We start from the raw sequence: 57,671 nt of genomic DNA on the forward strand, positions 1-57,671 counted from the left end.
TGTATAAGAGACCGATTGGGGGCCGTGGTTCTTCTCCATGGACGTCGGCAGCGTCTCGGTCAACAGTGAACTGATGGACCGGTTCGGCATCGACCTCCAGTTGGTGTCGGCGATCGAGGCCATCGTGTACGACGCCCCGGCCGGCAATCGCTCACTCGCCGCCCAACTCCCCACCGACCCGCGGCTGCGCGGGATGCTCGTGGTCGACCCGCGCCGGCTCGACGAGGCCCGCGCCGACCTCGACGAACTGCTCGCCGGTGACGGCCGGTCCCGGTGGGTCGGCGCGAAGATCCACACCGAGTACAGCCGGACCCCGATCGACTCCCCCGGCATGCAGGCCGCGATCGAGCTCACCACCGAGTTCGGCCTGCCTACCCTGGTGCACACCTGGGGAGACAACGTGCTCGACCTCGCCGACGTCGCCGCCCGGGTGCCGGGCGCCCGGGTGATCGCCGGTCACATGGGCGCCAACGGCTGGCCACTCGTCCCCGAGGCCGCGAGCCGCAGCGACGGCATCTGGTTCGAGCCGTGCTGGTCCGCGCCCGACGCCGGCCGGATCCGGTGGATCCTCGACCGGATCGGCCCGTCCCGGCTGATGTTCGGCACCGACGCGACGCTGATCGACCCGTCGGTCGCCCTCGGCACGTTCGAGGCCGCCGGTCTCACCCCGCCGGAGGAGGAAGCGATCATGTGGCGCAACGCCACCGACCTGTTCAGCCTGTGACCTGATCCGGGGCGAGGAAGACGACGATGTCGGTCTCCGGCCCGCGGACCGGCGGCTCGCGCCAGCCGACCCGGCGGTAGAACGCGATCGTGTCGTGCGCCTGGTTCCAGGTCAGCAGCCAGGCCCGCGGCTGCTCGCCCACGGCGGCCGACAGCAACCGCCGGCCGAGTCCGGTCCCCCGTGCACTCAGCCGTACGCCGAGTTCGTCGATCTCGAACGCTCCGACCAGCAGCTCCTCCACCTGCTGTGCACCGAGCCGTTCGAGCACCTTCCCGTACGCACGGTCCGTCCGGAACGGCGCCGGCGTCGTCCACCCGGTCACGAAGCCCGCGATCGCGCCGTCGGCCGACCGCTCCACCAGCGCCCGGAACCCGTCCCGCCGCGCATCGCCCTCGAGCCGTCTCCGGAAGGCGACCCGCGTCTCCTCCGGAGCGCGGTGCTCCCACGGCGGCGCGGTGAACACCTCGACGTCGCCTCGGTCAGCTCGTCCGCGATCTCCAGCACATCGTCCCGATAAGTCCGCACCCGCCGAACCTATCCCGTGCGACCCGTTCGCAGGTGCGATTTTCTGGCCGCACGCCAGGCGGAGATCGTTTCCTGACTGGACACCCACTGCTTGCCGGAGTCGCGTGGGATGACGTCTCATGCGGCGCTTGCTTGCCTTCTCCGGACTCGTCCTGCTCCTGTTCACCCTGGGAGCGACGACCGCGTCCGCCCATGTGATCGCGTCCACCGGCTACTCCACGGTCCGCCAGAACGGCAGCCAGGTGACCTACCAGCTCAGCCTGGAGTACGCCGTACTCGCGCGGGCCGTCGATCTCGGCGTACCGGCCACCGACGACGGGCAGCGGGCGCAGGCGCTCGACGCGGCCAAGCCGAAGCTCGCGGAGTACCTGCACGACCGGGTCGTCGTCTCCCTCGACGGCGCCGCGTGTGAGCCGGCACTGGCGACCACGTCCGTCGGTCAGCGGGCGGACAAACCGTACGCCGACCTCGGTCTGGTCTACTCCTGCCCGGGCGACCGCGGCCAGTTCCGCCTGCGGTACGACGTCTTCGCCGAGTCCGAGGCGGTCGCGGACGACCACACCAACGTGGTCGAGTACACCTTCGCCGAGACGTCCGGACGCGCCGTCCTCGATCGTTCGCGGCACGACTTCACCGTCGGCGACAACACGCTCGGGTCGTCCACCCTGCAGTTCGGGAAGCTGGGCGTCGAGCACATCCTGCTCGGGCTGGACCACGTGCTGTTCGTGGTCGCCCTCATCCTCGGCGCGACCACCTTCCGCAGCCTGCTGCAGGTCGTCTCGATGTTCACCGTGGCGCACAGCGTCACCCTCGTCTCCACCCTGCTGGGCGGGATCTCGGTCCCGGCGGTCGTCGTCGAGCCGCTGATCGCGCTCTCGATCGCCTTCGTCGCGGTCGAGAACCTGCTCGGCTCCACCCGCCACCGGCTGCCGGTGGTCTTCGGTTTCGGTCTTCTGCACGGTCTCGGCTTCGCCGGGTCGCTGCGGATCACCGATGGGGTCAGCCCGGAACTGCTGGTCTCGCTGCTGAGCTTCAACGTCGGCATCGAGGCCGGTCAGGCGATGCTGCTGGTCGCCGTGTTCCCCCTGGTCCTGCTCATCCGCCGCGGCCGCCTCGCGGTCCCGGTGGTCCGCACGGCGACCGGGGTCGTCGCCGCCCTAGGCCTCTACTGGTTCGTGGAAAGGTTCCTCTTCACATGATTCGCCTGACCCGCTCGTCGCGTGAACATCGGACGACGACGAGAGCGCACAGAATTCTGTACGGCGTCACCGCCGGGCTGACGGTGATGGTGATCGGCGTGCCGCTCAGCGGGGTCATCGCCGACGCCGTCGACGGCCCGAGCGCCACCATCTCCGGGACGGTCTTCGAGGACCGCGACAACGACGACCGGTTCGACCGCGGCGAGCCGGTGCTGCCCGGTGTCAGCGTGTCCGACGGGCAGCAGATCGTCGTGACCGACGCCCAGGGCCGCTACACCCTGAGCACCGACGTCGAGCGCCGCGACGTCGACCTGGTGTTCGTCACCCAGCCGGCCGGCTACTCGGTCGGCACCGACGCGAACATGACCGCGAAGTTCTACCGGGACCTCGGTCGGCTCGCCACCGGCGACATCAAGGAGGTCGACTTCGGCCTCCGCAAGGACAAGAAGTCCGCGAACGGCGGGTTCACCTTCGGCAACGTCGCCGACCCGCACGTGAACGCGCAACTTGCCGAGCAGATCACCGAGATCAACACGACCCGGCAGAACCTCGCGTTCATCCAGGTCAGCGGCGACCTGACGAACAACGCGACCGACGCGGAGTTCGAGTTCTACAAGGCCGGCACCGCGCACTCGAAGGTGCCGGTCTGGCCGGCCGTCGGCAACCACGAGTACTCGGCGGGGGCGACGTACAAGGAGCGGATCAACAACTACCGCCGGCACGTCGGTCCGGAGTGGTACTCGTTCGACTACAGCGACCGGCACTTCCTGGTGCTGGAGAACAACGGCGCCGCGCCGTTCGCCGAGCAGCTGGAGTGGGTGAAGGCCGACCTGGCCCAGAACGTCAAGAAGGGCAAGCACCTGGTCGTGCTCACCCACCAGCCGATGAACGTGCCGTTCGGCTCGCCGTCGGTGTACGACGAGTACGGCAAGCTGCTCGAGCAGTACGGCGCCGAGCTGATCCTGGTCGGCCACGAGCACTCCAACGACGTCGAGCCACGCAGCGACTTCGCCGGCACCGCGAAGCACGTCCAGACCGTGTCCAGCTCGTACACGATCGACAACTCGCCGCGCGGGTTCCGGTTCGTGAACATGGACAACAAGGCCTTCGACAACCCGTTCCGGCTGTACGGCGCGGAGAAGGACCTCACCATCGTCAGTCCCGCTCCGGGGACGTCGGTCCCGCTCGACCGCTTCCCCGGCGTCCAGGTGAACGCCTACGACACCACGGACGCACCGAAGACGGTCCGCTACCGGATCGACAACGGCGGCTGGATCCCGCTGCGGTCCACCGGTGAGTTCACCTGGTACGGCGTCCTGCCCGGCCGGCCGCGGATCGGCAAGCACACCATCACGGTGGAGGCGGCCGACAAGAGTGGCGCGACCTGGAGGCGCAGCTCGACGTTCACGCTGACCAACGAGAAGGCGATCACGCCCGTGGCCGGTGCGAACTGGTCCCAGCACCACGGCGACGCCGGGCATACCGGTGTCTCGGCCGACGTCGTCGCCGCCGGTCAGCGGCTGGCCTGGTCCTACCGGACGAAGGGCACGTTCCTCACCGGCTCCCCCGCGATCGTCGACGGCGTCGTGTACGCCGGGACGCGGGACGAGAACGGCGACGGCAACAGCGCCGTGCACGCGGTCTCGCTGGCGACCGGCAAGCAGCTGTGGAGCTACGCCGTACCGTCGTCGGTGCATGGCAGTGTCGCGGTGGCCGACGGGCTCGTCTACGTGCCGACGCTGCGAGGCACACTGTTCGCGGTCGATGCCAGGACGGGGACGCTCAGGTGGCGAAACGACCCGGGCCCGGCGCCGGAAGGCAACAACCAGCGCACGTACGGCTACTACGGCGTAACGGTTGCCGACGGCAAGGTGCTCTACCCGTACCAGACCCGGCACGGCGAGGCGAGCCGCGGCCTGCTGGTCGCCCTCGACGCCAAGACCGGCACCCGGATCTGGGCGTCCCCGATGAGCGGCGCGACCATGAGCGACGGTACGCCGGTGGTCGCCGACGGGCACGTGTACGTCGGCAACGAGACCGCCGACCGGGTGATCTCGTACAACCTGCGGACCGGTGCGCAGGAGTGGACCGGCGCGGCCGCCCTCGGCGGCTGGCAGGACGGCATCCCGTCGGCCGCGGGCGGCCGGGTCTTCATCGGCTCCGGCAACGGCATCATCGCCCGCGACGGCAGCACCGGCGCCACGCTGTGGAGCTACCGAAGCTCCTGGCCGTCGCTGGTCAACGGCAACGCCACCCCGGCGGCGGCCGCGATCAAGGGTGACGTCGTCTACATGGGCTTCCCGAGTGGTGAGGTGGCCGCGCTCGACGCCGCCACCGGCGCGGTGATCTGGAAGCGGCTGCTGCCGGGTCAGCAGTACCGCGGCGGGTCGTTCACCTCGCCCGCGCTCAGCGGCAACACGCTGTTCGTCGGCTCGAACGGCGGCAGCTTCTACGCAGTGGACGCCCGTACCGGTCAGCCGCTGTGGCAGCACGACCTCGGCACATGGGTCTCGGCGGGCCCCGCGGTCAGCGGCAACACTGTCGTGGTCGGCGCGCTCGACGGCAACCTGTACGCCTTCACCCCCGGCGGTGTCGCGGCCAATCCGTGGCCGGTGGTGTCCGGCAAGGTGACCAAGCAGACCACCGGCGAGCCGCTGGCCTCGACCACGGTGAGCCTGCTCCAGAACGGTTCGGCGATCGCGTCCACCTCGACCGACGCGGCCGGCAACTACCGGCTCGCCGTCGAGAAGGGCGCCGGCACCTACACCGTCCAGTCCGCGCGTCTCGGCTACGCGACCGCGGCCCGCGAGATCACCGTCGGCACCACCGGTGTGCCGGGCATCGACCTGGAGACCGCCCCGGTCGCGGTCGACGCGAGCATCGGCAAGCGGCTGCCGAGCGGCCTGGTCGAGGCCGGTGCCCAGGACATCGTGATCGAGAACAAACGCCTGGCGATGGCGGTCGCGAAGGTCTTCCAGGACCCGCAGATGACCCCGTCAACGCCAGGCAAGGTCGTCGACCTGGCGATCACCGGACAGCCGGACCAGCTGGACTGGATCAACCTGCCGTACGTGAGCACCAGCGAGCCGGCCGGAGGCAGTGCCTGGCAGCAGTTGCAGGTCCGGTCGACCGACGTACAGATCGTCGAGAACACCGGCGCGAAGGCGGTCGTCCGGGTCACCGGGACCTCGGCCGAGAACCCGGACCTCAAGGTGGTGACGACGTACACCGCGACCCCGGACGAGCAGTTCATCACCGCGTCGACCACGTTCACCAACGGCACCGGCGCGCCGCTGACAGTGTGGGCCGGTGACGCGCTCGACCACGATGGGCCGGGGTCCCGCTCGGCGGTGTCTGGCAACACACCGGTCACCAGCGGTGGTCCGTTCGTCCACACGCCGGACGCGAAGCGCTGGATCGGTCAGTCCGGGACCAGCGCCGACAACCAGACGTACGGGCTGGTCTACAGCGCCGGCAGCGGCGCCTTCACCGGCTACTCGCAGGCGATCTGGACGATGAGCAAGTTCGAGCTCGACCTCCCCGCCGGCGGCAGCCACACCATCACCCGCCGCATCGTCGCAACCAGCAACGACGGATCCCCCGACAAGTTCGCCGCCCTGAACCAGTTCGCCTTCTAGACCGGAGCTGTCCGTGGGCCCTGCGGTTACCGGGCCCACGGACAGCTGGTTGTTAGCGTGGCGTGTGGCCACGAGGGAGCAGTTGCGGGAATTCTTGCGGGCCCGACGGGCGGCGGTGGCGCCGGCTGAGGTCGGGCTTCCGGTGGTGGGGAGGCGGCGGACGCCGGGGTTGCGGCGGGAGGAGGTCGCGTCGCTGGCCGGGGTCGGGGTGTCCTGGTACACGTGGCTCGAGCAGGGCCGGGACATCAACGTGTCGGGCGAGGTGCTCGACGCCATCGGGAGGGCGTTGCGGCTGACCGAGCCGGAGCGGGCGCACCTCTACCTGCTGGCTGGTCTCAACCCTCCGCTCAGACCGGCGACGGACAATGCCGAGGTCTCCCCCGAACTGCGGCGACTGGTGGACGCATGGTCGCCGCGGCCGGCGATCCTGCGGGACCGGTACTGGAACCTGCTCGCGATCAACGACGCGACCCGCACGGTGTTCGGGTACGGCGACACCGACGTCAACTGCCTGGTCTCGTTCTTCACCAACGCGCGGTACCGCGGGATGCACGTCCACTGGGCGACCGTCGCACCGGCCGTCGTCGCGGCGTTCCGGGCGGACGCGGCCCGCGCGCCCGGGGACCAGGAGTACCAGCGAGTGGTCGACGAGCTCAGTACGTCGAGTCCGGAGTTCGCCGGGCTGTGGGCCCGGCACGAGGTCGGCGTGCCCGGACAGGCGGTCAAGGCGGTCCTGCATCCGGAGGCCGGTGAGCTGTTCTTCGACCTGACCACGCTCGCGGTCACCGACCACCCCGACTGGTACCTGGAACTCTACGTCCCCAGGCCCGCCTAGCCTGGTGGTGCCGGACCCACGTTCAGCACACACTGTTTGCCGCGCGCAACAACCGGCAGGCTGGACGGCATGACTGATCGATTCGCAGGCAAGATCGCGCTCGTCACCGGCGGCTCCAGCGGGATGGGCCTGGCCGTGGCCCGCCGGCTGCTGGCGGAGGGTGCCCAGGTCGTCATCACCGGACGGGACAAGGCCCGGCTCGACACCGCCGCGGCCGGCCTGGGCGCTGCCGGCCGGGTGGTCGCGGTCCCTGGCGACACGTCGAGCCTGGCCGATCTCGACACCCTGGTCATCACCGTGCGTGACCGGTACGGCCATCTCGACGTCGTCTTCGCGAACGCCGGTGTGGCCGCGTTCGAGCCCGCGGCGGAGACCAGCGAGGCCGAGTTCGACCGGGTCGTGGACATCAACTTCAAGGGGGTGTTCTTCACCGTCCAGAAGCTGGTCCCGCTGCTGTCCGACGGCGCCGCGGTCGTGATCAACGCGTCCTGGACCATCCAGCGCGGTCTGCCGGGTGCGTCCGTGTACGCCGCGACCAAGGCGGCCGTTCACAATCTGACACACACGGTCGCCGCCGAACTTGCACCGCGGCGGATCCGGGTGAATTCGGTCAGCCCCGGCTACATCGAGACGCCGATGTTCCACGACAACGTCACGCCGGAGGCGCACGCGGCCGTGGTCGCGGCGGTTCCCGCCGGCCGGATCGGCACCGCGGAGGACGTGGCCGGCGCGGTCGCATTCCTGGCCAGCGACGAGGCGTCGTATGTGAACGGTCAGGACCTGGTCATCGACGGTGGACTGGTCACCGCCGGCGCCCCGGTGTGAGGACTGGGCACCGGCGGCGTCCGGCCGCTCTCACTCGGCCGGGCCGCCGCCGGCAGCCCTCAGGCGGCGGTCACCCGGTCGTGAGGGGCTCGGGATCGGCGGCGATGGTCTCCAGCTCGGTGCGGAACTGCGGCAGCAGCCACCGCAGCGGCTGGTCCAGGACGCGGCTGATGGTCGCCTCGTCGACGTGCAGGAGATCGGCGATCCGGGCCAGCGCGTCCGGCTCGTCGACCGCGGCGTACAGCAGATGGACCACCTCGTGCCGGTGCGCGAACACCGCCAGCGCCGCGGCCGCCAACCCCGGGTCGATCTCCGGCGGACTCGTGATTTCCCCGTGAACAGTCACGATATGACAACCTGACAGAGCACCCATCGGTTACGTCCCAGGTGGATTTCAGCCCGGCAGCCAGCCGACTTTCCCGATCAGGTACGTCGCCCCGACCAGCGCACCGATGTCGACCAGGGTGTGCGCCACCACGAGCGGCATCACCCGGCCCCACCGGCGGTAGAGGTAGCAGAAGACGACTCCCATCAGCACGTTCCCGAAGAACCCGCCGAGCCCCTGGTAGAGGTGGTACGACCCGCGCAGCAGCGCGCTGGCCGCCGTACTGCGGCCGACGGACCACCCGAGCTCGTCCAACCGGCGGTTGAGGTAGGCCAGCACGATGACCTCCTCCAGGATCGCGTTCTGGGCCGCGACCAGGATCAGCACCGGGATCCGCCACCAGACGTCCGGCAGCCGGGCCGGATCGACGCTCAGGTTGGCTCCGGTCGCGTAGGCCGCCAGGTAGAAGGCAAGGCCGGCGCCCCCGATCGCGGCGGCGACCGCCGTCCCGCGCCCGAGGTCGCGGAGCCGGTCCCGCAGGTCGAACCCGAGGGTGCGCATCGTCTCGCCGCCACGGGCGAGGAAGTGCGCCACCAGTGCCACCGGCACGAGCGCGGTCAGCACCGCGAACAGCTGCCAGGCCAGGTCCAGCCACGGCCGGCCGGGCGCGCGCGAGCCGACGATGACCGCGGTCTGGCCGCTGATCGGCTTCGCCGACGTCAGCACCCCGGTGAACGAGATGATCGCGGACACCCCGGACGCGCCGAGCGACAACGCCAGGACCAGCCAGACCTCCTTCGTCAGCACCCGCCGGCCGGTCGCCGGAGCCGCCGGCCGGGCCGCTTCCTCCGCGGAGCTCGTCATGCCCCAACTATCCCGCGCCCAGCAACTCCACCAGGTGGTCCAGGACGTCGGCCGGCTCGGCGTCCAGCCGGTACTGCGACTGGATCTGCAGGCCGTCGGACACGGCGATCAGCAGCGTGGCGATCTTCTCCGGGTCGGCCGCCGTACTCATGGTGCCGTCCGCCTGCCGGGCCCGGACGCTCGCGGCCAACGCCGCGCGCAGCCGTTGGTAGCGCTCGACGAAGTACTCGTGCGCACCATGCTGCGGGTCACCGGCCTCGGTGGAGAACGTCGAGTACAGCTGGACCAGACCGGGAACGTCGGCGTTGTGCCGCACGACCGCACCGAGCTTGTCGATCACGTCGAGCTCGTCCCCCAGCCGCGCGGTGTCGGCCTCGTCGCGTGCCCGCAACACGGCCTCGAACAGCTTCTCCTTCGAACCGAAGTAGTGCAGCAGTCCGGCCTCGCTCAGCCCGACCGCGGCCGCCAGCTCACGGGTGGACGTCTTCCGGTAGCCCTGCCGGGCGATCACTTCGAGCGCCTTGCTGAGGATCTCCTCCCGCTTGGCGACGCCCTTCGCGTACGGCCCTCTGGTTGCCATGCTAAAAACCTAGCACCACTTGGTTTTGATGCGTACAGTGACACGCGTGCGCTCGACACCTGCTGACCTCGGCGAGCTCCTCGGCCGCCTGACGCTCGAGGAGAAGGTCCGGATCCTCACCGGCCAGGACTTCTGGTCCACGCACCCGCTGCCCGCGATCGGGCTGCGGTCGATGGTGCTGTCCGACGGCCCGAGCGGGGTCCGCGGAGCCGTCTGGGACGAACGCGACCCGTCCCTGAACCTCCCGTCCGCGACCGCGCTCTCGTCCTCCTGGGACCTCGCCGTCGCCCACCGGTACGGCGTGGTCTGCGCTCTCGAGGCCCGCCGCAAGGGCGTCGACGTCGCCCTCGGCCCGACGATCAACCTGCACCGCTCGCCACTCGGCGGCCGGCACTTCGAGGCCTTCAGCGAGGACCCGGTGCTCACCGCCGAGCTCGCCGCGGCGTACGTCGCCGGCGTCCAGGAGCTCGGTGTCGGCGCCACCCCGAAGCACTACGTCGCGAACGACTTCGAGACCGATCGCTTCACCGCGGACGTCGAGGTCGGCGACCGCGCCCTCCGCGAGGTGTACCTGCTGGCGTTCGAGAAGGCGGTCGTCGAGTCCCAGGCCTGGCTGGTGATGAGTGCGTACAACTCCATCAACGGTGCGACCGCGTCGGAGAACGAGCTGCTCGAGACCCCGCTGAACAGCGAGTGGGGCTTCGACGGTGTCGTCGTCAGCGACTGGACCGCCGTCCGCAGCCTGGAGAGTGCCAAGCACTCGCAGGACCTGGCGATGCCGGGGCCGGTCGGGGCGTGGGGGGACGCACTGGTCGAGGCGGTCCGGTCCGGGGAGATCGAGGAGGTGGCGATCGACCGGAAGGTGCTGCGAGTGCTCGGACTGGCCGCCCGGGTCGGGGCACTCGAAGGTTTCGGGAAGCCGGCCGAGGTTCCGCAGGTGGACGGTCTCGCGTTCACGCGGACGGCGGCGGCCGAGGGCTCGGTGCTGCTGCGGAACGACGGCGAGCTGCCGTGGACCCCCGGCACCCTCCGGCGCGTCGCGGTGATCGGGCACAACGCCCGGGATGCGCGTACCCAGGGCGGCGGAAGCGCGACCGTGATCCCGTCGTCGGTGGTCTCGCCGCTCGACGGACTTCGCGACGCACTGCCCGGTGCCGACGTGACGTACTCGCTCGGCGCGGTCGTGCAGGAGGGCGTCGCCGAGCTGCCACTGGCCACGATGACGAATCCGGAGACCGGCCGTCCCGGTGCCCGCGCACGCTTCCTCGACGCCGACGGGACCGAACTGTTCGCCGAGGACCGGTTCTCCAGTGCGCTGGTCTACCTCGGCGGGGACGCGCCGGTCACCGAGACCGCGGTCTTCGAGTTCCGGACGACGTACACCCCGGCGGAGTCCGGTCGGGTGCTGCTCGGCTTCGCCTCGGTCGGCCACGGCCGGATCTTTGCCGACGGCATGCTGCTGCACGAAGCGACCGCGGTCCCGGCCGGCACCGACCTGGGCGCCGCGATCCTGTCACCGCCGTCGATCTCCGTCCCGCTCGACGTGACTGCCGGGCGACCGGTCGACGTCCGCGTCGAGCTCGACCTGCCGACCCGAGCAGGCGGCCTCGGCAACGCGCTCAGCATCACCGTCGGCATCGAGCCGGACCGGTCGGACCCGCAGGCGCTGATCGACGAGGCGGTCGCGGCGGCCCGCGCGGCCGACGTCGCGGTCGTGGTCGTCGGCACGAACTCGCAGGTCGAGTCCGAGGGGTACGACCGGACCACCCTGGCCCTTCCGGGCCGGCAGGACGACCTGGTCCGGGCCGTCGCCGCGGTCAACCCGCGCACGGTCGTGGTCGTCAACGCGGGCTCGCCCGTCCTGCTGCCCTGGCGCGGCGAGGTTGCCGCGCTCCTGGTCACCTACTTCGGTGGCCAGGAGTACGGCAACGCACTGGCCGACGTGCTTCTCGGCGTCGCCGAGCCCGGTGGCCGGCTGCCGACCACGTGGCCGCGCGCGGAGTCCGACGTACCGGTCATCGACGTCACACCGCGGCACGGAGTGGTCCGGTACGACGAAGGCATCCACCTCGGCTACCGCGCCTGGCTCCGCGCCGCCACCGAGCCGGCCTTCGAGTTCGGCCACGGTCTCGGCTACACCACCTGGGAGTTGTCCGGGCTGCGCGCGATCGATCCGTCGTCGGTCGCTCTCACAGTGCGGAACACCGGCGACCGAGCCGGGAAGCACGTCGTCCAGGTGTACGCCGAGCGTCCCGAGTCGACCGTGGACCGCCCGGTCCGCTGGCTGGCCGGTTTCGCCGTCGTCCGCCTTGAGCCCGGCCGGCGACGGGAGATCACTGTCCAACTGCACCACCACACCTTCGATCACTGGGACGACGGCTGGAACACCGAGGCCGGCACCTTCACCCTCCGCGCCGGCTCGTCGGTCACCGACCTCCCGTTGTCGACCGGGATCCAACTGCCCTGAGGGACCGCGGCTCGCGCCCACGCTCCGGTAGGACTCAGGGTCGGTGGCGGTTCGGGGTGGGACGCTGGACGACGCGGCGGCCGGTGTCGGACTGCCAGTAGAGAACCGAGCGTCCTGAACGGCGGCGTTCGAGCAGGCCGGCGTCCGTCAGCACGCGGAGATGGTCCGACACCGTGGCCAGGGACAGACCGGTCGTCGCGACCAGGACGGTCGTGCTGACCGGGCCGGCCGCCTCGACCAGGATCCGGGCACGGTTGCGGCCGAGGAGCTGGACCAGCGGCTCGGCGGGTACTTCGGTGCCGGCGAAGATCCCGGTGACGGGATAGGTCAGGGCGAACCGGTCCGGCTTCCGCCAGGAGACGTTCACGCCGGACGTGTGGGCGGCGATGAACATCAGGTCCTGGCCGCGGACGTCCGTCGCCGGGTAGTCCCAGCGGTTCACCTGGATGCGCCCGTCCCCGAGCCAGCGGACGTGCGGCCCGAGCCCACGCAGTACGCCGGACCAACCCTGCTCGCTGAGGCGTGACGTCCGCGACACGATGTCGGCCTGGAGCAGCCGCAGTCGTCGCGGCCAGTCGGGCTCGACCGTGGCCGTCCAGATCCAGGTCAGCAGGCCGGCCGCCTGCTCGGCGAGCCCGGTCGAGTCGAACAGGATCTCCGGCAACGGCGTCCGGACCACGCTCAGGTCGGCGCGGATCCGGTCGTCGTCGAGCGCGGTCAGGAGCTGGAGCTCGTCGTCCAGCTCCTGGTCCGGCTCGAGTGGTGGAACGGTGAGGAAGTCGGCCACCCAGCTGCGGCCGAAGGCGTTGTCGACGATCGCCGCCCAGATCGGGTGCCTGGCCAGCTGGTCGGTGAAGGCGGCGACGTGGGTGTCCTTCCAGGCACGGAACCACGGCTGGCAAGGCGCACGCAGCAGCTTCAGCGCGGCCACCGTCTCGGTGAGCTGCGACGTCCCGAACCGGGCGTTCGCCAGGGTGTCGGCGTCGACGAGGAACTCGGACAACGTTTCGCCTCCACCCGAAACTGTAGGCGGCCGCCGGGCGCACGTCGATGCTGCCGGGTATGAAGGAGCGAGGCGAGTTCATCGGTAGGCGCCGTGCCACTCGTGTCTCATCCGCGCCCGGCGCGAAGCGAGGACGTGGATGAGCACGTACCGGCACCTCTTCGCGAGCCGCGAGTTCCGCAACCTGTGGATCGGCAGCGCGCTCGGGAACGCGTCGGCGACCATGACGAGCCTGACGCTCGCGCTGATGGTCGACGCCGCGACCGGGTCCGCCCTGCTGGCGGCGCTGGTCATGTTCGGTCCGTCGCTGGCGCAGGTGCTGGGCGCGTCCACGCTGATGTCGGCGGCCGACACCGCCCCGCCGCGCCGCATCCTGACCATGCTCGCCTGCCTGTCGACGGTGGCGGTCGGTGCGCAGGCCGCCCTCGACCTCACCCCGGCGACCCGGTTGCTGCTGGCACTGCTGGTGGCGTACGGGTTGTCGATCGGGTCCGGCGTACGGTGGGGGCTGCTGAGCGAGGTGGTCGACGAGGACCAGTTCGTCCTCGGCCGCTCGGCGATCAACCTGTCCGTCGGTGCGATGCAGATCGCCGGTTTCGGGACCGCCGGACTGTTGCTGCAGACCCTCACTTCGTCCGAGGTGCTCTGGCTGGCGACCGGTTGCTCGGCGCTGGCGATCCCGATCATCCGGTTCGGGTTGCGGAACCGGCCACCGCGCCGGGTCGCGCGGACCAGTTTCACCGAGACCTGGCGCGGCAACCGTCGCCTGCTCGGCCAGGCGAGCACCCGTCCGCTGCTGCTGGCACTGACTCTGCCGAACGGGCTGATCGTCGGCTGCGAGGCGCTGTTCGTTCCGTACGCCGGCTCCGGGGCCGGCTGGTTGCTGGCCGCGGGGGCCGCCGGGATGATGACCGGCGATCTGGTCGTCGGCCGCTTCCTCAGCCGCTTCGGCCGGCGGACGGCGGGGCGCTGGTTGCGCATCCTGCTGGCCGTCCCGTTCCTCGGCTTCGCCTTCGACCTGCACCTCGCCGTCCTGTCCGTGCTGGTCGCGATCGGCAGCAGCGGGTACGCGGCGTCCCTGTCCCAGCAGGAGGTTCTGGTCGACCTGACGCCGGTGGACCTGCGAGGTCAGGTCCTCGGTCTCGAGTCCGCCCTGCGGATGACGACGTTCGGCATCGTCGCGATTCTGGCCGGCGCCGTCGCCGACCTCACCTCCCCCGCGCCCACGATCACCGCGTTCGCGGCCGCCTCGCTGCTCGTCTCAGTCGCCCTGACCCGGCCGTTGACCCGGGTGATGAACCCCGGCCGCCTAAGCTCACCGCAGGGAGGTCGTGGGGCTGCGGAGAGTCTCGCAACGGTACGGCCGCCGGTGTGAGGTCCGCGCCTCGGCCGATCTGCAGGTCGCAATTCACGTCGCACGACCGGTTGTCGACGTCGGCGTACCTGCGGCACCGGGGGCAGGGATCCGCGGCCTGGGCGCGCCCTCACCGCCGCCGGGTTCGGTCCCCTGACCCTGCACCCTCGCGGACCGGAGGGGATGATCAGCGGCTGAAACCGGCGGTCAGACCGCTGAGGAGTTGGCGGCGGCCGATGGCGTAGAGGAGGACGATGGGGAGGGTGGTGAGCATGACCGAGGCCAGGACGGCGGGGATGTTGACGCTGTACTGGCCCTGGAAGGTCCACAGCGCCAGCGGGAGGGTGCGCTTGTCGGGGCTCTGGGTCAGGATCAGCGGGAGCAGGAAGCCGTTCCAGACGCCCAGGCCGTTGTAGATGCTGACCGTGACCAGCGCCGGCCTCGTCAGCGGCAGCGCGAGGCCGCGCAACATGTCCCACTCGCCGGCGCCGTCCACCCGCATCGACTCGAACAACTCCTTGGGAACGTCGCGGATGAAGTTCGACAGCACCAGCACCGACAGCGGGATCGCGAACGCGATCGACGGCAGGATGATCGCCAGCAGGCTGTCGTACAGGTGCATCCGGATGATCAGCAGGTAGACCGGGATGATGGTCGCCTGCAGCGGGATCGCCAGCCCCATCAGGAACAGACCGTTGACCCCGGCAAGGAACTTTCCGCCGGCGCCGCGGACGATCGCGTACGCCGCCATGAACGCGATTGCCACCGCCGGGACGATGGTGCCGGCCGTGACGATCACGCTGTTCAGGAAGTACTGCGGGAAGTCGGACTCGATCACGAGCCGGTAGTTCGCCAGCGTCGGCGCGGTCGGCAGCGCGAACGGGTTCTGGCTGAAGTACGCCGTCTGGTCCTTGAAGCTGGTGACCACGATCCAGTAGAGCGGGACCATCACGATCACCAGCCACAACCAGGCCGCCGCGCCGCCGAACCAGTTCAGCTGCAGGAGTTTGCGGAGGTTGAACGCTCCGCGGGAGGTCCGGCGGCTCGCCGTACCGGCTCCACTGGTGGCCACTGCCATGTCACGCACCTTCCTGCTGGCTTGCCGTCGTACTGCCGCCGAGCCGTCGCAGCAGCAGCGCGAGTGCGAGGCCGATCAGGACCAGCAGGACGGCGATCACGCTCGCCGGGCCCATCAGGTTCGCCTGGAAACCACGCTTGTACATGTCCAGCGCGAGCACCCGGGTCGCGTCGCCCGGGCCGCCCGCGGTGAGAACGAAGATCAGGTCGAAGAATGTCAGCGAGCCGACCACCATCAGCGTCGACGACGTGATGATCGTGTACTTCAGCTGCGGCAGCGTGATGCTGAAGAACTGCCGGATCCGGCCGGCGCCGTCGATCGACGCGGCCTCGTACATCGAGGTCGGGATCTGCCGGACACCGCCTTGGTAGATCAGTGAGTGGAACGGGATGAACTGCCAGGACACCACGAAGACGACGACGCCGAGGGCGAGGTTCTCGCGGCCCAGCCAGTCCTGGGTGAGGAGGCCGACCTTCAGCCCGGCGCCGAGCCCGAAGTTCGGGTCGAGCAGCGCCTTGTAGGTGATCGCGATCGCGGCCGAGCTGAGCAGCAGCGGAATGAAGAACAGGACGGCGAGGAAGCCGCGGTACCGCTGCCGGCCGGCCAGGAACGTGCCGATCAGCAGGCTGAGCGGGGTCTGCACGGCCCACGACAGGATCATGATCTCGAACGTCACCCAGACCGTGTGCGGCAGCGCCGGATCGCTCAGGACCGAGCGCCAGTTGGCGAAACCGGCCGGGTCGATGGCGCCGAGCCCGTCCCACCGGGTGAAGCTGAGGAACAGTACGCCGAACAGCGGCACGATCCCGAAGACGACGAAGATCGCCAGCGCGGGGATCGCCATCCAGGCGACCGGACCACTCCGCCCGACGCCGGACAAAGCCTTGCGGGCACGGGCCGGCAGGACGGGCGGAGCGGCCGACGGCACTGTCACTTGCCGATCACCGCGTTCATGCTGTCGGCGAACTGCTGGGGTGAGATCGACAACTGGAACAGCTTGGCGATGTTGTCGAGTAGAGTCTCGGCCTGCGTCGGGCTGAGCGCCTGGTCCCACGACTGGGCGAAGTTCTTCGCGTTGGCCGAGGTGTCGTAGACGAAGTTCAGCCACTCGGAGTCGCTCTTGTCCGTCACCGTGGACAGCTTGTCCTTGGCGCTCTTCACCACCGGGATGTTGCCGGACTTGACCCACGCCTCGACCGAGGCGTCGTCGAGGGTGTTGTTGGCGAGGAACTTCTTCGCCGTGTCCTTCTCGCCCTGGCTTGCCTTGGAGGAGATGGACAGGTACTGGCCCGGGTTGCCGACGGTGTCGCTCGGGTCGCCCTTGCCGCCGTCGACCGGCGGGAAGTTCATGTAGCCCAGGTGGCCGCCGGTGACGAAGTCGCCGCCGGAGGCCTTCATGTTGCCGTAGGTCCAGGCGCCGTGCAGCATCATCGCAGCCTTGCCGGTGAACAACAGCGCCTGGTCGGCGTTGGAGTCGGCGGTGATCGACGAGAAACCCTTGATGAAGCCGTTCGCCTTGATCAGCTTCTGCATCTCCTCCAGCGCCTTCAGCGCGGACGGGTCGGACCAGCTGTTCGGCTTGCCGTCGAAGATGTTCTGGAAGACCTCGGCGCCGCCGATCCGGTCGAACAGGAACTCCAGCCACATCATGCTGGTCCAGCGCGACTGGCCGCCGAGCGAGAACGGCGCGATCCCGGCGTCGTTGAACTTCGGCACCAGGTCCATGATGTCGCCCCAGGACTTGGGCGGCTCGGCACCGACCTTCTCGAACGACCGCTTGTCGTAGAACAGCACGATCGGCGTCGTGGTCTCGACCGGCATCGCGTAGATCTTGCCGCCGACGGTCGCGGCGCCGAAGGCGGACGGGAAGATCGAGTCCTTCAGCTCGGCGTTCTCGCCGAACCACGACGTCAGGTCCTCGACCTGGCCGGCGTCGACGTAGCTCTTCAGGCCGCCGCCGCCCCAGCCCCAGATCAGGGTCGGGCCCTGGCCGGCGCCGATGGCGGTCTTGATCTTCTGCTTGAACGCGTCGTTCTGGAACTCGGTGTGCTTGATCTGGGTGCCCGGGTTGGCGTCGTTGAACCGCTTGACCTGCGCTTCCCGGATCGCCTGCTGCGGCTGGCCGGTCAGGAACCAGTACGACGCACCGCTGCCGGCCGCCGCGCCACCCGTGGAGCTGCCGGAGCTCTGTGGGCCGGAGGTGCCGCAGGCTGCCAGGCCGGCGGCGAGCGCGCCGCCGCCCACCAGGCCGAGGAAGGAACGCCGAGATGTCGTGATGGGGTCCACAGTGATCTCCGTACTCCATGCCGCGGACCGCTCCACGGCGGAATGGGTGGCGGGGTGTGCCGTCACGGGACCGACAGCACCTCGATGAAGACTATGTTTCGTAACGTAGATTTCGAGGGTTTCGCTGTCAAGACTTGAACTACCGACTCTTTGCGGTCACAGTGAGGTCACGGATTCCCTGCTATTACAGGCGATCCATCAACTTCGTCAACGCCGCGACAAGTTGTGCGATCACCACGAGAAGCGTCGAAACTTTTCGATACTTTGTCACGGCAAGGGTTCAGGTTAAGGGAGAATTTCTTGTCCACGCCGACCTCCACTCCGTCCCGGCGCCCGTGGGGCGACGCCGCGCTCGCGCCCGAGAAGCGCGCCGAGCTGCTCCTGCAGGCGATGACCCTGCCGGAGAAGATCGCGCAGCTCGGCAGCCGCTGGGCCGGGAACGACATGGCCGACCACGATCTCCCGGAGGAGGAGACGATCAACGTCGCGCCGATGGAGGACGTGTTCGCCACCGGCACCTCGCTGTCGCTGGAAGCGGCGAGCGAGCACGGCCTCGGCCACCTCACCCGGGTCTGGGGCAGCGTCCCGCGGTCCGTCGAGGACGGCGTCGCCGAACTGGTCCGGCAGCACAAGGCGGTCCTCGCGGGCTCGCGGCTCGGGGTGCCGGCTCTGGTGCACGAGGAGTGCCTGACCGGCTTCACGACGTACGGCGCGACCGTCTACCCGGCGTCGATCGCCTGGGGTGCGACATTCGATCCCGAGCTGGTCGAGCGGATGGCGGCCGCGATCGGCCGGGACCTGGCCGCGGCCGGCGTCCATCAAGGACTGTCCCCGGTGCTGGACGTCGTCCGCGACTACCGGTGGGGGCGCGTCGAGGAGACGATCGGCGAGGATCCCTACCTGGTCGCGATGCTCGGGTCGGCATACGTCCGCGGGCTGCAGAGTGCCGGCGTGCTCGCCACCCTCAAGCACTTCGCCGGGTACTCCGCTTCCCGGGCCGGGCGCAACCACGGGCCGGTGTCGATGGGGCGGCGCGAGCTGCTCGACGTCGTCCTGCCGCCGTTCGAGACCGCGATCGCGACCGCCGGGGCGGAGTCGGTGATGAGTTCGTACTCCGACGTCGACGGCCTGCCCGCGAGCGCGGACCCGTGGCTGTTCACCGACGTACTGCGCGACGACTGGGGATTCGGCGGTACGGTCGTCTCGGACTACTGGGCCGTCCCGTTCCTGGCGTCGATGCACCGGGTCGCCGCCGACACCGCGGACGCGGGCGCGATCGCGCTGACCGCGGGCACCGATGTCGAGCTGCCCGACACGATCGGCTTCGCCGGTCTGGCGGACAAGATCCGATCGGGCGAGATCTCCGAGGACCTGGTCGACCGGGCCGCGCGGCGGCTGCTGCTGCAGAAGGTCAAGCTCGGCCTGCTCGACCCCGGGTGGACGCCGGAGGGTTCGGTCCGCGACGGCGGCGTCGACCTCGACTCGGCCGGGAACCGCGAGATCGCTCGGCAGCTCGCCGAGCGCTCGATCGTCCTGCTGGACGCGGGATCCGCGCTCCCGCTGAGGCCGGGCCTGCGCAAGGTCGCGGTGGTCGGGCCGATCGCGGGCGACCCGCGCACGTTGATGGGCTGCTACGCGTTCCCGAACCATGTCCTCCCCCGCTACCCGAACCACGGCCTCGGCGTCGACGTGACCAGTCCGGTCGATGCCTTGCGCAACGAACTGCCCGGCGTCGGGCTCACGCACGTGCAGGGCTGTGCGGTCACCGGCGACGACCGGTCCGGTGTCGGCGAAGCCGTTGCCGCCGCTCGCGACGCGGAGCTCGTCGTCGCGTACGTCGGGGACCTGTCCGGACTGTTCGGTCACGGCACGTCCGGCGAAGGCTGTGACGCCGAGGACCTCCGGCTGCCCGGCGTACAAGGTGAGCTGCTCGCGCGGTTGCTCGAGACCGGTACGCCGGTCGTCGTGGTGGTCGTCTCGGGCCGGCCGTACGCGCTCGGCGACATCGCGGACCGGGTCGCCGGGCTGGTGCAGGCGTTCATCCCCGGTCAGGAGGGTGCGGCCGCGATCGCCGGCGTACTGAGTGGCCGGATCGTACCGAGCGGCAAGCTGCCGGTGCAGATTCCCCGGCATGTCGGGGGGCAGCCAGGTACCTATCTGCAACCCGCGCTCGGCAGCGCGGAGAGTGCCGGGATCAGTGGGCTGGAGGCCAGGCCGTTGTTCCCGTTCGGGTACGGCGGCTCGTACACCGGCTTCGAGGTCGGCGACCTGCGCCTGAGCGCGACCGAGATCGGGAACGACGGCGAGTTCACCGCGACCGTGCGGCTCCGCAACATCGGCGAGCGGGCCGGAGACGAGGTCGTCCAGCTCTACCTGCACGACGTGGTCGCACGGATCGCCCGGCCGCTGAAGCTGCTGACCGGGTTCGCGCGGGTGTCGCTCGAGCCGGGCGCGGCCGCCGACGTCACCTTCCGGGTGCACGCAGACCGCACCGCGTACACCGGTCCGGACCTGCGCCGGATCGTCGAGCCGGGTGACGTGGAAGTGATGATCGGCACGTCGTCGGAGGACCTGCCGTGTCGCGGTTTTGTCCGGGTCACCGGGGATGTGAGGGTGGTGGGGCACGATCGCCGGCTGACGACCCCGGTCGAGGTCACGCCGGTGGCCGGAACAGGAGCAGGAGGAGGGTGATGAGATGCCGCGGTTGAAGGGTCGCGTCACCCTGGCCACCGTCGCCGGCACCGCCGGCGTCTCGGTCGCCACCGTGTCCAAGGTGCTCAACGGGCGCAGCGACGTCTCACCGGCCACCCGGGCCCGGGTGCAGGACATCCTGGAGAAGCACGGGTACGTCGGCCGCCGGCCGGAACCGGTCGAGCGGGACACGGTCGAGCTGTTCTACCAGGGTGTGCTGAACGCCTACTCGGTCGAGGTCATCCAGGGAGTCGTCGAAGCGGGCCAGGTCTCGGGCGTCGACGTCGTGCTGAACGCGCACCCGCCGCACCCGCCGACCTCGAGCAGCGGCCGGGCCGCGCGCTGGATCCGCGAGCTGATCGCGAACGGCCGGCGGGCGGCCATCGGCATCACCAGCGAACTGGCCGACGCCGACCTGGCCGCGCTGGCCCGGGCCCGGCTGCCGCTGGTCGTCATCGACCCGGCCAACATCCCGCAGCCGGACGTGACGAGTGTCGGGTCCACCAACTTCGCCGGCGGGATGGCGGCCACGCAGCACCTGCTGTCGCTCGGCCACCGCCGGATCGCGTACGTCGGCGGTCAGCCGACCTCGGGGTGCAACCAGGCCCGGATGAGCGGCTTCCGCAGCGCGATGGAGGCGGTCGGGGCCGCGGTGCCGCCGGAGTACGTCTGGATGCGCGACTTCCTGTACGACGACGGCCTGGCCGGCGGAGCGCGCATGCTCGACCTGCCGGACCGGCCGACGGCGATCTTCGCCGGCAGCGACGAGGTCGCGCTCGGCATCCTGGAGGCCGCCCGCGCCCGCGGCCTCCGGGTCCCCGACGATCTCAGCGTGGTCGGTTTCGACGACACCGAGGTGGCCCGGCTGGCGTCCCCGCCGCTGACCACGGTGAAACAGCCGCTGCGCGAGATGGGCGCCGTGGCCGTGCGGACCGCGCTCCAGCTGGCCGCCGGCGAGAAGGTCGACTCCCACCACGTGGAGCTGGCGACCACCCTCATCGTCCGGGCCTCCGCCGCCCCGCTCCACTACACCTCGATCGCCGCTTCCTGACGCCACCGAGGCACCGAGCAGTGAGCAGAATGTCACGAAGAGTGAGATCTTTGGGCAGAACCGTTAACTCTGTAACGAAAAGGTCCCGGGAAAGCCGTTCCTGACGTAATCTGCCGGACCATGCACAGAGGTGAGCCGGCGCCGCCGCCCGTCGCCCAGTCGGTGATTTCGTTCCTGCTGGTGAGCGGTCTCTGCGGCGCTCTCCTCGCGGGGCTGGCCCTTCCGTTCGCCGGACTGGCCGGAATCACCAGCCAGAAGGCGCACGACACCGTCCAGTACCTCCCCCAGGACCTGAAGACGGAGCCGCTGGCGCAGAAGAGCCAGATCCTGGCCGCCGACGGCTCGCTGATCGCCACGCTGTACCAGGAGAACCGGACGCCGGTGACGCTGAAGCAGATCAGCCCGGTGATGCTCGAGGCGATCGTCGCGATCGAGGACGACCGGTTCTACGAGCACGGCGCCCTGGACGCCAAGGGGACGCTGCGCGCGCTGCTGCGCAACCAGACCGCGGGCGACGTGCAGCAGGGCGGCTCGAGCATCACCCAGCAGTACGTGAAGCTCAGCCTGGTCGCCAAGGCGCGCACGCCGGAGGAGATCCAGGCCGCGACCGCGGAGACCTACGAGCGCAAGATCGCCGAGCTGCGGTACGCGATCGCGGTCGAGAAGCAGTTCTCCAAGGACCAGATCCTGGAGCGGTACCTCAACCTGGCGTTCTTCGGCGACCGCTCGTACGGCGTCGAGGCCGCGGCCATGCACTACTTCGGGGTGCACGCGTCGAAGCTCAACCTCCCGCAGGCCGCGCTGCTGGCCGGCCTGGTGAAGAACCCGACCGGTTACAACCCGACCAACAACCCGAAGCGCGCCAAGGACCGCCGGGACCTGGTGCTCCGCCGGATGGCGGAGCTCGGCGTCATCACCGCCACGGAGGCCCGGAACGCGATCCGGACACCGGTGCTCGACCCGGCCAAGGTCCGCAACGTGCCGAACGGCTGCGCCAACTCGAGGTACCCGTTCTACTGCGACTACATCGTCGCCAAGCTGAAGGAGAACCGCGCCTTCGGCAAGACCGCGGAGGACGCGGAGAACTACATCGAGACCGCCGGCCTGATCGTCCGGACGTCACTGGACCCGAGGATCCAGAAGGCGGCCGAGACCGCGATCGGCAAGCACTCGAAGCCGACCGACCAGGCGGTCGCCGCGATCAGCATCGTCGAGCCCGGCACCGGGCTGGTGAAGGCGATGGCGCAGAGCAAGCCGTACGGCGGCAGGAAGAACCAGACGTCGTACAACTACAACGTGGAGAAGTCCTACCCCGGCGGCTACGGCGGCTTCCAGAACGGCTCGACGATGAAGGCGTTCACGATCGCGGCCGCGATCCAGAAGGGCGTCCCGATGACGTACCGGATCGCCTCACCGCAGACGATCGACCTGAGCGGCAAGAAGTTCAGCACCTGCTCGGGAACGACGTCGGCCGACGACTACACGCCGAAGAACTCGACCAGAACGGTCGCCGACCCGTCCATGATCGAGGCGGCCCGGGCCTCGACCAACACCTACTTCCTGCAACTGTCCCAGCAGATCGGCCTGTGCCCGATCGCGACCGTGGCGAGCAAGCTCGGCATGTACGACGCCCAGACGCTGGACCCGCTGAACCAGGTCGTCTCGTACACCCTCGGCCCGGGCCTGGTCACCCCGCTGATGCTGGCCAACGCGTACGCGACGTTCGCCGCGCGGGGCATGTACTGTGCGCCGCGGGTGATCACCGCGATCACCACCAGCAAACGCAAGTCGGTCCCCACCCCGGGCCCGAACTGCAAGCGAGCGCTCCCGCCGACGGTCGCCGACGGCGTGAGCTACGTGCTGCACAAGGTGATGGAGCCGGGCGGCACCGGCGCCAAGCTGAAGTTCGGCAAGAGTGACCTGGCCGGCAAGACCGGAACGACGGACGAGAACAAGGCCGTCTGGTTCGCCGGCTACTCGTCGAAGCTCGCCGCCGCGTCGGTGGTCGCCGACGCCAGCGTCCCGTACACGAACCTGATCGACCAGACGCTCAACGGCAAGGAGATGCGCGACGCGTCCGGTTCCGGTACGGCGGGACCGATCTGGGAGTCGGCGATGCAGGCCGCGTTGCAGGGTCTGCCGACCAGCAGGTTCGTCCAGCCGGACGACAAGACCATCCGCGGGAACGTCAAGGACCTGCCGTACCTGAAGGGGATGCCGCCGGCGGAAGCGCTGGCGAAGCTCGCGCAGCTCGGCTTCAAGGGCCAGGTCGCGCCACAGCCCGTGGACTCGGACGCGCAGCCCGGCATGGTCGCGTTCACCAGCCCGCGGCAGGCGGACGGTGCGCCGGCCGGTGCGACGGTGACGCTGTTCCTGTCCAACGGCAGCAGGGCGACCCCGCCGACACCGACACCGACACCGACACCGCCGGCTCCGCCGGTCACCCCGCCGACGATCAAGCCGCCGCCGGGCTTCCCGACCTGTCCGCCGTGGGATCCGAAGTACCCGAAATGCCGCCGGGGTCGCTGACCGCCCTGTGGATGGCGTCGGCGGGCCGGTGCGGTGAGTCACTAGGCTGTGGTCGGCCGACACCACCGCTGAAAGGGAAGTCCCGTGACCGTCGACGAGCTGCACCGCGCCCGCCAGGAGTACGACGCCCTAGTCGCGCGCGGGCTCAAGCTCGACCTGACCCGTGGCAAACCGTCGCCGCGACAGCTCGACCTGGCGAACGGGATGCTCGAGCAACCGGGTGAGCACGTCTCGGCGGCCGGCGTCGACCTGCGCAACTACGGTGGCCTGGAAGGGCTGCCGGAGTTGCGGGCGATCTTCGCCGACGCACTTCAGGTGCCGGTGGACCAGTTGCTGGCGGCCGGAAACTCCAGCCTCGAGCTGATGCACGACGCAATCGTGTTCGCTCTGCTCGGCGTCGTGCCGGGCGCCGAGCGGCGGTGGGCCGACTCGGAGATCACGTTCCTCTGCCCGGTGCCGGGGTACGACCGGCACTTCGCGGTGTGCGAGCGCTTCGGCATCAAGATGGCCCCGGTGCCGATGACGCCGGACGGTCCGGACATGGACGTGGTCGAGCGGCTGGTCGCCGCCGACCCACAGATCAAGGGCATCTGGTGCGTGCCGAAGTACAGCAACCCGGACGGCACGGTCTACTCGGACGAGACGGTGCACCGGCTGGCCACGATGGAGACGGCCGCGCCGGACTTCCGGATCTTCTGGGACAACGCGTACGCCGTTCACCACCTGACCGACACCGAGACCGCGATCGCGGACCTGCTGGCGCTGGCCGCGGAGCACGGTCACCCGGACCGGGTGTTCGTGTTCGGGTCGAGCTCGAAGATCACGTTCGCCGGGTCCGGGGTCGCGTTCTTCGGGTCCTCCCCCGCCAACATCGCCTGGTGGCTGAGCCACACCTCGAAGCGCAGCATCGGGCCGGACAAGCTCAACCAGCTCCGGCACGTGCGCTTCCTCCGGGACGCCGACGGCCTGCGGACGCACATGCGGAAACTGGCGGACCTGATCCGGCCCAAGTTCGAGGTGGTCGACAAGATCCTCACCGCCGAGCTCGGCGGCACCGGCCTGGCGTCCTGGACCAGCCCGGCCGGCGGGTACTTCATCACCCTCCGGGTCCCACCGGGCTGCGCCCGCGCGGTCGTCGCCAAGGCCAGGGGCGCCGGCATCGCCCTCACCCCGGCCGGTGCCAGCCACCCGTACGGCGACGACCCCGACGACCGCACGATCCGGATCGCCCCGACGTACCCGGAGCCCCCCGAGTTGGAGGCCGCGATCTCCGGTCTGGCCACCTGTGTCCGGCTGGTCGGCGCGGAGAAGCAGGCGGCCGGCTGAGCCGCTGTGCTCAGCCGGTGCCGGTGACGTCGAGGATGTAGCGCTGGGCCGGACTGAGCCGCTTGTACGTCTCGACCCGGAGGTAGGCCTGCTGGTCGAGCTGCTGCGGCAGGTACCGGAGCGCGAAGTAGGCGTGCATCGCCCGGCGCGGCCGGTCGGTGCGGTTCAGGGTGCCGCCGTGCCACAGGTGGCTGTTGAACACCACCACTGTGCCGGCCTTGCCGGTCAGCTGGATCTGGTCCGGGTGCTCGTCGCGCGGGTCGGCCATCTCGTCGCCGGGCATCGTCCCGCGCCGGTGTGAACCGGGGACGACACGGGTCGCGCCGTTGTCCGGCGTGAAGTCGTCGAGCAGCCAGATCGAGTTGCACACCTCGTACGCACCGGGCTCGACCGGGTGGCCGAAGTCGGCGTGCAGGCTCTGATGCCCCTGGCCGGGCAGCGCCGCGCGGCTGTTCAGCGACGACAACCTGAACTCGCCGAGCACGTGCCGCATCGCGCCCAGGACGCGCGGGTGGCTGAAGCACACCTCGAACCGCGGGTCCTTGTTCACCAGGTCGGCGAGCCGGTCGGTGCCCTTCTCCTGGTGGACCTCGAGGCCGGCCCGGTCGCCCTCGGCGGCGGTCAGCTCGGCCGTCCGCTGGTTGAGTCCGGCCACCTCCTCCGTGGAGAGGATCCCTTCCAGCGGCAGGAATCCGTCCCGGTCGAGCTGGTCCTTCTCGGCCTGCGTGAGCACGTCGTCGGTCACGCCGAGGTCGCGCAGTGCGGTCGCCATGTCCATCTGGAGCACTCCTTTACAGATGCACGAATCGCTGCCAGCATCGATCGGACCTCCCTGGAAGACAATGCAGAAGGCGACGCCGGTTATGCACAGATCGCTTCGGCTGCTCGGCGCCGGCGTCCACACCGCCGGGCCCGGCAAGGACTATCCGTCGCACGCACACAGCTGCTGGGAGCTGGTCTACTACGTGCGCGGGCGGATCACGTGCCCGATCGGCGACGAGACGTACGCCGCGACCCCCGGGACAGTGCTGCTCACCCCACCGCGCACCTGGCACGCCGAGCTCAGCCGCACCGGTTACGCCAACCGTTTCCTCCAGGTCGACGCCGTCGCCGGTGCGCCTTGGCCACGGGTCTGCTTCGACGACGGCGAACGCAGCCTCGGCCGGGTCTTCGACGCACTCGTCCGCGAGAGCACCCAGCCAGGCGACGACAGCGATCGCCTGTGCACGTTGCTGCTGGGTGAGCTCGACCTGCTGCTGCAACGCGCCGCGTCAGCGGAGCCGGCGACCGCGGCAGAGCGACTGGTCGCGCAGGCCGAGCGGATCTTCGAGGAACGCTTCGCCGCCGGGGTCCGGATCGCCGAGGTCGCCGCGGAGCTCGGCATCTCGCCGTCCGCGCTCCGGACCTACTTCGCCCGGCTCCGCGGCACGAGCCCGCGCGCTGCGCTGCAGCACGTCCGGCTGCGGCACGCGCTCGGCCACATCCGCAACTCCACGCTGACGCTGCAGTCGGTCGCCGAGCTGACCGGCTACGACTCGGTCAGCCACCTCAGCCGGCACGTCAAGGCGGCCACCGGTTCGGCGCCCGGCGCGTTGCGGACCACGGACTACTGAGCCGGGATCTCGAAGATCAGGCAGGTCGACGTGGCGTGCGCCAGCAGCGTGCCGCGCTCGTCGTACAGGCGGGCTTCCGCGACCGCCGTACGGCGTCCACGGCTGATGACCGCGCCTTCGCAACGCAGCAGACCCGACGCGATCGTGACCGGCTTGACGAACCGCGTCATCAGGTCGAGCGAGGTATAGCCGACACCGGCCGGAAGGGTCGAGTGCACGGTGCAGCCGGCCGCGGTGTCGAGCAGCGTCGCGATGATCCCGCCGTGCACCGTGCCGAGCGGGTTGTAGTGGAACTCCGCGACCGGCATCAGGACGGTGACCTTGCCCTCCTCGACCTCGAGCCCGGTCCCGCCGACCAGTTGCAGGATCGGCGGCACCGGCAGCTTCCCGTCCCGCATCGCCTGCAGCATCTCCAGCCCGGAGGAGGCGCCGAGCGACGCTGCCGTCGGGGCCGGGTCGGACCAGGAGAAGGTGCGGCGGCGGGTGGCCGGCTCGGTATCGGTCATGGCCCGAGCCTCACACCACTCACCTGGGTCTGTCAACGAGACCTAGCCCTCACTACGATGGCCCCATGACCACGACGTACGACGCCCTCGAGTGGTCGGTGGACAACTGCCCGATCGGCCGGGCGATGGAGATCCTCGGCGAGCGGTGGACGGTGGTCGTGCTGCGCGAGGTGTTCAACGGCATCCGGCGGTTCGACGACCTGCGGATCCGGACCGCGATCCCCCGCCAGGTGCTGTCGAACCGCCTCGGCACCCTGGTCGGGCACGGTATCCTCCGCCGGGTGCCGTACCGGGAGCCCGGCGCCCGGCAGCGCGACGAGTACCGGCTGACCGAGAAGGGCTTCGACCTCTACCCGCTGCTGATCGCGATCCGCGACTGGGGCGACAAGTACCTCGTCGGCGACGAGGGCTCACCGCTCACCATCGCCCACCGCGACTGCGGCGCCACCGTCCACACCGAACTCCACTGCGAGGCCGGCCACACGATCACGTCCCCACGCGACGCCGTACCCCGGCCAGGTCCGGGAGCACGGCGTCGCTCGAACCGGTGAACCGGAAACAGCCCGGCGTCAGCCTGCCTGGGCCGCGTTGTAGACGTTCTGGGCGTCGGTGCCGAAGTACGGGCCGAACATCCAGGTCGGGATGAAGTTGATCTTGTAGCTGTTCACCGAGTTGACGATGCCGGCCCCGGTGGACTCGCTGAACTGCAGGAACCAGCCGCCGCCACTCGAGCCGCCGGTCATGTCGCAGGTCATCCCGATCCCGTTCGAGATGAACGCGTTGAACGTCGTACCGCTGCAGTAGATCAGCTTCGAGCCGTCGTACGGCGCGCCCGCCGGGTAGCCGAAGGCGTACATGTTCTGGCCGCGCGCCTGGTTGAACGCGATGCCCTGGCCGCCGACCACGTCGGTGAGGTTCTGGCCGTTGAGCGGGTTCATCGCCGCGGCGCCGACGTCGTAGTCGATGTCCTCACTGGCGACCCACTGCGGCGTCGCGTAGGTCTTCTTCGCGGTCCACGTCCCGTACGGTGTGCTGCCGTTGTTGTACGCCGGGACGAACACCCAGTTGGTGTGGAACGAGCCGTCGAGCTTCACGCAGTGCCCGGCGGTGATGACGGTGCTCTCGTTCGCCGAGGTCACCGCCGTACCGCTGCACGACGCCGTCCGGCCCTGGTAGGTGAAGAACACCCGGCCCTCGGTGCTGACGATCTTGCCGCCGCCGGTCCACTGGCTGCCGCCGTTCGGGAACGCGGTCGGTGCCACGGTGGTCGGCTTGCCGGCGGACGCGACCGGGCCTGGCAACCGCTGCTTCGGAGTCAGCAGCCGGTCGATCGGTACGGCGGACCGCATCCGCTCGGGTGTCCAGAAGCCGGCCACCGCGGCCTGCTCGGCCTTGGTCGACGCCTGCTCGTGGACGGTCGAGTGCCGGCCGGCGGACGCCGTACCGGCGAGCGGTACGACGAGTCCGACGGCGCAGGTGGTTGCGAGCAGGACGGAACGAAGGGGGCGGAATCGCATCATCTGCAGCCACTCTTTCCCGGCCGGTGGATCGCACCGGCCGTCCTCACGGAAACAGCTCTGGCCGGGCCGGGCTTCACTGTGTCACCGGCCCGTGACATCTGGTGCGCCACCATAGGCCGTGATCGCCCGTTCCAAAACCCCTCAGAGCCTGATCGACTTCTTGTTCATGAACTCCTCGATCCCGGCCGGGCCGAGCTCGCGGCCGATGCCGGAGCGCTTGATCCCGCCGAACGGCAGGTCGGCCTGGGAGCCCCCGGCCCGGTTGAGGTAGACCATCCCGGCGTCGATCCGCTCGGCCACCCGGCGGAGCCGCTCGGGGTCCGTTCCCCACACGCTGGCGCCGAGGCCGAACGGGGTGTCGTTGGCCAGCCGGACCGCGTCGTCCTCGGTCTCGGCCCGGAACACGATCACCACCGGCCCGAAGATCTCCTCGTAGTACGCGTCCGTCCCGGGTGCCACGTCGGTGAGCACGGTCGCCTCGAGGTACGCGCCGGGCTCGATCCGGCGGCCACCGGTCCGCAGGGTCGCGCCCTGCTCGACCGCCTTCGCCACCTGGGCCGCGACCTCGTCGGCGGCCGCGGCCGAGGCGAGCGGCGGGAGCTTCGTCTCCGGGTCGGCCGGGTCGCCGGGGACGTAGTACTCCGCGACCCGCTTGGTGAGCCGGCCGACGTACTCGTCGTAGATGTCGGCGAGCACGATCATCCGCTTCGGCGCGTTGCACGACTGGCCGCAGTTGCGCATCCGCGCGGTCGCGGTGGCGTTCACGGTCTCGTCCATGTCGTCGGTGTCGAGGATGATCAGCGGGTCCGATCCGCCGAGCTCGAGCACGGTCTTCTTCAGGTGCCGGCCGGCCTCGGCGGCGACCGACACGCCGGCCTGCTCGCTGCCGGTCAGCGAGACCCCCTGGATCCGCGGGTCGGCCAGGATCGCCGGGATCTGCCGGCTGGACGCGAGCGTGTTCACGTACACGTCGTCCGGTACGCCGGCGTCGCGCAGCACTTCCTCGATCGCCCGGGCCGAGCGCGGGCAGATCGACGCGTGCTTGAGCAGGATGGTGTTGCCGAGCACCAGGTTCGGCGCGACGAACCGGGCCACCTGGTAGCAGGGGAAGTTCCACGGCATGATCCCGAGCAGCGCGCCGATCGGGCTCTTGGTGATCACCGCCCGGCCGCCCTTGATGTCCAGCGGTTCGTCGGCGAGCAACGCCGGCCCGTGCTCGGCGTAGTACCGGAAGATGTCCACCACGATGCCGATCTCGCCGCGCCCCTCGTTGATCCGCTTGCCCATCTCCAGCGTCATGGTCGCGGCCAGTTCGCCGGCCCGCTGCTCGAACAGGTCGGCCGCCCGGGCCACGATCGCGGCCCGCTCCGCCACCGGCCGGCTCCGCCAGGCCGGGAACCCCGAGTGCACCCGCCCGATCGCCGCCCGCACCTCCTCGTTCGTCGAGTTGGCCACCTCCTCGACCAGCTCCCCGTTCGCAGGGTTCGTCACCACGTACATGGGTCCTCCATCCAGAGACGGCGCAAGCGCCCAGGCTAACCACTTCTTTCCATACTGTATACAGTGGTCTCATCTGTTGTGGTCAGGGGTGTGTACAAGGCAAGCTCATGGCAGCCACCCGTTGTCCCGCCCTAGTCGATCGGATGCCCGCCCGTGTCTGAGCAACGGAAGTTTCGCGTTGTCCTGAAGTTGGTCGCCGTCCTGGCCGCGGTGTCGGTGCCGTCGATGGCGCTCGCGTCGCCGGGTGCCACCGCTCCCCCGGATCCCGGGAACGCCTGGCAGTACCCGCACTGGCCGCAGAAGCAGCCGTGGCAGGAGTCCGGTCCGCAGCAGCGGATCGCCGCCACCACCTCACAGGGTCTGCCCGGGCCGATCGACCCGCAGAACTGGGAGAACCCCGACCACATGACCTGGAGCGACTACCGCAAGCCGCCCGGGACGAACTGGGCCGACCCGAACGTGAAGGGGTCGACCAGGACGTTCAAGGGTGCGCTGGTGCTGCTCGACTACCCGAACCAGGACTTCGTCGTCACCCAGCCGAAGGGGTCGTCCCCGTTCGGCAACCCGAGCGCCGAGGCGAACGGCGTACCCCGCGACCAGGTCGCCGAGTTCTACAAAGACTTCCTCAACACCCCCGGGCCGCTGAACCGCGGCCACACCATCCACGAGTACTGGATGGAGGACTCCGGCGGCCGGTACGGCGTCGACCTGACCGCGTTCGGCCCGTACCGGATGCCCGGCAAGTCGCACGAGTACGCGATGGAGTTCCAGGGCGGCGGTGCCTGTCCCGCCGGTGACACCTGCAACAAGAACATCCGCACCGACGGCCGCGCCGCCTGGGTCGCCGACCAGGGGCCGGAGGTGCCGGCCGGGTTCGACTTCGTGTTCTTCCTCAGCGCCGGGCAGGACGAGTCGTCCACCTGGCAGGAGTTCGGGATGATGAAGTTCCCGACCAAGGAGGACGTCACCGACGAGTTCGGTCCGCCGGACCCGGCCCTGCCGAACTGGTCGGACACCCGGTACGTCGACTGGACCTCGTGGGCCGCGGGTGCGTCGATCTGGCCGAACGCCGGCGGCGGCTCGTCGACCCAGGCGGAGAGCTCCGGGATGGGTGTGTACGCGCACGAACTGAGTCACATCCTCGGCATCGGCGACAACTACAACAATCCGTACGGCGTCCCGCCCCGGCGCTCGTACACCGGCATCTGGGAGATGCTCAGCCGGGGCAGCTTCAACGGCCCCGGCGGACCGCACAGCCGGTGGATGATTCCGGCCACCGGCGGCGGGTCGATGGGCGCACAACACATGCTGCGGAACAAGATCAAGCTGCAGATGGTCGACGAGCAGAACGTGCTCCGCCTGTCCCGCGACGCTCTGAAGACCTCCGGCGTGGTGATCGCCGACGTCACCGCGCGCGCCGTACAACCGAGGCCGAAAGGGCTGGCCGGCGTCAACGTCGACCTCGGCGCCGCCGGTGATCTCGCGCCCGCGTGCGACACCGCGACGGACCCGATGTGCGACGGCCGCGGCTACCAGAACTACACGATCGAGGTCGTCGACCGGATGGGCACCGACTCGTTCACCCCGGACTCCGGCGTCCTGCTGGCGAAGACCAAGAACGCGGACCGGGCGCCGTTCGAGTGGGTGATCGACGCGAACCCGCAGGACATCGGCATGACCGACTACATGCTGCCCGACGGCACCGAGGTCCCGATCACCATCGGCGACTACCGCCAACTGTCGGACGCGCTGTTCCACGCCGGCACCAACTCGGGCAGCGAGTACGAGTACACCGACGCCGCCAACCGGCTGCACTTCTACATCACCAACGTGAAGCGCGACCGCCACGGCGTCCTGTCCTACACCGTCGCCATCCGTTCGCTCGACGGCGCGGGACCGCAGAAGCGCGGGGTGCGGGTGCTTCCGACGGCCGCGGTGGAGGCCGGGAACGGCGTACTGACGTGCAACTTCCCGCTCAGCAACACCGGCCGGGCCGGGAGCGGAGGCCAGCACCCCGAGGACGTCACGCCGTACCTCGAGGGCGACGTCTACCGCGTCAGCGCGACCATCGACGGCACCGGCTGGTCGATGTCGCTGCCCAACGCTCTCGCCACCGCGAACGCCGGCCAACGCACAACTGTCCCCGTCCACACCAAGGCCGGCACGTCGACCCTGGCCAAGGTCACCCTGACCGCGGTCTCCGAGAGCGACCCCACCAAGAAGTCCACCGCCACCTGCATCGCGGTCAAGCGGTAACCGCGGCCAGTTCGTCGAGCGTCCACACGTCGCCGACACCGGGCGCGGAGTGCAGGTACTCCGCGCCCGGTGGCTGCGTGAACGCTCAGAACAGTTTGAAAACCGAAGCTACGAACAACAGACTTCATCTTTCGTGGGTTAATCGTTCAGGTTAGGGTGCGTGCGACGCAGTGCTGGTGTTTCAGACTCCATCCGCCCCACCGCCACCAGGAGAGCACGCATGCCAGACATCAACCGTCGCAGATTTCTCCAGCTCGCCGGTGCGTCGGCCGCGTTCACCGCGATGGCCAACAGCATCGAGCAGGCCGCCGCGATCCCGGCCCACCGCCGGCACGGCAGCATCCAGGACGTCGAGCACATCGTCGTCCTGATGCAGGAGAACCGTTCGTTCGACCACTACTTCGGCACCCTCAAGGGGGTGCGCGGCTTCGGCGACCCGCGGCCGGTGACGCTGCCGAGCGGCAAGTCCGTCTGGCACCAGACGAGCAGCGGCGGGCAGGAGACGCTGCCGTTCCACCCGGAGGCCGACGACCTCGGGCTGCAGTTCCTCCAGGGGCTGCCGCACAGCTGGCCGGACGGGCACCAGGCGATCAACGGTGGCAGGTACGACCAGTGGATCGCGGCCAAGTCCCCGGTCACGATGGCGTACCTGACCCGCGAGGACATCCCCTTCCACTTCGCGCTCGCGGACAAGTTCACCATCTGCGACGCCTACCACTGCTCGTTCATCGGTGCGACCGACCCGAACCGGTACTACCTGTGGACCGGCTACACCGGGAACGACGGCACGGGCGGCGGACCGGTGCTCGGCAACGACGAGCTCGGGTACGGCTGGACGACGTACCCGGAGCGGCTCGAGCAGGCCGGGATCTCGTGGAAGATCTACCAGGACATCGGCGACGGCCTGGACGCGGCCGGGCACTGGGGGTGGATCGACGACGCGTACCGCGGGAACTACGGCGACAACTCGCTGCTGTACTTCGACAGCTACCGCAACGCGCAGCCGGGCGACGCGCTGTACGAGAAGGCCCGCACCGGCACGAACGCGAAGGCCGGCGAGAGCCTGTTCGCCAACCTGGCCGCGGACGTGCAGGCGAACCGGCTGCCGCAGATCTCCTGGATCGCCACGCCCGAGGCGTTCACCGAGCACTCGAACTGGCCGACGAACTACGGCGCCTGGTACATCTCGCAGGTCCTGGACGCGCTCACCGCGAACCCGGAGGCCTGGAGCCGGACCGCCCTGTTCGTCACCTACGACGAGAACGACGGCTTCTTCGACCACGTCGTCCCGCCGTACCCGCCGGCCTCGGCGTCCCAGGGGCTGTCCACCGTCGACACCACGCTCGACAACTACCCGGGCAACAGCAAGTACGTCGCCGGCCCGTACGGTCTCGGCCCGCGCGTGCCGATGTTCGTGGTGTCGCCCTGGAGCACCGGCGGCTACAGCTGCTCTGAGGTGTTCGACCACACCTCGATCATCCGGTTCATGGAGAAGCGGTTCGGCGTGCACGAGCCGAACATCTCGCCGTGGCGCCGGGCGATCTGCGGTGACCTCACCTCCGCCTTCGACTTCAGTACGTCGACCACCCGGCCGGCCGAGCTGCCGGACACGTCGGCGTACGAACCGCCGGACAACGACCGGCACCCGGACTACCGGCCGACACCGCCCGCGGTCGGCAGCATCCCCGCCCAGGAGCGCGGCCGGCGCCGGACCAGGCCGTTGCCGTACGCACCGGTCGTCGACGGGTCCGTTGCCGGTGGCAAGTACACGCTGACCTTCCGGTCGGGTCCGAGGGCCGGTGCACAGTTCCTGATCACGGCCGCGAACCGCACCGACGGGCCGTGGACCTACACGACCGAGGCCGGCAAGAGCATCGCGGACACCTGGAACACCGTGTACTCCGGCGGCGTGTACGACCTGACCGTGCACGGCCCGAACGGCTTCCTGCGCGGCTTCAAGGGCAGACCCGCGACCGGCCTCGAGATCACCGCCCGCGAGAACGCTCGCACCGGCGACCTCGACCTCACCTTCAGCACCGACGTCGCCCGCCAGGTCACCCTCACCACCGCGTACGGCGGCAAGCCGAAACGCCTCCACCTGCGCCCGGGCCTGACCACCCACACCGTCACCACCACCAACCGCTGGTACGACGTCCAGGTCCTCACCGACTCCGACCCGGCGTACCTGCGCCGCCTCGCCGGCCACGTCGAAACCGGCACTCCCGGCCTCAGCGACCCCGCCATCCGCACGGTCTGACGGGCGGCACCACCGCCGGCCCGGCGACTCTAGATGATCGGAGTCTCCGGGCCACTGGTGGTGGCGGGCGCCTTCTCGGCCTCCTCTTCCTCGTCGAGTTCGTCGACCCGGATGCGGGTGGTCCAGCGGTCGTCGGGGTCGGGTTGGGGGATGGAGTCCAGCAGAAGCCGGGTGTAGGGGTGCGACGGGTCGTGCATGACCGTGGACACCGGGCCGCGCTCGACGATCGAGCCCTTGGTGATCACCATGACCTCGCCGCCCAGGTAGTACACGGTGGACAGGTCGTGGGTGATGAACAGCGTGGTCATCCCGTGCTCGCGCTGGAAGTCGAGCAGGATGTCCAGGAAGTGCTTGCGCACCTGGGCGTCCAGCATCGACACCGGCTCGTCGGCGATGATGAACGACGGCCGCAGCATGTGCACCCGGGCCAGCATGATGCGTTGCCGCTGGCCGCCGGACAGCTGGTGCGGGTAGCGGCCGAGCACGTTCTCCGGCTCCAGCCGGACCGCCCGCAGCGACTCCTCGATCAGCTCCAGGCCCTTGGACCGGCTGGTCGTCAGCCCGAACTTCTTCACCGCCTTCCAGAGCGCGCGATCGACTCGGTAGAACGGGTTGAAGATCGCGTACGGGTCCTGGAACACCGGCTGGACGTCGCGCCGGTACGCGTCGTACTCAGCCCTGCTCAGCTTGAAGATGTCCTTGCCGCCGTACAGCACGGATCCCTGGGTGGGTTTCTGCAGGCCGAGAACGTTGCGGGCGATCGTGCTTTTCCCGCTGCCGCTCTGGCCGACCAGGCTGACCACCTGCGGCGGCTCGGCCGCGAGCGTGAAGCTCACGTCGTCCACGGCCGTGATGTAGCCGCCGGCCACGCCCCGAGCGTGGAACCGTTGCTGCACGCCACGAAGTTCGAGCTCGGACTTCATGATGCCCTCCTTCCCATCCGCGGGATCGACTCGATCAGCTGTCGCGTGTAGGGATCGCGCGGGTCCTTGAACACCTGGCGTACGTCGCCGACCTCGACCAGCCGGCCCTCGTACATCACCGCGACCCGGTCGGCCAGCTGCGCGTGCACACCCATGTCGTGCGAGATCACCATCAGCGTCACGCCGAAGTCGGTGCGTAGGTCGGCCAGCGACTGCAGGATCACCCGCTGGATCGTCACATCCAGCGCGGTGGTCGGCTCGTCCGCGATCACCAGGTCGGGTTCGAGGGCGACCGCGATCGCCATCAGTACCCGCTGCTTCATCCCGCCGGACAGCTCGTGCGGGTACATCCGCGCCACCCGCGGTTCGAGCCCGACCTGACCGAGCAGCCTGGGGATCAACTCCCCCAGCGAGTCCTTCCGGGCCGGCGCGTGCTCCAGGATCACGTCCTTGAACTGATCCTGCACCCGCATCACCGGGTTGAGCGAGCTCATCGACCCCTGCGGCAGATACGACAGCGCCGACCACCGCAGCACCCGAAGCTCCTCGCCGTTCACTGTCAGCAGGTCGACCGGCGAGCGCCCGGCCGGGTGGAACATCGCCGAGCCACCGGTCACATGCCCCGGCGGCTTCAGCAACCGGAGCAAGGCGACCGCGAGCGTACTCTTCCCGCTGCCCGACTCGCCGGCGATGCCGAGGATCTCCCCGCGGCGGACTGCGAGGTCGACACCGCGGACCGCCTGCACGTCGCCGTGGGTCGACCGGTAGGTGACCTCCAGTCCCTTGATGTCCAGGACGATCTCACTCACCGGCCACTCCCCTCAGCCGCGGGTTGTAGACCTCTTCCAACCCGATGTTGACCATGTTCAGCGCCGCGAACAGCAATGTCAGCAGCGCGATCGGGACCACGAACATCGGCCACGCGCCCAGGGTCAGCGCGCCGGTGGTGATCGCGTTGTAGATGATCTGGCCGAGGTCGATCACGCCACCCGGCCCGAGCCCGATCACCTCCAGGCCGACCAGCCCGAAGATCGCACCGAGCGCCGAGGACGCGAAGCCGACCCCGATGAACGGCAGCAGGTTCGGCAGCAGCTCGGTGACGATGATCTCCATGTCCCGAGCCTTGGTCACCCGGGCGAGGTCGACGTACGGCCGGGTCCGCAGGCTGAGCACCTGGGAGCGGATCGTCTTGGCCGCGAACGGCCAGGCGAAGATCGAGATCATCACCCCGACCTGGAACAAGGTCACGTTCTTCGCGTACGCCGACAACGCGATCAGCAGCGGGAACGTCGGGATGACCAGCAGGATTCCGGTGAACGTGGACAGGATCCCGTCGATCCAGCCGCCCTTGTACCCGGCCACGAACGCCACGATCACCCCGACCACGGTCGAGATCAGCCCGGCGATCGCGCCGATCTGCAGCGAGACCGAGAGCGCCTTGATCACCATCGCGAACACGTCGCGGCCGAACTGGTCGGTCCCGAGCAGGTGGTCGGCCGACGGCACCAGCCACTTCTCGTACGCCGCCACCTCGATCGGGTTGGTGCCCCCGCCGATGAGCTTGATGATCAGCGGGCTGAACAACGCCACCAGGATCATCGCGGCCAGGATCACCAGTCCGGTCGCCAGCCGGCGGCTGTTGCGGATCGTCCGCACCACAGCATGGAGGAGTCTCATCGGCATCACTTCCAGTACTTGACCCGGGGGTCAAGCAGAGGCAGGAGGAGATCGAGCAGGAGGACGGCGGTCAGCACCGAGAAGATCGCTATGTTCGTCACTCCGAGGATCGTGTTGAAGTCGAGCTGCTGGATCGCGGTGACCAGCGTGGTCCCCAGACCCGGGTAGTTGAACAACTGCTCGACCAGCACGTTGCCGTTGAAGATGAAGCCCAGCGAGATCCCGAACGCGGTGATCTGCGGCAGGTAACAGTTCCGCAGCGCGTACCGGGTCAGGATCCGCGAACCCTTCAGGCCCTTCGCCTCGGCGTACACCAGGTAGTCCTCGCCGAGGATCGGCACCATCAGCATCCGGGTGGACAGGATCCAGCCGAACGTCCCGATCACCACGATCGACAACGCCGGCAGTAGGCCGTACTTGAGCACACTGCCGATGAACTCCGGTGTGATTCCCGGAGCGATGCTGGAGTCGTACGCCGATCTGGCCGGCAGCATCCCGAGGGTGTAGGCGAAGACATACACCAGGATCAGCGCGACGAAGAAGAACGGCACGTGCGCCAGCGCGATCGCCAGGTTGGTCGTGATCGTCGAGCCGAGCTTGCCACGCCGCCAGCCGGCGATCGCGCCGATGACGACGCCGAAGATCCACGCCAGCACGGCGGAGATGCCCAGCAGGCCGATTGTCCAGGGCAACGACCTGAGGATGACGGTCTGCGCCGGCGTCGGATAGTTGATCAGCGACGGTCCCATGTCGCCGTGCAGGACCAGCTTTTCCATGTACTTCACGTACTGGACGAACAGGTTGCCGTCGAGGCCGAACTCGGTCCGGTAGCGGGCGATCAGCTCCGCACTGGCCTGGGCGTTGTAAATGTAGTTCTGCTGCAAGGTCTGGATCAGCGTCCGGACCGGGTCACCCGGCATCAGCCGGAAGAAGAAGAACGCGATGGTGAGCGCTCCCCACAGCTCCACCAGGTAGAGCCCGAACCTCCGGATCGCGTACGCCGCCAGCGGGTGCCGCGACAGCCAGGCCCGCACCCCGGACGGCGGTGCGGAGTCCTGGCTCTTGTCGACAGTGACCACCGGCGGGGCTTCCGCCGTCACGCCGGTCCCTTCTGCCCGGTGGCCTCGATCTTGCCGAGAATGAAGGTGAAGTGCGGCCACCAGTTCAGCGGCACCTCGTACAGGTCGTCGTCGGTCGGCCAGCCCTTCCAGAACGCGGTGTTGAAGTACTGCGGGTACCCCGTCTGGATGACCGGCAGCAGCGGCAACTTCTGGAAGTAGATCTCCAGCGCCTGGTCGAGCAGCGGCTTCGCCTCCTCGCTGTTCGGGTCCATACCGGTCAGCTTCCGGACGATCTCGTCGAACGCCGGATCGCGGAACCGCATCTTGTTCTTGTTGGCGGCGTTCTTGCCGATCGGTTGTGCCTTGCTGCTGTCCCAGTCGGTGTAGAGCTGAGCGGGGTCGATGGCGAAGCCGGCCCATTGGGAGTCGATGTCGTACTCGCCGCGCTGGAACTTCTCGTCATGCACGCTGCCGGACAGGCTGCGCAGCGTACACGGCACCCCGACCTTGGCGAGATCGGTCTTCAGCACGTTCGCGATCGCGTACTCGGCCTTGTCGACCTGCGCGGGCGTGATGATCTCGAGGTTGATCTCCTTGCCCTTGTACGCGCGCCTTCCGGCCGCGTTCTTCGGCGCGATCTCGTCGAGCAGCTGGGCCGCCTTGTCCAGGTTGTACTCGAACTTGTACTTGTCGGCGAGTTCGTCGTTCTTCCACTTGTCGTTGGTCGGGTAGTCCGCCCAGGGATAGATCGCGGGCGGTACCTTGACGTCCCAGACCGACGTCCCGATCTTCTCCCGGTCGAGGCAGTAGTTGATCGCCCAGTGCATCTTCGGCTCCGCGATCACGCCCCGGGCCGGGTCGCAGTTCAGCCACAGCACCCGTGGGTTCGGGTCGTGGAACTGCGTCGTGACCAGGTTCGGGTAGCCGGTGTTGCTCAGCTGCGTGGCGTGCTGCGTGTCGATCGAGCCGACGTCGAACTCCGCGCGCTCGAACGCCAGCGACGCCTGGTCGAGCTGCTTCGAGGTGCTCTGGAACACGACGTACTGGGGCTTGACGTCCAGCTTGTCCTTGTTCCAGTAGTTCGGGTCCTTCTCCCAGACGAACATCTTCTGGTTCCGGATCGCCTGCTTCAGCTTGTACGGACCCGAGCGGACCGGGGGATTGTCCTTGTACTTCGTCAGGTCCTGTGACTTCCAGATGTGCTCGGGCATGATGTTGTTCGGCGCGCCCGCGATCGCCGCGATGAAGTTGTAGTGGAACCGCGGCGTCGGCTTGAGGAACTTGACCACTGCGGTCTGCGGGTCCGGAACCTCGACCGTCTCGACGAATTCCTTCAGCTCGCCGCCGCCGCCGAACAGGTCGGGCCGGTCCTTGAGCGCCATCACGGTGAACCTGAAGTCGTTCGCACCCAGCGGCTTGCCGTCGTTCCAGTGCGCCTTCGGGTCGAACTTCAGGGTCAGCTCGGTGTGGTCGTCGTTGTACTTGTACTCGGTGGCCAGCCACGGCGTCAGCTTGCCGGTGGCGAAGCTGAGGAAGAACAGCGGCTCGGTGGCCAGCTCCACACCGGCGCCGTTCGGGGCCCCGTTCGGGATCATCCCGTTGAAGCTGTCGAAGACCGTGTACTCGACCTGGCCGACGATCACCGTCTGGTCCCGTGGGACCGGGATGTTGGCCTTGCCGATCTGGATCGACTTGGTGGCGGCGGGTTTGTTGTCGTTCGTGGGCTTGTCCGAGTACGAGCCGCTGCCGGAGCAGGCCGTGAGGAAGGCGGCCATCGCGGCCGCGGCTCCTCCTCCGACCAGGCTCCGCCGGCTCAGCTGGTACCGGACGACATCCTCGACATCTTCGTACTGGGGGCGCGGCGCTTCGTTCATGACGAAAGTCACCTCCGTTTCCGTTGCGCGGACAGGGCGATCACCGACCGAGAGGTGCCACGGACTATAAGTAGGGATGACAACGTTGGCAAGAGTTCATTGCCACGTTGGAACATCTGCGGCGAATGCGCTGATCAGTCGATATACCAACCTCTGACAACGTTGGCTTGCTCTGCGTAACAAGTCTCAGGCGCGACGATCCGGAGTTCGTCACACGCCGCGTCACACGGCGACCGTCTTCCATCGAGTACGACGGCTGCACCGGGCGGCCGCGAAATCAGTGATTCCCAGGGGGAGACATGACGAACACGACCGTGGACTTCGAGGCGATCAAGGACAAGCAGCGGGCCGGCTGGCAGACCGGCGACTACCCGCGGGTGGGCAACACTCTGCAGATCATCGCCGAGCTCCTGGTCGAGGCCGCCGACGTGCGCGCCGGGCACCGAGTGCTCGACGTCGCCTGCGGCCAGGGCAACGCCGCGATGGCGGCCGCCCGCCGGTTCGCCGAGGCGACCGGGGTGGACTACGCGCCGAACCTGCTGGAGCAGGGCCGGGAGCGGGCCGCTGCGGAACACCTGCCGGTGACGTTCACCGAGGGCGACGCAGAGAACCTGCCGGTTTCGGACAGCGCGTTCGACCTCGTCTGCAGCACGGTCGGCGTGATGTTCGCGCCGAACCACCAGAAGGCGGCCGACGAGCTCGTCCGGGCGACGGCGCCGGGCGGCAAGATCGCGCTGGCGAGCTGGACGCCGGCCGGGATGATCGGCCAGCTGTTCAAGACGGTCTCGAAGTGGGCCCCGCCGCCGGCCGGCGTGCGGTCGCCGACGCTGTGGGGTACCGAGGACCACCTGTTCGAGCTGTTCGGCGACCGGGTCGAGTGGGTCGCGCTGAACCGGCGCGAGTACGTGTTCCGCTACCACTCGCCGGAGCACTTCTCCGAGTGGTTCCGCGACTTCTACGGACCGATCACCCGGCTCGCCGGGACCCTCGACGGCGAGGACCTGAAGCAGTTCGCCCGCGAGCTGGCCGACGTACCGCGCCCCTTCGACCACGCCGACGACGGCACGGTCGCCGCCCGCGCCGAATACCTCGAGGCCGTGGGAATCCGCCGCTGAAGGTCCACACTGTCCCTGGGGCCTCTGGCTGGTTGACCCACCAGATGCGGGGTTAGCTGATCGGATTCCGGCTGGCGAACCCACAGGCTGGTGGGTCAGCCGACCAGCCTGGGAGGGGAACGGGTGATGGTGATGGTGACGATCCGGCTGCTCGGTCCGCCGGTGATCGAGCACGGTGTGGAGCCGGGTCGTCAGCCCCGTGGGCGGAAGGCCTGGGCGCTGCTCGGCTACCTGTTGCTGGCCGAGCGGCCGCCCAGCCGACGCCGCCTCGCTGAGCTGTTCTTCGCCGATGCCGAAGATCCGCTCGGTGCGCTGCGCTGGACGCTGGCCGAGCTCCGGCGCGCGATCGGCGTACCGGACCTGCTGACCGGCGATCCGGTCGTGGCGGCCCTCGACAGTACGACGACCGTCGACGTGCTGGCGCTGACCGAGCCGGCCGAGCCCGAGTTGCTGCTCGCGCACGGCGGCGAGCTGCTCGAGGGAGTGGACCTGGAGTCGTGCCCGGAGTTCGAGTCGTGGCTGCTGGTCGAGCGCCGCCGGGTGGCCGGTGCGATCGAGGCGCGACTCCGGCAGAACGCGATCGCCCTGCTGGCCGCCGGGCAGCCGGGTGCGGCGATTCCCTTCGCGGCCAAGGCGGTCGCGATCAATCGGCACGAGCAGGGCAACCACGAGCTGCTCATCCGGAGCATGGCCAGCTCGGGTGACCGGGTGAGTGCTCTGCGGCAGATCTCGATCTGTGAGGACCTGTTCCGGCGCGAGCTCGGCATCGGCGTGTCCGGGACGCTCCGGGAGGCGGCCGAGGTCGCGCCGAAGTCCGGTCCCCCGCTCAGTGGCCGGGCCGCCGCCGTCAGTCAGCTCAAGGCCGGCCGGGCGGCGATCGTGGCCGGTGCGGTCGACGCGGGTCTGCAGTGTCTGCGCCAGGCCGCGGCACTGGCGGTCCAGTGTCACGACAAGACGTTGGAAGCCCAAGCGCTCGCCGCGCTCGGCGGCGCTCTCGTGCACGCGATCCGCGGCCATGACGAGGAAGGCGCGATCGTCCTGCACGAGGCGTTGGCGGTCGCCGATGAGGCCGGTGAGCGGGCGAGCTCGGTGCTGGCGATGCGCGAACTGGGCTTCATCGAGATCCAGGCCGGCCGGCGCACGACGGGAGACGAGTGGCTGGCCAGGGCCCAGACACTGGCCGAGACGGACGCGGAGTACGCCGCGATTCTCGGCGTCCGCGGGATGAACTCCTCCGACCGGGCCGACTACCCGGCCGCGTTCGAGCAACTGGGCGAGTCGGCCGAGCTTGCTGCCCGCTGTGGCGATCACCGGCAGCAGGCGTGGTCGCTGTCGTTGGTGGGACGGGCACACTTGTTGCGATCGGAGTACAGCCAGGCCGCGGCGGTGCTGGCCGAGACCCTCGACCTGGTGCGGCGGGAACGCTGGATCGCCTTCCTGCCGTGGCCGCAGGCGCTCGCCGCGGAGCTCGACCTCTACGCCGGGAAGCTGGACACGTCGGCGGAAGGGTTCGAGCAGGCCTGGGCCCTCGGCTGTCAGCTGAACGACCCTTGCTGGGAGGGGATGGCGGGGCGCGGACTCGCGCTGCTGCACGCCGGCCGGGGCGACTACCCGGGTGCCACCGAGTGGCTCGATCTCGCCCTGACCCGCGCGAGCCGTGAGCCGGACCGCTATCAGTGGGTGCACGCGCACGTGCTCGACACCGCTGCCGGTACGGCGCTCGACCGGTCCGACGGCGAGCGTGCCCGTCACCTCGCGAGCCGTCTCTCCGCGCTCGCGGCCCACTGCGACCTGCGGGAGATGCAGGTGCACGCGCAGCTCCACCTCGGACGGCTCGGCGATCGCCGCGCCACCGCGGCCGCACGCTCACTCAGTGCGGACATCGACAACCCTGCGCTGCACGCGTTGGCTCAGTCGTAGACGGCATCGATCAGCAGCTCGGAACTGCGGTCGGGCTCGTTCAGGACGGCACGAACCACGTGCCGCTGGTCCCACCGGCCACTCGCCCAGGCCAGCGCCTTGGCCAGACCGTCGAACGTCGCCGCGTGCGGAGCGCCCTCGTCGTCCACCCACCACGACACCTCGACGCCGTCGACCGTGAGCTCCTCGTGCTCCCACCACACCGGCGGCACCTCGGGAACCAGCTCGAGTACGATCGCCGGCACGTCCGCCGCCGTCCCCTCGCCGTCGACCTTGCCCTCGGCAACTTCCTGCGCCATCGGCACCTCGAACAGGTCGCTCAGCCCGTCCGCCGCCGCGCCGGACGCGACGACGAAACCGCCCAGATCCGTGCGCTGCAACCACATCGGGCCGTCCACGACCACGGCGCGGCCGGCGTCGACGACACGGGTCAGGCCGTCGTCCGTGAGGACGCGGACCTGCTCCGGCGCGTCTCCCGGGAACACCGCCAGCATCCCGAGCCGGTTCCACAACCGCAGGATCGCGCTCTGGTCGACCTCGCGGTCGGGGTCGGCGAGCCGCTCCAGCAGCAGGCCGATGCCGTCGGCATCGAGATCGCCGGCCTCGCGGACCAGGCCGACCGCCGTCCGTACCTCGGGGTCGAGACCGGCCGTCCACGCCGGCGCCTCGTCGAGGAAGCTCGCGAGCACCGGGTCGGCGGCCGGATCGGCCCGGCCGGCCAGCGGTTCGCCGTCCGCCAGCAGGACCCGTTCGCGGATCCACCAGGCCGAGTACGACGGGACGCCGAGCGGACGGTCGTCGGGACCGACCACGCGCACCTGGGTGACCAGCGCGCGCCGCAGCGCGGGCGACGACCCGAACAGTTCGAGAACCCGGGGCCAGGCGTCGTCGGTGATCCAGTCGAGGTCGCGGATCGCGGCCAGCTCACCGACCGTGGCGCCGTACCGGGATCCGTCCGGTGCCACGTCGTCCGCCCAGTCCTCGATGCCGTCGAGGTCGCCGAGAGGCTCGGGCAGCTCGTCCAGCGCGACGTCGGCGGCGGTCACCACGCCGAGGGTCGTGAGGACGCCGACCGCCTCCAGCGCGGGCAGTCCGTAGCGGTCGAGCAGGGACCGGTCGACCGGTGCGACCTCGTCGTCGTCCAGGATCTCCTCGGCCACGGAGCCGGGAACGACGAGGGCGTTCGCGGGGACCAGTTCGCCGTCGCCGTCGCGCAGTGCGAGGTCTGCGAGCCACCACAAGCCGTCCGCCTGTGACGGGTCGGCGGCGACCAGGCTCAGGACCGCGTGTGCGATCGCGTCCGGGTCGTCGGCCTCGAGCGAGTGCTCGACCGCCGCGCGTACGGCGCTGTCCTCCAGCAATGTCCGCGGGGTCGCGGGGAGTGCGCCGAGACGCTCCAGCGCGGGGTCGACGGCACCCGGGTGGACTACGCGGACGCCGTACTCGCCGAACTCCCTGAGGACGTCGACGGGGAGCTCGGGGCCTGGCAGGAGCAGGCCGCGTACGCCGCGGACGAGGCGGCCGTCGGCGAGCGGGACGGGCAGGGTGCCGAGCGATTCACGCAGCAGGGCGTCCGTGACCATGCCGGCGAGCGAGGAGTAGAGAGTGCGCCACCATTCGGGGGAATCGCCGGCGCCGAGCTGGTCGATCACCTCGGCCAGTTCGAGCCTGCGCACTCGGAGGGTGTCGAGGGCGGTGCGGAACTGCAGGCTTGACCGGATCAGTCCGGGGACGATCGGCGCGAGAACGGCGGTGAATGCTTCGTCCGCTCCGTCGACCACGACGGCGTCCCGCGGTCTGACGACCTTGTCGTCCGCCACTGCCCGGAGGATCGGCGTACTCGGCAGCACCGTGATGATCTCGTCCCGGATCGCCCGATCCAGCGCTCCCGCGGCCAGCCAGGTCGGCACGAGAGCGAGCACGTCGTCGCCGTCGGCGACCCGCCGCCGGAGCAGCTCGGCGTACGCGACCGCCGCTTCCCGGGTCAGCCGGTCGGTCAGCGCCCCCTGCGCGACATGCCGCCGGGTCGGATCCAGCGGGAACGACGCCAGCAGCAACGCCGGCAGACTCAGCGGCTCCTCCGTCGGAGTAGGCGCCTGGACCACACCCGGGAGCCCGGCCGCCGGGTCCCGAGGAAGTGCCCAGAGGACCGACCACTGTGGGCGGGAGCGTTCCTCGACGGGACGGTCGGACAGCAGTGCATCGCGTTCGTGGTCGTCGAAGGTGCCGCCGGCGCGGTGGACGTGCCAGCGGGACTCGGCGTCTGCGAGGACGCGGTGTCCGTCGGGCGTCTCGATCTCGATCCGTACGAGTCCCGGCAGGGCGAGGAGCAGCGCGTCCCCGGCCTCGGTGAGCAGGCGCCGTACCAAAGCGATTGCGGCCTCGTCGCGCAGCGGCAGGACGACCGCGGTGTCGTATCCCTCCGGCGGCTCGCCCTGGGCCTCGAACGGCAGCCGCAACGCCGGCACCTGCCCGTCGCGGCGCCGTACCTCGGTGGCGAGGCGGGCCGACCCCACCCCGGCGATCGCGGCCGCGGTGTCCGCCTTCGAGAACCGGACCCCTCCGGTCCGGGACAGGATCACCGGCTCGTCGGTCACCGCGAGAACAGCGGAGAACCCGACCCCGAAGCGTCCGACCGTCGGCTCGTCCCGCTTGGCCGACGCCCGCAGCGTGGCCAGCGACTCGACGCCCTCGGCGGACAACGGCGTACCGGTGTTCGCCACCACCAGGGTGCTCCCGCGGAACGAGAACAGCACCCGCCCGGGCACACCCGCCCGCGCGGCCGCGTCCGCCGCGTTCTGCGCCAGCTCGACGACCACCCGGTCGACGTACCCGCCGAGCGCCAGGTCCTCCTCGGCGTTCGCGTCCTCCCGGAACCGCACGGGCGCCGCCGCCCAGCCGGCCAGCACCCGCTCCCGAATCGCCGCCGTCCCGAACCTGTCCTCGCTCACGCCGTGCAGTATGCCAACTGCCCCGCGGCTATCGTGGTCCGGTGATCGCACCCGGCAGCCGGTACGTCGCCCTCGGCAGTTCGTTCGCCGCGGGCCCAGGAATCGACCCGATCGTGCACAGGCCGGCCGGACGGTCCGGGCGCAACTACCCGCACCTGGTCGCCGCCGAGCTCGGCCTCGACCTCACTGACGTCACCTACTCCGGCGCGACCACCGCGAACCTGCTGGACACCCCGCAGGACGAGGCACCTCCGCAACTCGACGCCGTCACCCCGGCCACCGCTGTGGTGACGATCACTGTCGGCGGCAACGATCTCGAGTACGTCGGGACCTTCACCCGGGGCAGCAGGCTGAACACGTTCGCGAAACCCGCGAACCTGCTCGGTCGCCGGGTCGCGAACCGCATCCGTGCCCGGGTGAGCTACCTCAAGGACGATGCCGCCTACCAAGCCGTGACCGACTCCCTGGTCACCGTCGTCGAACGGGTCCGCGAGCAGGCACCGGCGGCCCGCGTCGTCCTCGTCGACTACCTGACCCTCGTCGGACCGGCGACCCGGCCGCGGCTCGACGTACCGCTCAACGAGGAACAGTTGCCGAGCGTCGCGATGATGGCCGACAGCCTCGCCGCCGCGTTCGCGAAGGCGGCCGCCGGCACGGGCGCCGGCCTGGTCGCCGCCTCGGCCGTGAGCCAGGACCACGCGATCGGCTCCGCCGAGCCGTGGACGACCGGTTTCACCCTCCGGCCGCCCGCGCTGGGCGGCGTCGTCCCGTATCACCCGAACGCGGCCGGCATGCGAGCCGTCGCCGACCTGGTCGTGCGGGCCTTGAGGACGTAGTCCGGACGTAGGCTCGGACCATGGAGGTGCGGAGCGCGACCGAGACCGACGTCGACGCGGCGGTCCGCACCCTGACCCGCGCGTTCGAGGACTACCCGATGACCCGGACAAGCCTCGACCCGGACCAGTACCTCGACCGGCTGGCGCGGTACCAACGGCTCTTCCTCACCCGTATCGGCATGCCCCACGGCCGCGTCTGGGTCACGTCGGACGTGAGTGCCGTCGCCGTCTGGACGACGCCGGCCACTCCCCCGAACGCCTTCGCGCCGCACGCCGAGGCGTTCAAGGACCTGGCCGGGTCGCGGGCCGCGCTGGCCGCCGAGTACGAGCAGGCGATGGGGATCTTCCGCCCGCAGTCACCGGTGTGGTTCCTGGCCCTCGTCGGCGTCGACCCCAGCCGTCAGCAACAGGGCCTCGGCCGGGCCGTCATCAACCCGGGGCTGGCGGCCGCGGACGCCGAACACTCCCCGGCGTTCGTGGAGACCCAGGAACCCGCGAACCTCACCTTCTACGAGTCCCTCGGCTTCACCGTCGTCGCCGAGCTCGAACTTCCCCACCGCGGTCCCATCCACTACGCGATGTACCGCCCGGCGCACTAACGCGCCGTGACGGCCCGTAGCCAGCGGCGGGCGACGGATGCGGGCTGCGTCCGGTCAGCCGCCCTGCGTGACCTCCGTCCGCGGCGGGGCTCCTTGGGCGGGAGCGTCGACTTGCTGCTGCCGAACTGGCTCAGCGACACCATCAGGTTCAGCGGTTCCATCTGTCCGTCCTCCGCGTCAGGGCATCGCCTTCGCGGTGCCTACACCCGGACGTCGGAACAGGATCGGCAATCTTGACATCGCGAGGTTCACAGACGCGACGGGAGCCCGAACTCCGCGGGGACACCCGGACTGTAGGCGACGTGGTCCGGCGGCCTGCTCAGGCCGGTGAGGCCGACGGACGCCAGCAGCCCGCGGTCGTCGAAGCCGACCAGCTCGGCGGCGTGAAGGACCCACGGCGGGTGCTGATTGGGCAGGTACCAGGTCCGTCCGGCTCGCGCGACGTGCAGCCCCCACCGAGCGGTGAGGAAGTCCTCGAGCGGCCCTGCTGCCAACGGCTCACCGGTGCGTACGGCCACCCTGCTCGACGCCCGGACGCCCGGATGACGCACGGTCGAGGTGTAGACGTGATCGTTGCCGTCGGCGCCATGCGACATCGCGGCCCAGCGGTACGGCAGGCCGAAGACCGTCCGGGCCGCCGCGACCACCGCCAGCCGGTCGGCGTCCAGGCTCAGGAAGACGACACCCCGGCGGCCGGACGTGTCGACGGAGTACAGCCGGACGTTGGTCTCCAGGAACGTGCCGAAGTACGGGACCGCCGGGCCGCGGGGGAACCCGCTGCCGACCATGCGGAAGGGCACGAGGCCGACGTACGTCCGTCCCTCGAAGGTGTCCGGGCGTGCTCCGGGCGGAAAGAAGTGCGCGACCGTCGACGGGCTCACGGCCCAGTGTAGGAAGGTCAGCTCACGCCAGCCCTGCCGCAGGATCCGCGGCCGCCGCAGGGCCGGTGCCTCGGGCCAGCTCGCGTCCACCCGATCAGTCGGCGCCGGGCCGGACCTCGCAGGTGGGGCGGCCGTCGTTCAGCTCGCAGACGATGTACGGCGTACCGGCCGGCTCGGCGCTCGCCCGCCACGGCATCGCGGTGTCGCCGCTCAGCAGCGCGTCCAGGGTCTGCAGCTCGGGATCACGCATCTCGGCGTGGTGCCGGTAGCCGGCGGCGCCGAGGGCGAGCGCGATCGCCATGACGAGCAGGTTCACCTCGGTCGGCTGGTCCGGCGCCACCGAGCCGTCCGCCGGCTCGAGCCTGATGCCGTGCTCCGGCTCCTCGACGATCCTGGCGACGTACGTGCCTGCTGTCATGCCAACGAGCGTAAACCCCGGGCTGGGCGCCTGTCCCGCACGTCCCCGGCCGGCGGCCGGGGACGTGCGCGGGGTTCAGGAGGAGAAGGCGGCGTCGAAGGACGCGGCCGGCGGGTCGAAGGCCAACGAGCGGACGAACTGGAGGGCTTCGGCGGCACCGGCCAGGCGGTCCATACCGGCGTCCTCCCACTCGATTGAGATCGGCCCGGTGTAGCCGATCGTGTTCAGCATCCGGAAGCACGCCTCCCACGGGACGTCGCCGTGGCCGGTGGACACGAAGTCCCAGCCGCGCCGCGGGTCGCCCCAGGCCAGGTGCGACCCCATCCGGCCGTTGCGGCCGTTGCCGACCTGGCGCTTCGCGTCCTTGCAGTCGACGTGGTAGATCCGGTCCTTGAAGTCCCAGAGGAAGCCGACCGGGTCGAGGTCCTGCCAGACGAAGTGCGACGGGTCCCAGTTGAGCCCGAACGCCGGCCGGTGCCCGATCGCCTCCAGGGTCGCCGTGGTCGACCAGTAGTCGTAGGCGATCTCGGACGGGTGCACCTCGTGCGCGAACCGCACGCCGACCTCGTCGAACACGTCCAGGATCGGGTTCCACCGGTCGGCGAAGTCCCGGTAACCCGCCTCGATCATGGCCGGCGGCACCGGCGGGAACATCGCCACCGTCTTCCAGATCGACGAGCCGGTGAACCCGACGACCACGTCCACGCCGAGCGCCCGGGCCGCGCGGGCCGTCGACTTCATGTCCTCCGCGGCCCGCTGCCGGACGCCCTCGGGGTCGCCCTCGCCCCAGATGTGGGCGGGCAGGATCGCCTGGTGGCGCTGGTCGATCGGGTCGTCGCAGACGGCCTGGCCGAGCAGGTGGTTGGAGATCGTCCAGACCTTCAGGTTGTACTTCTCCAGGATGTCCAGCCGGTCCCGCACGTACGCGTGGTCCTCGGCCGCGCGCCGGACGTCGAGGTGGTCACCCCAGCAGGCGATCTCCAGTCCCTCGTAGCCCCAGGACGACGCCAGCCGCGCCACCTCCTCGAACGGCAGGTCAGCCCACTGGCCGGTGAACAGGGTGATCGGTCGGGCCATGTGCATTACTCCTTCGTCGAACCGGTTCTCGGTACTGCGGACAGCCGGGGCGAGCTGTGGATCGGGGTGCGGGGTGTCCCCCGGCGGCGCCTGGGGCGCGGGGCGGCGCCGGGGGTCCCCGCCGGCCGCGGGAGACCGCTCGCTGCCGGCTGCGCCGGGTGGGGTCGAACCAGCCGGGGAGGCGGCAGGTGACGAAAGGCGATCTCCCACGGCGACGTCATCAGTCCAGCCTGCTCTTCAGGTCCTGACCGACGGCGGTGAGCAAGGTGCGGGCCGGTACGTCGCGGACCGTCCGCGCCTTGGCCAGGAACAGGTCGAGGGCGACTGTCGCGACGACCTGCTGGTTCCGGCGGGCCGCTCGTTCCGCCAGTCCCAGCTGGATCTTCATCACCTTGGCAGTTGCCAACGGCACCGTTCCGGCGATCCGGTAGCGCTCCACCAGCTTCACCGTCTCCGGGTACGACGCGACCACGGTGAACGGCACCGTCGCCGTGTACTTGGACCAGTCGCCGGTTCCGACCTTCTGCTCCACGTACACCTGCCCGGCCTGGTCGTCGGTCGCCATCGCGGTGGCGACCACCGGATCGGTCCACCAGCCGGCGAGACCGGACGGCGTCGACGGGTCCAGCGACAGGTTGACCGACGGCGCGACCGTGTCCCGGACCAGCTTGAAGTAGTCGAACCGTGCGGTCTTCGACGCCACCTGGTCGGTCCCGAACGCATAGACCCCGAACGACGCCGACTCCAGCGCCGCGTTCGGCGCCGGTTCGGTGACCGCGTCGGCGACCTCCCTGCGCAACTCCAGTCCACGGGTCACCGTCGGCCCGGGTGCCTTGGTGGTCAGGTAGTCGAGCTTTCACGTAGTTGGCGTCGTCGGCGTACACCATCAGCCCGGCCTGCTGCCGACGAGCTCGCCGTGCCAGGGCCAGTCGTACTCGGCGTCCGAGGCCGCGTGCACCCCGGCGTAGCCGCCGCCAGCGCGGATGTAGCGCTCGAAGGCGGCCTGCTGCGTTGAAGGTCTCGTCACCGTGGCCGGGATGAGCCGTACCCGGCAGCGGGATCGAGACCGCCGCGATCAGGGCGAGCACGAGCGCACGAATCGTCGTGCCGTGCCTGCGTAGCTGGATCATGCGGAGCTCCTCATGGGTCGGACAAGGCGCGCGCTCCATCCAGCCGGGGCCTCGGGCCCCAGCTGCTACCGCAAGTCCCGTGCTCTGCCCTGCGCGGGAGGTGGTACCGGATCAGCGAACGCCGAGCAGGTGCTCCATGGCCAGCTGGTCCAGCTTCTCGAACCCGAGACCGCGCTCGGCCAGCGCGTCCGGGTCGTACTTGTCGTTGCGGAGGTCTGCCAGGCTCTCACCCTCGGCCAGGGTGGGCTCGGACAACTCCGCGACCTTGGCCGCGGCGAGTGCCTCGGCCACCTCGGGGTCGGCGCGGAACGCCTTCACCTTCTCGCGCAGGATCAGGTAGTTCCGCATGCAGCCGCGGGCGGTCTCCCAGACGCCTTCCTCGTCCTCGGTCCGCGGCGGCTTGTAGTCGAAGTGCACGTAGCCGTCGTACCCGGGGCGGCCCTCGGTGCCCTGCAGCACGTCGACCGTCCAGAACGCCTCGCGCAGGTTGCCGGCGCCGAAGCGCAGGTCCTGGTCGAACCGCGGACCGTGCTGGCCGTTGAGGTCGATGTGGTACAGCTTCCCGTGCCACAGCGCCTGCGCGATCCCGTGCGCGTAGTTCAGGCCGGCCATCTGCTCGTGCCCGACCTCGGGATTGATGCCGACCAGCTCGGGGTCAGCCAGGTCGTTGATGAACGCGATCGCGTGGCCGATCGACGGCAGCAGGATGTCACCGCGCGGCTCGTTCGGCTTCGGCTCGATCGCGAACCGGATGTCGTAGCCCTGCTCCCGCACGTACGCGCACAGGATGTCGAGCGACTCCTTGTACCGGTCCAGGGCCGCGTTCACGTCCTTCGAACCACCGGACTCGGCCCCTTCGCGACCACCCCAGAGCACGTACGTCGTCGCACCCAGCTCGGCCGCCAGGTCGACGTTGCGCAGCACCTTCGCCAGCGCGTACCGGCGAACCTGACGGTCGTTGGCGGTCAGGCCGCCGTCCTTGAAGACCGGGTGGCTGAACAGGTTGGTGGTCATCATCTCGACACCCAGCCCGGTGTCGGCCAGCGCCTTCGTGAACCGTTCGAGCACCTGCCCGCGGGTCGGGTCGTCGGGGACCAGGTCGTCGTCGTGGAACGTGACCGCCGCGGCTCCCAGCTCCGCGAGCTTCTCGACCGCGTGCACCGGGTCCATCGCCGGCCGGACCGCCGTACCGAAGACGTCGACGCCCTGCCAGCCGATCGTCCAGAGACCGAACGAGAACTTGTCGTCCTTCGTCGGGGTGTAGCTGTTCATTGAGGAATCTCCTGCCATTGTCGGGAGGTCGAGCTGGCCTCGACCGCGGCCAGCACACGCTGGACCCGCAGCCCGTCGGCGAACGACGGTGTCGGATCGGCTCCATCGGCGATCGCGGTGACCAGGTCGACGACTTGATGGGTGAACCCGTGCTCGTAACCGAGCAGGTGGCCGGGCGGCCACCACGCTCCGACGTACGGGTGGGCGGACTCGGTGGCGAGGATGCGGCGGAATCCGGCGGTGGCCGCGTCCTCTCCTCCGTCGTAGAAGTGCAGGAGGTTCATGTCCTCGAAGTCGAACGCGAGGCTCCCCAGGCTGCCGTTGATCTCGATCCGGATAGCGTTCTTCCGGCCGGTCGCGAACCGGGTCGCCTCGAACACGCCGAGCGCCCCGGAGCCGAACTTCGCCAGGAAGACGGCCGCGTCGTCGACCGTCACCGGTCCGCGCTCGGCACCCGCCGTACCGGCCAGGCCGGAATGCTCGGCCGCGACCGGGCGCTCCTTGACGAACGTCTCGAGCTGACCGCTGACCTCGGCGATCCGGTCGCCGGTGATGTACTGCGTCAGGTCGATGATGTGCGCGCCGATGTCACCGAGCGCGCCGGAGCCGGCCTTCTCCTTGTCCAGCCGCCACGACAGCGGCGCCTCCGGATCGGCGATCCAGTCCTGCAGGTACTGCGCCCGGACGTGCCGGATCGTGCCCAGTCTGCCGTCGGCGACGAGCTGCCGCGCCAGCCCGATGGCCGGCACCCGGCGGTAGGTGAACCCGACCATCGACCTGATCCCCCTGGCCGCCGCCGCCTCGGCCGCGGCGGTCATCGCCTCGGCCTCCTCGACCGTGTTGGCCAGCGGCTTCTCGCACAGCACGTGCTTGCCGGCTTCCAAGGCGGCGATCGCGATCTCGGCGTGGCTGTCCCCCGGCGTGCAGACGTCGATCAGCTGGATGTCGTCGCGGCCGAGCAGCTTGCGCCAGTCGGTCTCGGTCTCCTGCCAGCCGAGCTTCGCCGCCGCGGCCGCGACCGCGTCGGGGGTGCGCCCGCAGAGCACGGTCATCTCGGGGTTCAGCGGCAGGTCGAAGAAGCGCGGCGCGCTCCGCCAGGCCTGCGAGTGGGCCGCGCCCATGAACGCGTAGCCGATCAGGCCGATGCCCAGGTTCGTCATAGCTCTCCTCTTAGCTCTCGAATGCGGTCGGCAGGTACTGGTCGACGTTGTCCTTGGTCACCACCGGCGCGTACAGCTGGATGGTCCGCGGCACCTCGACCTCCACCAGGTCGGCGAGGGCCTTCTTCTGCACCAGCAGCCGGGCCAGCCGGACACCGTCGGCGCCCTGCGTGGACGGGTAGATGACGGTCGCCTTCAGCAACGAGTTGCCGGCCTTGATGTCGCGCATCACGTTCGCCGAGCCGGCGCCGCCGACCACGAAGAACTCCTTGCGGCCGGAGTTCTTGATCGCCGCCATCACGCCGACCCCCTGGTCGTCGTCGTGGTTCCAGATCGCGTCGATCTTCGGCGCCGCCTGCAGCAGGTTGGCGGCCGCCCGCTCACCGGACTCGACGGTGAACTCGGCGGCGACCCGGTTGCTCACCTTCAGCCCGCAGTCGGCCAGCGCCTCCTTGAAGCCCCGGCTGCGGTCCTGGGTCAGCGGCAGCGAGTCGATGCCGGCGATCTCCGCGACCACCGAGTTCGCCTTGCCCTCCAACTGCTGGCAGACGTAGGTCCCGGCGGAGCGACCCATGCCGTAGTTGTCGCCGAGGATCGTGGTCCGGGCCGCGAACGGGCTGTCGAACTCACGGTCGACGTTCACCACGGTGATGCCGGCCTCCATCGCCTTGACCGCCACCGGGGTGAGCGCCGCGCCGTCGAACGGCAGCAGCACGATCGCGTCCACCTTCTGGTTGATGAACGTCTCCACCTGGCTGATCTGCAGGCTCACGTCGTTGGTGCCTTCGGCAACGATCAGCTCGATGTCGGGGTACTTCTTCGCCTCGGCCTGGGTGGCCTTGGTGATGGCGCCCATCCAGCCGTGGTCGGCGGCCGGCGCGGAGAACCCGATCCGGACCTTCTGGCCCGGCTCGTCGTTCTTGCCGGCCGCCGCGCCCTGCGGTGCGGCGTTGCCGCCGGTGTTCTCCTCGGCCTCCGGGGTGTTGCTTGTGCAGGCGGCCAGCGCGAGCACGCTCAGGCCGGCGATGATCAGCGTGCGGGCGGAACGTGTGGACATCGTTGTCCTCCTTCTCATTGGCGGGTCGTGCGGGCCGCGAAGATGCGGTCGCCTCCGGCGAGGCGCTGCTGGAGAAGGACGGCGATCACGATGATCAGGCCCTTCGCCACCGACTGGGCGGAGATACTCAGGTTGTTGAGGGTGAAGACGTTGTTCAGGGTGGTGAAGATCAGCACGCCGAACACGGTGCCGCCGATCGTCCCGCGACCGCCGGACAGCAGCGTGCCGCCGATGACCACGGCCGCGATCGCGTCCAGCTCGTACAACTGACCGTGGGTCGAGCTGCCGGTCGTCGTCCGGGCCATCAGCATCACCGCGGCGATGCCGCAGCACAGCCCGGCCAGGACGTACAGCGCGACGGTGTGCCGCTGCACCTTGATGCCGGCCAGCCGGGCGGCCTCGGCGTTGCCGCCGACGGCGAAGGTCCGGCGGCCGAACGTGGTCCGGTTGAGCACCACCCAGCCGGCCGCGGCGACCAGCAGGAAGATCCACACCAGCACCGGCAGCCCGATCAGCGAGCCGCCGAAGAAGTCGACGAAACCGTTCACCGAGACGATCTGCGTCTTCCGGTCGGAGATGATCTCGGCCAGGCCGCGGGCGGCGGCGAGCATCGCCAGGGTCGCGATGAACGGCACGATCTTGCCGTAGGCAACGAGCAGGCCGTTGACCAGGCCGGCCGCGGCGCCGACCAGCAGCGCGGTGGTGACCATCAGGATCCAGTGGTAGTCCTCGGCCAACTGCTGGGTCGCCAGCGTGGTCGCCCAGACCGACGCGAGCGCGACCATCGCACCGACGGACAGGTCGATCCCCCCGCTGGTGATGACGAAGGTCATGCCGATGCTGACCACGCCGATGACGGCGGCCAGGCGCAGGATGGTGAGCACGTTCGCACCGGTGGCGAACGTGTCCCCGGCGGTGACGACGCCGACCAGACAGAGCAGGACGAGCGCGACCACCAGGCCGACGTTGCGTCCGAGCCCCGACCTCAGCAGGTTGCCGGACCGCGGCGCCGCCGGCGGCGTGACCGTCGCCTGGGTCGACGCGGTTTGTTCGGGCGGGCGTGCGATGTCTTCACTCACAAGGCACTTCCTTCCATCACCAGGTCGAGCACCTGGTGCTCGTCGATGTCTTGCGCGGGTCCGCTGTACACGGCCCGTCCCTCCCGCAGTACGACGACCCGGTCGGCGAGACCGAGGACTTCCTCCACCTCGCTGGAGACCAGCACGATCGCGACCCCATTCGCGGCCAGTTTGTGGATCAGCGCGTAGATCTCGGACCGTGCGCCGACGTCGACTCCGCGCGTCGGTTCGTCGAGCAGCAGCACGCGGCAGTCCCGCAGCAGCCAGCGGGCCAGCACGACCTTCTGCTGGTTGCCGCCGGACAGGTTGCGCACGGGATGGTCGACGCCGGCCGGGCGAACGTCCAGGGACCTGGACAACTCGGCGGCCGCCTCCCGCTCGGCCCGGCCGTACAGGAACCCCCCGCTGGCGAACCGCTGCATGGACGACACCGTGATGTTCTTGTACACGGCCTCGTCCAGGAGCAGCGCCTGGCTCTTCCGCTCCTCCGGCGCCAGCCCGACACCCGCCTTCACGGCCGACTGCACCCGGCCCGGCCGCAGCGTGACGCCGTCGACGGTGACCGAACCGCCGGCCGCGCGCCGGGCGCCGTACACGGTCTCGAGGACTTCGGAACGCCCCGAGCCCACGAGTCCGGCCAGGCCGAGGATCTCGCCGGACCGGACGGTGAACCCGATCCCGGCGAACTCACCCGGCCGGGTCAGGTCGGCCACCTCGAGCACGACCGGCGCCGTACTGAGGATCTCGCGCCGGGGCGGGAAGACGTACTCGATCGAGCGGCCCGTCATCAACCGGATGAGTTCCCTGGTCGGCGTCTTTCGGGCGTCCAGCCCGGTGGCGACGGTGGCGCCGTCCTTCAGCACGGTGACGCGGTCGCCGATCTGCCGGATCTCCTCCAGCCGGTGCGAGATGTAGACGACGGCGACGCCGCGGGCGGTGAGGTCGCGGATGACCCGGAACAGGTTGGCGACCTCCTCGGGATCGAGGACGGCGGACGGCTCGTCCATCACGATCAGCCGGGCGTCGCGCGACAGCGCCCGCGCCATGCTGACCACCTGCTGCCCGGCGGCCGGCAGCGACCCGACCGTGCGGTGTGCCGGGATCTCGCCGTGGCCCAGTCCCCGGAGGATCTCGCGGGCCCGGGCGGTCGCCTCGTGCCTGCGGCTGAAGCCGAACCGGGCCGGCTCGTGGCCGAGGAAGATGTTCTCGGCGACCGTCAGCTCGGGGACCAGGTCGAGCTCCTGGTAGATCGCCGCGATGCCGCGCTGGATCGCGTCCGTCGGGCTGTTGAACCGCACCGGCTCGCTGTTGATCCGGACGGTGCCGGCGTCCGGCTGGTGCGCACCGGTCAGCACCCGGATGAGCGTGGACTTGCCGGCGCCGTTCTGGCCGAGCAGGCAGTGCACTTCGCCGGCGCGGACGTCCAGGTCGACCCCGTCGAGCGCCCGGACCCCCGGGAACTCCTTGACGATGCCGGTCATGGTCAGCAGATCGGACATGCGGCCTCCCGGCCTGGACTGAGGAGCGGGCGGAGCGCAGCGACCGCAGCGACGAGGCAAGGCCGGGAGTCACAGCCGCATGACCGGCCGCGCGGCAGCGTGGCCTGGGACTCGGTCATTGGGCGACTCCGGTTCCGGCCCGGCCGATCACCGTCGGGTCGACGAAGACCTGGTCGAGTGAGATCTGCGC

General features: G+C 69.9%; 48 protein-coding genes (1 of these 48 running past the window's edge). 19 read left to right on the forward strand and 29 right to left on the reverse strand.

The genetic code is table 11. The features are described 5' to 3' along the window. The first annotated feature begins 37 nt into the window (after positions 1 to 37). The gene (locus E1218_RS01975; protein ID WP_233711936.1) at positions 38 to 724 is read left to right on the forward strand and encodes an amidohydrolase family protein; all 687 of its coding nucleotides are present in this window, start codon (positions 38 to 40) and stop codon (positions 722 to 724) included. Here the strand turns inward: E1218_RS01975 and E1218_RS01980 are convergent. Further along, positions 714 to 1,187, reverse strand: coding sequence for a GNAT family N-acetyltransferase (locus tag E1218_RS01980; RefSeq protein ID WP_165949086.1), 474 nt, complete (start codon positions 1,185 to 1,187; stop codon positions 714 to 716). The two genes, E1218_RS01975 and E1218_RS01980, sit on opposite strands and share 11 nt — an antisense overlap. A gap of 181 nt (positions 1,188 to 1,368) precedes the next feature. Here E1218_RS01980 and E1218_RS01985 point away from each other — a divergent pair, with 181 nt between their 5' ends. The 4 genes from E1218_RS01985 (at position 1,369) to E1218_RS02000 (ending at position 7,746) form a co-directional block, all read left to right on the forward strand. Continuing rightward, on the forward strand, positions 1,369 to 2,448 hold the full coding sequence (locus E1218_RS01985) for a HupE/UreJ family protein (RefSeq protein WP_132315578.1): 1,080 nt from the start codon (positions 1,369 to 1,371) through the stop codon (positions 2,446 to 2,448). Then, positions 2,445 to 6,086 (forward strand): outer membrane protein assembly factor BamB family protein, encoded by a 3,642-nt coding sequence (locus E1218_RS01990; protein WP_132315580.1) that lies wholly within the window; start codon positions 2,445 to 2,447, stop codon positions 6,084 to 6,086. The genes E1218_RS01985 and E1218_RS01990 overlap by 4 nt, the downstream gene beginning before the upstream one ends. A 64-nt stretch (positions 6,087 to 6,150) precedes the next feature. After that, positions 6,151 to 6,921, forward strand: a complete 771-nt coding sequence (locus tag E1218_RS01995) for a helix-turn-helix transcriptional regulator (RefSeq protein ID WP_233711937.1) — start codon at positions 6,151 to 6,153, stop codon at positions 6,919 to 6,921. A 69-nt stretch (positions 6,922 to 6,990) separates the two neighbouring features. Next, positions 6,991 to 7,746: an SDR family NAD(P)-dependent oxidoreductase gene (locus tag E1218_RS02000; protein WP_132315584.1), complete on the forward strand. Its 756-nt coding sequence runs from the start codon at positions 6,991 to 6,993 to the stop codon at positions 7,744 to 7,746. A 70-nt stretch (positions 7,747 to 7,816) separates the two neighbouring features. On the opposite strand, the gene E1218_RS02005 is transcribed toward E1218_RS02000, so the two are convergent. The 3 genes from E1218_RS02005 to E1218_RS02015 are packed head-to-tail and all read right to left on the reverse strand — an operon-like array spanning position 7,817 to position 9,515. Further along, a complete protein-coding gene (locus E1218_RS02005; RefSeq protein ID WP_132315586.1) occupies positions 7,817 to 8,092 on the reverse strand; it encodes a hypothetical protein in 276 nt (91 codons plus the stop codon). Positions 8,093 to 8,140: 48 nt separating this feature from the next. Beyond that, positions 8,141 to 8,935: a CPBP family intramembrane glutamic endopeptidase gene (locus E1218_RS02010; protein WP_132315588.1), complete on the reverse strand. Its 795-nt coding sequence runs from the start codon at positions 8,933 to 8,935 to the stop codon at positions 8,141 to 8,143. Positions 8,936 to 8,942: 7 nt separating this feature from the next. Next, positions 8,943 to 9,515 (reverse strand): TetR/AcrR family transcriptional regulator, encoded by a 573-nt coding sequence (locus E1218_RS02015; protein WP_132315590.1) that lies wholly within the window; start codon positions 9,513 to 9,515, stop codon positions 8,943 to 8,945. A gap of 46 nt (positions 9,516 to 9,561) precedes the next feature. Here E1218_RS02015 and E1218_RS02020 point away from each other — a divergent pair, with 46 nt between their 5' ends. Next, complete coding sequence (locus tag E1218_RS02020; RefSeq protein ID WP_202865718.1) at positions 9,562 to 11,982, forward strand: beta-glucosidase H; 2,421 nt, start codon at positions 9,562 to 9,564, stop codon at positions 11,980 to 11,982. 34 nt (positions 11,983 to 12,016) lie between these two features. On the opposite strand, the gene E1218_RS02025 is transcribed toward E1218_RS02020, so the two are convergent. Further along, entirely contained in the window at positions 12,017 to 12,985 is a 969-nt protein-coding gene (locus E1218_RS02025; RefSeq protein WP_132315594.1) for an ArsR/SmtB family transcription factor, read from the reverse strand. A gap of 139 nt (positions 12,986 to 13,124) precedes the next feature. Here E1218_RS02025 and E1218_RS02030 point away from each other — a divergent pair, with 139 nt between their 5' ends. Beyond that, positions 13,125 to 14,360, forward strand: coding sequence for an MFS transporter (locus E1218_RS02030; RefSeq protein WP_132315596.1), 1,236 nt, complete (start codon positions 13,125 to 13,127; stop codon positions 14,358 to 14,360). 166 nt (positions 14,361 to 14,526) lie between these two features. Here E1218_RS02030 and E1218_RS02035 read toward each other — a convergent pair whose 3' ends face one another. The 3 genes from E1218_RS02035 to E1218_RS02045 are packed head-to-tail and all read right to left on the reverse strand — an operon-like array spanning position 14,527 to position 17,703. Next, the gene (locus tag E1218_RS02035; RefSeq protein WP_132315598.1) at positions 14,527 to 15,417 is read right to left on the reverse strand and encodes a carbohydrate ABC transporter permease; all 891 of its coding nucleotides are present in this window, start codon (positions 15,415 to 15,417) and stop codon (positions 14,527 to 14,529) included. A gap of 1 nt (position 15,418) precedes the next feature. Beyond that, positions 15,419 to 16,351 carry a carbohydrate ABC transporter permease gene (locus tag E1218_RS02040; RefSeq protein ID WP_233711938.1) on the reverse strand — a complete coding sequence of 311 codons (933 nt, stop codon included), beginning with the start codon at positions 16,349 to 16,351 and terminating at the stop codon, positions 15,419 to 15,421. Beyond that, on the reverse strand, positions 16,348 to 17,703 hold the full coding sequence (locus E1218_RS02045; protein ID WP_165949087.1) for an extracellular solute-binding protein: 1,356 nt from the start codon (positions 17,701 to 17,703) through the stop codon (positions 16,348 to 16,350). Before E1218_RS02045 ends, E1218_RS02040 begins: the two co-directional genes overlap by 4 nt. Positions 17,704 to 18,003: 300 nt before the next feature. On the opposite strand from E1218_RS02045, the gene E1218_RS02050 reads away from it, so the two are divergent. The 4 genes from E1218_RS02050 to E1218_RS02065 all read left to right on the forward strand — a co-directional run bounded on the left by E1218_RS02050 (position 18,004) and on the right by E1218_RS02065 (position 25,300). Further along, positions 18,004 to 20,394: a glycoside hydrolase family 3 N-terminal domain-containing protein gene (locus E1218_RS02050; RefSeq protein ID WP_233711939.1), complete on the forward strand. Its 2,391-nt coding sequence runs from the start codon at positions 18,004 to 18,006 to the stop codon at positions 20,392 to 20,394. A 4-nt stretch (positions 20,395 to 20,398) separates the two neighbouring features. Further along, entirely contained in the window at positions 20,399 to 21,445 is a 1,047-nt protein-coding gene (locus E1218_RS02055; RefSeq protein ID WP_132315600.1) for a LacI family DNA-binding transcriptional regulator, read from the forward strand. 120 nt (positions 21,446 to 21,565) lie between these two features. Beyond that, complete coding sequence (locus tag E1218_RS02060; RefSeq protein WP_132315602.1) at positions 21,566 to 23,974, forward strand: penicillin-binding protein; 2,409 nt, start codon at positions 21,566 to 21,568, stop codon at positions 23,972 to 23,974. An 84-nt stretch (positions 23,975 to 24,058) separates the two neighbouring features. Then, a complete protein-coding gene (locus E1218_RS02065; protein ID WP_132315604.1) occupies positions 24,059 to 25,300 on the forward strand; it encodes an aminotransferase class I/II-fold pyridoxal phosphate-dependent enzyme in 1,242 nt (413 codons plus the stop codon). A 10-nt stretch (positions 25,301 to 25,310) separates the two neighbouring features. Here the strand turns inward: E1218_RS02065 and E1218_RS02070 are convergent, their stop codons facing one another. Further along, on the reverse strand, positions 25,311 to 26,078 hold the full coding sequence (locus E1218_RS02070; RefSeq protein ID WP_132315606.1) for a phytanoyl-CoA dioxygenase family protein: 768 nt from the start codon (positions 26,076 to 26,078) through the stop codon (positions 25,311 to 25,313). Positions 26,079 to 26,163: 85 nt separating this feature from the next. Between E1218_RS02070 and E1218_RS02075 the strand changes: the two genes are divergently transcribed. Beyond that, entirely contained in the window at positions 26,164 to 26,913 is a 750-nt protein-coding gene (locus E1218_RS02075; protein ID WP_165949088.1) for an AraC family transcriptional regulator, read from the forward strand. On the opposite strand, the gene E1218_RS02080 is transcribed toward E1218_RS02075, so the two are convergent. Next, positions 26,907 to 27,419, reverse strand: a complete 513-nt coding sequence (locus tag E1218_RS02080) for a PaaI family thioesterase (protein WP_132315610.1) — start codon at positions 27,417 to 27,419, stop codon at positions 26,907 to 26,909. The genes E1218_RS02075 and E1218_RS02080 overlap by 7 nt on opposite strands. 65 nt (positions 27,420 to 27,484) lie before the next feature. Here E1218_RS02080 and E1218_RS02085 point away from each other — a divergent pair, with 65 nt between their 5' ends. Further along, positions 27,485 to 27,970 carry a winged helix-turn-helix transcriptional regulator gene (locus E1218_RS02085; protein WP_132315612.1) on the forward strand — a complete coding sequence of 162 codons (486 nt, stop codon included), beginning with the start codon at positions 27,485 to 27,487 and terminating at the stop codon, positions 27,968 to 27,970. Between the two features lie 18 nt (positions 27,971 to 27,988). Here E1218_RS02085 and E1218_RS02090 read toward each other — a convergent pair whose 3' ends face one another. Then, on the reverse strand, positions 27,989 to 28,939 hold the full coding sequence (locus E1218_RS02090; protein WP_202865719.1) for a trypsin-like serine peptidase: 951 nt from the start codon (positions 28,937 to 28,939) through the stop codon (positions 27,989 to 27,991). A 141-nt stretch (positions 28,940 to 29,080) separates the two neighbouring features. Next, positions 29,081 to 30,439, reverse strand: coding sequence for an NAD-dependent succinate-semialdehyde dehydrogenase (locus tag E1218_RS02095; protein ID WP_132315614.1), 1,359 nt, complete (start codon positions 30,437 to 30,439; stop codon positions 29,081 to 29,083). Positions 30,440 to 30,592: 153 nt separating this feature from the next. Between E1218_RS02095 and E1218_RS02100 the strand changes: the two genes are divergently transcribed. Both E1218_RS02100 and E1218_RS02105 read left to right on the forward strand, forming a co-directional pair. Next, a complete protein-coding gene (locus tag E1218_RS02100; RefSeq protein WP_233711940.1) occupies positions 30,593 to 32,695 on the forward strand; it encodes a M6 family metalloprotease domain-containing protein in 2,103 nt (700 codons plus the stop codon). 220 nt (positions 32,696 to 32,915) lie between these two features. Continuing rightward, on the forward strand, positions 32,916 to 34,952 hold the full coding sequence (locus E1218_RS02105) for a phosphocholine-specific phospholipase C (protein ID WP_132315616.1): 2,037 nt from the start codon (positions 32,916 to 32,918) through the stop codon (positions 34,950 to 34,952). 29 nt (positions 34,953 to 34,981) lie between these two features. On the opposite strand, the gene E1218_RS02110 is transcribed toward E1218_RS02105, so the two are convergent. The 5 genes from E1218_RS02110 to E1218_RS02130 are packed head-to-tail and all read right to left on the reverse strand — an operon-like array spanning position 34,982 to position 40,487. Continuing rightward, positions 34,982 to 35,875 (reverse strand): ABC transporter ATP-binding protein, encoded by an 894-nt coding sequence (locus E1218_RS02110; protein WP_132315618.1) that lies wholly within the window; start codon positions 35,873 to 35,875, stop codon positions 34,982 to 34,984. After that, a complete protein-coding gene (locus E1218_RS02115) occupies positions 35,872 to 36,684 on the reverse strand; it encodes an ABC transporter ATP-binding protein (protein WP_132315620.1) in 813 nt (270 codons plus the stop codon). The genes E1218_RS02110 and E1218_RS02115 overlap by 4 nt, the downstream gene beginning before the upstream one ends. Continuing rightward, positions 36,677 to 37,552, reverse strand: coding sequence for an ABC transporter permease (locus E1218_RS02120; RefSeq protein WP_233711941.1), 876 nt, complete (start codon positions 37,550 to 37,552; stop codon positions 36,677 to 36,679). The genes E1218_RS02115 and E1218_RS02120 overlap by 8 nt, the downstream gene beginning before the upstream one ends. A gap of 5 nt (positions 37,553 to 37,557) precedes the next feature. Next, the gene (locus tag E1218_RS02125) at positions 37,558 to 38,652 is read right to left on the reverse strand and encodes an ABC transporter permease (RefSeq protein WP_132315624.1); all 1,095 of its coding nucleotides are present in this window, start codon (positions 38,650 to 38,652) and stop codon (positions 37,558 to 37,560) included. After that, positions 38,649 to 40,487, reverse strand: coding sequence for an ABC transporter substrate-binding protein (locus E1218_RS02130; protein WP_132315626.1), 1,839 nt, complete (start codon positions 40,485 to 40,487; stop codon positions 38,649 to 38,651). Before E1218_RS02130 ends, E1218_RS02125 begins: the two co-directional genes overlap by 4 nt. Before the next feature lie 299 nt (positions 40,488 to 40,786). On the opposite strand from E1218_RS02130, the gene E1218_RS02135 reads away from it, so the two are divergent. Continuing rightward, on the forward strand, positions 40,787 to 41,602 hold the full coding sequence (locus tag E1218_RS02135) for a class I SAM-dependent methyltransferase (RefSeq protein WP_132315628.1): 816 nt from the start codon (positions 40,787 to 40,789) through the stop codon (positions 41,600 to 41,602). Between the two features lie 126 nt (positions 41,603 to 41,728). Beyond that, positions 41,729 to 43,522, forward strand: coding sequence for an AfsR/SARP family transcriptional regulator (locus E1218_RS02140; protein ID WP_132315630.1), 1,794 nt, complete (start codon positions 41,729 to 41,731; stop codon positions 43,520 to 43,522). Here the strand turns inward: E1218_RS02140 and E1218_RS02145 are convergent. Next, the gene (locus E1218_RS02145) at positions 43,513 to 46,473 is read right to left on the reverse strand and encodes a sacsin N-terminal ATP-binding-like domain-containing protein (RefSeq protein ID WP_233711942.1); all 2,961 of its coding nucleotides are present in this window, start codon (positions 46,471 to 46,473) and stop codon (positions 43,513 to 43,515) included. The genes E1218_RS02140 and E1218_RS02145 overlap by 10 nt on opposite strands. A 41-nt stretch (positions 46,474 to 46,514) precedes the next feature. On the opposite strand from E1218_RS02145, the gene E1218_RS02150 reads away from it, so the two are divergent. Both E1218_RS02150 and E1218_RS02155 read left to right on the forward strand, forming a co-directional pair. Next, on the forward strand, positions 46,515 to 47,309 hold the full coding sequence (locus tag E1218_RS02150) for an SGNH/GDSL hydrolase family protein (protein ID WP_132315632.1): 795 nt from the start codon (positions 46,515 to 46,517) through the stop codon (positions 47,307 to 47,309). A gap of 20 nt (positions 47,310 to 47,329) precedes the next feature. Then, complete coding sequence (locus tag E1218_RS02155) at positions 47,330 to 47,908, forward strand: GNAT family N-acetyltransferase (RefSeq protein ID WP_132315634.1); 579 nt, start codon at positions 47,330 to 47,332, stop codon at positions 47,906 to 47,908. A gap of 248 nt (positions 47,909 to 48,156) precedes the next feature. Here E1218_RS02155 and E1218_RS02160 read toward each other — a convergent pair whose 3' ends face one another. The 11 genes from E1218_RS02160 to E1218_RS02210 form a co-directional block, all read right to left on the reverse strand. Further along, positions 48,157 to 48,879, reverse strand: coding sequence for a YqjF family protein (locus E1218_RS02160; protein ID WP_202865720.1), 723 nt, complete (start codon positions 48,877 to 48,879; stop codon positions 48,157 to 48,159). A gap of 4 nt (positions 48,880 to 48,883) precedes the next feature. After that, positions 48,884 to 49,207: a hypothetical protein gene (locus E1218_RS02165; protein ID WP_132315636.1), complete on the reverse strand. Its 324-nt coding sequence runs from the start codon at positions 49,205 to 49,207 to the stop codon at positions 48,884 to 48,886. Positions 49,208 to 49,282: 75 nt separating this feature from the next. Beyond that, positions 49,283 to 50,284: a sugar phosphate isomerase/epimerase family protein gene (locus E1218_RS02170; protein WP_132315638.1), complete on the reverse strand. Its 1,002-nt coding sequence runs from the start codon at positions 50,282 to 50,284 to the stop codon at positions 49,283 to 49,285. A 220-nt stretch (positions 50,285 to 50,504) separates the two neighbouring features. Then, positions 50,505 to 51,101 carry a hypothetical protein gene (locus tag E1218_RS02175; protein WP_202865721.1) on the reverse strand — a complete coding sequence of 199 codons (597 nt, stop codon included), beginning with the start codon at positions 51,099 to 51,101 and terminating at the stop codon, positions 50,505 to 50,507. A gap of 69 nt (positions 51,102 to 51,170) precedes the next feature. Further along, positions 51,171 to 51,311 (reverse strand): ThuA domain-containing protein, encoded by a 141-nt coding sequence (locus tag E1218_RS02180; protein ID WP_233711943.1) that lies wholly within the window; start codon positions 51,309 to 51,311, stop codon positions 51,171 to 51,173. Between the two features lie 214 nt (positions 51,312 to 51,525). After that, on the reverse strand, positions 51,526 to 52,686 hold the full coding sequence (gene xylA, locus E1218_RS02185; RefSeq protein WP_132315640.1) for a xylose isomerase: 1,161 nt from the start codon (positions 52,684 to 52,686) through the stop codon (positions 51,526 to 51,528). Continuing rightward, the gene (locus tag E1218_RS02190; RefSeq protein ID WP_132315642.1) at positions 52,683 to 53,846 is read right to left on the reverse strand and encodes a Gfo/Idh/MocA family protein; all 1,164 of its coding nucleotides are present in this window, start codon (positions 53,844 to 53,846) and stop codon (positions 52,683 to 52,685) included. The genes xylA and E1218_RS02190 overlap by 4 nt, the downstream gene beginning before the upstream one ends. 10 nt (positions 53,847 to 53,856) lie before the next feature. Next, the gene (locus E1218_RS02195; protein ID WP_132315644.1) at positions 53,857 to 54,903 is read right to left on the reverse strand and encodes a substrate-binding domain-containing protein; all 1,047 of its coding nucleotides are present in this window, start codon (positions 54,901 to 54,903) and stop codon (positions 53,857 to 53,859) included. A 14-nt stretch (positions 54,904 to 54,917) separates the two neighbouring features. Beyond that, on the reverse strand, positions 54,918 to 55,982 hold the full coding sequence (locus E1218_RS02200; RefSeq protein ID WP_233711944.1) for an ABC transporter permease: 1,065 nt from the start codon (positions 55,980 to 55,982) through the stop codon (positions 54,918 to 54,920). Next, complete coding sequence (locus tag E1218_RS02205; protein ID WP_132315646.1) at positions 55,979 to 57,481, reverse strand: sugar ABC transporter ATP-binding protein; 1,503 nt, start codon at positions 57,479 to 57,481, stop codon at positions 55,979 to 55,981. Before E1218_RS02205 ends, E1218_RS02200 begins: the two co-directional genes overlap by 4 nt. A gap of 115 nt (positions 57,482 to 57,596) precedes the next feature. Then, positions 57,597 to 57,671, reverse strand: the final stretch of a protein-coding gene (locus tag E1218_RS02210; protein ID WP_132315648.1) for an ROK family transcriptional regulator. Its footprint extends 1,197 nt past the window's final position; the window shows 75 of its 1,272 coding nt (coding positions 1,198-1,272); its start codon lies off the right edge, out of view; its stop codon occupies positions 57,597 to 57,599.

Origin of the sequence: Kribbella turkmenica (genome assembly GCF_004348725.1) — a bacterium.
Lineage (GTDB): Bacteria > Actinomycetota > Actinomycetes > Propionibacteriales > Kribbellaceae > Kribbella > Kribbella turkmenica.

Bases quoted from the DNA above. Each gene is read 5' to 3' on its own strand.
- E1218_RS02110 (WP_132315618.1), bottom strand. From the start codon at position 35,875: ATGAAGTCCGAGCTCGAACTTCGTGGCGTGCAGCAACGGTTCCACGCT.
- E1218_RS02140 (WP_132315630.1), top strand. From the start codon at position 41,729: ATGGTGATGGTGACGATCCGGCTGCTCGGTCCGCCGGTGATCGAGCAC.
- E1218_RS02085 (WP_132315612.1), top strand. From the start codon at position 27,485: ATGACCACGACGTACGACGCCCTCGAGTGGTCGGTGGACAACTGCCCG.
- E1218_RS02055 (WP_132315600.1), top strand. From the start codon at position 20,399: ATGCCGCGGTTGAAGGGTCGCGTCACCCTGGCCACCGTCGCCGGCACC.
- E1218_RS01990 (WP_132315580.1), top strand. From the start codon at position 2,445: ATGATTCGCCTGACCCGCTCGTCGCGTGAACATCGGACGACGACGAGA.
- E1218_RS02015 (WP_132315590.1), bottom strand. From the start codon at position 9,515: ATGGCAACCAGAGGGCCGTACGCGAAGGGCGTCGCCAAGCGGGAGGAG.
- E1218_RS02095 (WP_132315614.1), bottom strand. From the start codon at position 30,439: ATGTACGTGGTGACGAACCCTGCGAACGGGGAGCTGGTCGAGGAGGTG.
- E1218_RS02120 (WP_233711941.1), bottom strand. From the start codon at position 37,552: ATGAGACTCCTCCATGCTGTGGTGCGGACGATCCGCAACAGCCGCCGG.
- E1218_RS02165 (WP_132315636.1), bottom strand. From the start codon at position 49,207: ATGACAGCAGGCACGTACGTCGCCAGGATCGTCGAGGAGCCGGAGCAC.
- E1218_RS02060 (WP_132315602.1), top strand. From the start codon at position 21,566: ATGCACAGAGGTGAGCCGGCGCCGCCGCCCGTCGCCCAGTCGGTGATT.
- E1218_RS02090 (WP_202865719.1), bottom strand. From the start codon at position 28,939: ATGATGCGATTCCGCCCCCTTCGTTCCGTCCTGCTCGCAACCACCTGC.
- E1218_RS02105 (WP_132315616.1), top strand. From the start codon at position 32,916: ATGCCAGACATCAACCGTCGCAGATTTCTCCAGCTCGCCGGTGCGTCG.
- E1218_RS01975 (WP_233711936.1), top strand. From the start codon at position 38: ATGGACGTCGGCAGCGTCTCGGTCAACAGTGAACTGATGGACCGGTTC.
- E1218_RS02035 (WP_132315598.1), bottom strand. From the start codon at position 15,417: ATGGCAGTGGCCACCAGTGGAGCCGGTACGGCGAGCCGCCGGACCTCC.
- E1218_RS02000 (WP_132315584.1), top strand. From the start codon at position 6,991: ATGACTGATCGATTCGCAGGCAAGATCGCGCTCGTCACCGGCGGCTCC.
- E1218_RS02205 (WP_132315646.1), bottom strand. From the start codon at position 57,481: ATGTCCGATCTGCTGACCATGACCGGCATCGTCAAGGAGTTCCCGGGG.
- E1218_RS02130 (WP_132315626.1), bottom strand. From the start codon at position 40,487: ATGAACGAAGCGCCGCGCCCCCAGTACGAAGATGTCGAGGATGTCGTC.
- E1218_RS02170 (WP_132315638.1), bottom strand. From the start codon at position 50,284: ATGGCCCGACCGATCACCCTGTTCACCGGCCAGTGGGCTGACCTGCCG.
- E1218_RS02190 (WP_132315642.1), bottom strand. From the start codon at position 53,846: ATGACGAACCTGGGCATCGGCCTGATCGGCTACGCGTTCATGGGCGCG.
- E1218_RS02135 (WP_132315628.1), top strand. From the start codon at position 40,787: ATGACGAACACGACCGTGGACTTCGAGGCGATCAAGGACAAGCAGCGG.
- E1218_RS02070 (WP_132315606.1), bottom strand. From the start codon at position 26,078: ATGGACATGGCGACCGCACTGCGCGACCTCGGCGTGACCGACGACGTG.
- xylA (WP_132315640.1), bottom strand. From the start codon at position 52,686: ATGAACAGCTACACCCCGACGAAGGACGACAAGTTCTCGTTCGGTCTC.
- E1218_RS02195 (WP_132315644.1), bottom strand. From the start codon at position 54,903: ATGTCCACACGTTCCGCCCGCACGCTGATCATCGCCGGCCTGAGCGTG.
- E1218_RS02080 (WP_132315610.1), bottom strand. From the start codon at position 27,419: ATGACCGATACCGAGCCGGCCACCCGCCGCCGCACCTTCTCCTGGTCC.
- E1218_RS02155 (WP_132315634.1), top strand. From the start codon at position 47,330: ATGGAGGTGCGGAGCGCGACCGAGACCGACGTCGACGCGGCGGTCCGC.
- E1218_RS01985 (WP_132315578.1), top strand. From the start codon at position 1,369: ATGCGGCGCTTGCTTGCCTTCTCCGGACTCGTCCTGCTCCTGTTCACC.
- E1218_RS02075 (WP_165949088.1), top strand. From the start codon at position 26,164: ATGCACAGATCGCTTCGGCTGCTCGGCGCCGGCGTCCACACCGCCGGG.
- E1218_RS02010 (WP_132315588.1), bottom strand. From the start codon at position 8,935: ATGACGAGCTCCGCGGAGGAAGCGGCCCGGCCGGCGGCTCCGGCGACC.
- E1218_RS02030 (WP_132315596.1), top strand. From the start codon at position 13,125: ATGAGCACGTACCGGCACCTCTTCGCGAGCCGCGAGTTCCGCAACCTG.